Raw genomic sequence first — 56,508 nt, 5'->3', positions numbered from 1 at the left:
CCGGTATGTGGTACTCCGCCAGGTTATGGTTGAGGAAACGGCCCAGCCGATGATCGGTCTGCGTCTGTTCGTGCAGTGCCATGCCCAGGCCCCAGACCACGCCTCCAAGGATCTGACTGCGGGCGGTTTTCGGGTTGACCACACGTCCCGCCGCCACCGCGCTGAGCACCCGGGTAACCTTGATCGTGCCCAGGTCTTCATCGACCTGCACTTCGACGAACACCGCCGAATGGGTCGCGGTGGCGAAGGGCGCACGCCTGGCACCCGGTTCTGCATCGATCTGCACGTCGAACGCCCCTGCACTGGCCTGGGCGACGATGTCGGCGATGGCGAAGCGGTGCTCGCCAGCGTGCAGGTAACCGTCGCCGAACGCGATGTCCTGTGCCGCTGTTGCGCCGATCTCGGGGTAGCGCTGACGGGCAAACGCCAGTACTTTCGTGCGCAGCACCAGGCAGGCCTGACGGACCGCAGAGCCTACCGAGGACACAGTGAACGAACCACCCTGCAGGGGCGCGGTCGGCAGGGACGAGTCGCCCAGCACGAAGGTCACGTCCTGCGGCATCACCCCGGCAGCGTCGGCGGCAATCTGGGTCATGACGGTGTAGGTCCCGGTCCCTATGTCGGTCGTGGCGCTGCTGACGGTCACATGACCCTGCTGATCGATGCTGGCCTTGGCGCTGGCCTTCATCTGCATCGCTTCCCAGACGCCGCCCGCCATGCCCCAGCCAACCAGTTGCCTGCCTTTGCGCAGGCTGCGTGGCGCAGGGTCACGGCTGCTCCAGCCGAAACGCGCGGCACCCTGGTCGTAACAAGCCAACAGTTCCTTGCTGGAGTAGGGCTTGCCTTCGTTGCCATTGCTGGCGGCGAAATTGCGCCGGCGCAATTGCAGGGGGTCGATGTTCGCCGCGATGGCCAGTTCGTCCATGGCGCACTCAAGGGCAATCACGCCGGAGGCGGCCCCCGGTGCGCGCATGTCCAACGGGGTATACACGTCCAGCGCTGCCAGCCGATAGCTCAATGCAACGTTGTCGCACTGGTACAGCATGCCGCTCCACTCCACCAGGTGCTCGGTGAAACCCTCGAAACGTGAGGTCTGGCCGATGGCGTCGTGCGCCATGGCCAGCAGCCGGCCATCTGCAGCTGCGCCCAGGCGCAGCCGTTGCTGGGTGTGGGGCCGGTAGCCAAAGGTGAACATCTGCTGGCGGGTCAGGGTGAGGCGCACCGAGCGTTGCAGGTGCAATGCCGCCATGACCGCCAGCGGCAACTGGTACTGCGGGCGCAAGCCCGAGCCGAAGGCGCCGCCGACAAAGGCTGCCAGTACCCGGATTTTGTCCTTGGGCAAGCCAAATACCTTGTGCAGGTAGTCCTGACAGTTCTGCGTACCCTGAGTTTTGTCATGAATCTCCAGGGTACCGTCCACCTTGTAGAACACCGTCGAGGCATGGGGCTCCATCGGGTTGTGATGCTCATTGGGCGTTGTATACGTCGCATCGACCGTGATTGGCGCATTGGCGAACTGCCCCGCGAAGTCGCCACGCGGTTCAGGCGTCTGCGCAGGCGCCGGATAGGCCTGTTCCAGCACGGCAAGCAGGTCGGTCTGGTGGGGCTGCGTGTGGTATTCGATGTGGATCAGCGAGCCGGCGTACCGTGCCAGCTCCAGGCTTTCGGCGACCACCAGCGCCAAGGGCTGGCCGCTGTACAGGACACGGTCATTGAACAAGGGGCGAAAGGGCGCGCCTTCTGCGGAGTCGGCGTCGCTGTAGTCGTCGTCATAACTGGAAATCCGCGGGCGATGGTTGTGGTCCAGCACACAGACCACACCGGGCACCTGCAGCGCCCGGGTGCTGTCGATGCGCAGCACACGACCGCACGCAACGGTGCTCGATACGACGCTGGCGTAAAGCAAACCGTCCTGTGGGTACTCACCGGCGTATCGCGCTGTACCAGTAACCTTCGCTACACCGTCCACACGGTCGAGCGGTGTGCCGACAACGGGGTTGATCTGGCTCATGGTGTCGTCCTTGCGGGGCGGGTGCCGAACGCGGCGTCACTCAGGGCGCGCACGATGGCTCGACGGCCGAGGGTTACCTTGAAAGCGTTTTGGCTCAGGGGCTGCGCCCCTTTCAGCATGTGTTCAGCCGCCCGCGCGAACAGCTCAGGGGCCACCTTCTGGCCTTTCAAGGTCAATTCCACGGCCGGGTCACGCCAGGGCTTGTGCGCGACACCGCCCAGTGCCAGACGAGCGTCGACGATCAGGTCGCCCTCTAGCTTCAAGGCCGCCGCCACCGAGACCAAGGCGAAGGCGTAGGAAGCACGGTCGCGAATTTTCAGGTAGCAGTAATGCTGGGCGAATTCAGGCGGCGGCAATTCGATGGCGGTGATCAGTTCATCAGTTGCCAGTTGGTTGTCGCGCTCCGGTGTGTCGTAGGGAAGGCGATGGAAGTCGGCGAAGGGGATACACCGTTTACCCGCCCGACCCTGCACGTGGACCACCGCCTCCAACGCCGCCAAGGCAACGCACATGTCCGAAGGGTGGGTTGCGACGCAGCTGTCGCTGGCGCCGAGAATGGCGTGAATGCGATTCAGGCCTGCGCGGGCAGGGCACCCGCTGCCGGGTTCGCGCTTGTTGCAGGGTACCCCGGTGTCATAGAAGTAGTAGCAGCGAGTGCGCTGCAGCAGGTTGCCGCCGGTGCTGGCCATGTTCCTCAACTGCGGTGACGCCCCCGCCAGGATCGCCTGGGACAGCAGCGGGTAACCCTGTTCGATCAGCGGGTGCCAGGCCAGGTCGGCATTGCTCACCAGTGCGCCAATCAGTAGCCCGCCGTTGGGCGTTTGCTCCACAGTGTTCAACCCAAGCCCGGTGATATCGATCAGGCGCTCGGGCCGCACGATGTTCTCTTTCATCAAATCGACCAAGTTGGTGCCCCCGGCGATGAAACGCGAAGCCGGATCTGCCAGGTTTACCGCGTCAGTGATTGATGCAGGTTTGTGATAGCTGAAGGGGGTCATGTGCGCGGTCCTCGTTCGGCATCGATCTGGGCGCGCGTCAGGGGCAGGGCTTCTTCCACTGCGGCAAGAATGTTGCTGTAGGCACCGCAGCGGCACAGGTTACCGCTCATCATCTCGCGAATGGCTTGTGGGCAGTCGGCACGGCCTTCACGCGCCAGTCCGACTGCCGAACAGAGCTGCCCGGGGGTGCAGTAGCCACACTGGAACGCATCGTGGGTAATGAAGGCGCGCTGCATGGGATGCAGTTCGTCGCCGTTGGCCAGCCCTTCGACCGTGACCAGCGCGGCACCGTCGCACATCACGGCCAGTGTCAGGCAGGCGTTGATGCGCTTGCCGTCGCGCAGCACCGTGCAGGCACCGCATTGGCCATGATCGCAGCCTTTCTTGGTGCCGATCAGGTCCAGTTGGTCACGCAACAGGTCGAGCAAGGTGGTCCAGGGGTGGACCTGAACCGACCTGTTCTGGCCGTTGAGTGTAAGGCGTATGGCATGCGCTTCGTGGCCCTTGAGGGAATGTGCGCTCATGGGAGGTCCTCACGGTTAGGGTATGCGCAGTGGGCTGCGTCTTTGTTCTCCGACGTGAGCCTTGCTTGAAACGTTCAGCGTTTCTGCTGACGCCGGGGACAAGTGGCTGCCAAGGCTCAGCATGCGGGGTATTGGCCCAATCGGATCAAACTTTCCGGCGCCGCCAGGTTCTTCTGAAAGACAGGCAATCACGCAAGGAGAACACCATGAAGCACCCTGACCCTAAGCCCGCAGACAAGGTCCCGCGGCCGATTTCGTCGGAGCAGGCCCAGCAAGGCGAGGCTTCGCCAGACCCGGTACTGGAGCGGCCAGACCCGGACACCGAGGCCGTGGACAAGGTAATCACTCCCACCTCGATCAAGGAGCAGGAAGCACAAGCGCGCAAGATCGAACGCACGCTTGCCGATGTAGAACAGAAAGCCCGCCGCTGAAGCAAGCCCGGGCTTCGCTGCGGCTACCGCCCGGGCTCCATCGAGGTGTTCTTCTTCCAACCGCGCAGGTTCATGGCGCACAGACAGATCTGCAGGATGATCAAGGCCCAGGCCTGGGCCTGCCAGCCCCAGACCGACCACAGCAGGTTGCTGGCGATGAAGCAGCAGAAACCTACTTTGCGCCGGCCGGGGCGGCTTGAGCCGATGCACCATGCCGCCAGGACGGTCAAGGCCATGGCGGGCCATTCAAGCAACTTGATCCAGTACTCCATCAAACATGCCCCGTGGGTTGGTGTTCAGACGTGGGACTTGGAGGGGGCGGTGAGGGTTCAGTCTGCACGGGCTGCCCGCAGCGGCCAGGCATGCCTCGCGTGCCCAGGCCGTCGCGGTTTAAACCCTCATGCAGGATGGGCGGTAACCTCCTACCGCACGTAGGTGGAACGGCATGATTGTTCCTTCTTGGCATACGTAGAGCGCAGGGCAGGTGCCCCCTACAGTACCGGCACTGCGCCGCTGTCTGTCTGCGGACGACAACACAAGACGCGACCGTGCCGATGATCGAGAAGGTTTCGCTCCATGACCCAGAACACGCCTATCCCCTTTGACTTGAACGTCTTGCTCAGTCTGCGCGAGAAGCTGGCAGCGCAGACCAGCGCCGAGATCAGGTTCGACGCAGCGTCGCGCGCGCTTTACGCTTGCGAGGCTTCGAACTATCGGCAATTGCCGATCGGCGTGGTGATACCCAGGACGCTCGAGGACATCGTCACCACCGTCAACCTGTGCAAGGCGGCGGGCCTGCCGATCCTGCCCCGCGGGGCCGGGACATCCATGTGCGGGCAGGCGGTGAACGCTGCCGTGGTGATCGATGCCTCCAAATACCTGCATGCGATCGGCCACATCGATGTCGAACGCCGTATTGCGCGGGTAGAGCCCGGGGTCATCTGCGACCAGCTCAAGGATGAAGCGGCCAAGGTTGGCCTGACCTTCGGCCCGGACCCGGCCACCCATAGCCGCTGCACCCTGGGTGGAATGATCGGCAACAACTCATGTGGCGCCCACTCGGTCATGGCCGGCAAAACTGTGGAGAACGTCGAGCGGCTTGAGGTGCTGACCTACGATGGCGAGCGCTTCTGGGTTGGCCCCACGGATGACGCGGCGCTGCAGGAGCACCTGCAGGCCGGTGGCCGGCGGGCGGAGATCGTCCAGGCCTTGAAGGACCTGGTCGACCGCCATGAAGACGAGATCCGCCGGGGTTTCCCCAAGCTCAAACGTCGCGTATCAGGGTACAACCTCGACCAGTTGCTGCCGGAAAACGGCTTTAACATCGCCCGGGCGCTGGTGGGGGTGGAGGGAACCTGTGTCACTATCCTGCAGGCCGAGACGCTGTTGGTGAAGAACCCCACGCACCGGGTACTGGTTGTGCTGGGCTATGAGGAAATCTACTACGCCGCCGACTCGGTGCCACAGTTGCTGCCGCTGGGCCCGATTGCCATGGAGGGGTTGGACGATGGCATCATCGGCGGGCTCAAGGCACGCGGCATGAAGCTTGCCGATATCGCGCAGCTGCCGGCAGGCAACGCCTGGCTGATGATCGAATTCGGTGCGCTGTCCACCGAGGAGGCCACCGCACTGGCGCAGCGGGCCGTGGCCATCGCGCCGCAATTGCCGGGGCGGCCGAGTGCACGGCTGGTGACAGACAAAGGCCTGATGAACCGCATCTGGACCATTCGTGAAACCGGCGCTTCGGCGACCTCGCTGGGCCTGGACCCCAACGAACCGGACCCGGTGGTGGGCTGGGAAGACGCGGCGGTCGAGCCGGAACACCTGGGCAAGTACCTTCGCGAGTTCAAGCAACTGGTCGGGCGTTACGGCTACAAGACCAACCTCTACGGGCATTTCGGAGATGGTTGCATCCACTCACGGATCACCTTCGACCTGAAGTCCGACAGCGGTGTACGCAATTGGCGCGCCTTTCTCGAGGAGGCTGCGCACCTGGTGGTGCGCTATGGCGGCTCGCTGTCGGGCGAGCATGGCGACGGCCAGGCCAAGGGGGAGTACCTGCCCATCATGTATTCCCAGGCGATCATGCAGGCCTTTGCCGAGTTCAAGGCCATCTGGGACCCGCTTAACCGCATGAACCCAGGCAAGTTGATCCACGCGATGCCTGTCGATGCCAACCTGCGCATGGGGCCTGGCTACAGTCGTCCAGCGGTGCAGAGCGCCTTCACCTACGATGCCCGCCTGGGCAGCCAGGGGCTGGCACGCGAGGCGGAGCGCTGCATCGGCATGGGCAAGTGCCGTTCGTTGGACGGAGGCACCATGTGCCCAAGCTTTCGCGCCACCCGCGAAGAAAAGTACTCGACCCGTGGTCGCGCCCGGCTGTTCTTCGAGCTGCTCAAGGGGGAGGTCATCGAGGACGGTTGGCAGAACGAGCAGGTCAAGGATTCGCTGGACCTGTGCCTGAGTTGCAAGGGGTGCAAGACCGACTGCCCGACCAACGTGAACATCGCGCGCTACAAGACCGAGTTTCTCAGCCGCTATTACGCCGATAAACGCCGCCCGGTGATGGATGCCATGATCGGCCGCATCGGCGAGTGGCTGCCCCATGCCACCAAGCTGTCGCCAGTGCTCAACTACGCCATGGGCAACCCGTTGGTCCGCACCGCGGGCGCCTGGTTCGGCCTGGCCAGGCACGCCCGGTTCCCGAAGATTGCCTCGCAGAGTTTCCGCGCCGGCACCACCGCCAAACGCTTGCTCAAGGAAAGCGACCGCCACAGTGGGCGTGAGGTGCTGTTGTGGGTGGACAGCTTCAACAACGGGTTCACGCCCAAGGTGCTCGAAGCCGGCGTGCAGGTGCTGGAGCTGTTAGGCTTGCGCGTGAAACTGATGAAGCGCCACGTTTGCTGCGGCCGCCCGTATTACGATGTGGGGATGGTCGACCAAGCCAAGGCCAACCTGACGCAAATCCTCGAGCAGCTTGCGCCGGTGTTGGAAGAGGGTATGCCGGTGCTGGTGCTCGAGCCCAGTTGCCTCTCGGTGTTCCGCGATGAGATGCCAGGCCTGTTCCCGCACGACCCGCGGGCCAAGCAGCTGGAAAAATCCATCATGACCCTCAGCGAGTTCATCCGCAGCCGCGGCCTGCAACTGCCGGCGATCAACGAGGATGTGCGCATCCACGGCCATTGCCACCAGAAAGCCTGTGGCGGGATGGCGGCAGAACAGGGCGTGCTGGAGAAGCTTGGCGGCAAAGGGCAGGTGATTCAGGCCGGTTGCTGCGGGGTGGCAGGCGCCTATGCCTATCACAGCAAGACCGCGCCCATTGCCAAGGTCATTGGCGAGCAGGCGTTCAAGCCGTGCATCGACCAGATTCCGCAGGAGGCTGCGGTGGTGGCGGACGGGTTCAGCTGCCGTGGGCAGATCCGCAACGTCAGCGGGCGTGAACCCCTGCACCTGGCTGAGTACCTGGCAAAAATACTCGGGTAGGCTGCAGGCGGCATACACGCATCGGCCACGGGCTGCTAATGTCGCGCGTGGCCTGGCCGTTCGCTGCCGGTGGTTCGCCAACACAGCAAGGAAACTCGACAATGAAACTCGACGCCGCGATCCAACACACGGTGCTGCGCGAAGCCACCGTGGTGGCCGGAGCAGACGCCATGGCGCGCGAAATCACCTGGGTGCATATCGTCGACCACCCCGAGATCACCAACTGGCTCAAACCCGGTGAGCTGCTGCTGACCACCGGCTACAACTGGCCGGTTGCGGATGACGAGTGCCGTGAGATGGTACGGCGGCTGAGCGACATCGGGCTGGCAGGGGTGGTGTTGGCGGTGCCGCATTTTCGTGAGCACTTCACCCAGGCGGCCATCGATGAAGCCAACCGCTGCAATTTGCCGTTGCTCGAGCTGCCCTGGGAGATCCAGTTCAGCGAGATCATGCACGACGTGCTGGCGCGGATCATCAACATCCAGGCTGAAATCATCCGCCGTTCGGACCTCATCCATCGCACGCTCACCGAAGCCGCGCTGGAAGTGAACAACCTCCAGGGGCTGGCCAAGGCGCTGCATGCAGCCCTGGACAAGCCTGCCACGGTGGTGTCCAGTGACGGCACCGTGCTGGGCAGCTCGCTGGCCGCCGCCAGTGAGGACCAGGAGCGGGCGCTGATCCGCCGCATCATTGCCCAGCAGAGCCTGGCGGCGTTCTTCGGCGCCAACACGGCTGTTACCCTGGACGCCGGGCATGGCTGGGGCTGCGCCCGCCTGGGAGGGGCGATCAGATTGCGCGGTGAAGTGGCTGCGGTGATCTGGCTGGACAGCGACAGCGACCCCTTCGAGGAACTCGACGCGCGTGCGCTGGAGCATGCGCTGGTGATCGCGGCGCTGCACCTGAGCTATCAGCGCCAACTTTCTGACCAGGAGACACGTCTGGGCTACGCCTTTGTGGCCGGCCTGCTGGAGGGCAAGTTTTCGGCGACGCCCAGCGCCATCGAGCGCGCCCAGGCATCGGGTTGGAGTGAAAACCGGGCGTACCGGGTCTGCCTGGTGCTGCTCAACGGACCCATTCCCTTGTCCATCGAGGGCTTCAATCGCCGCTCGAAAATGACGGACCGCCTGGCGGTGACCATGCAGGGGCTGGATGTCGCACCGCTGATCTCGGTATCGCTCAACCAGATCAGCTTCCTGTTGCCGGCCGAAGTAGCGCCGGAGGCCGTCTGGAAGGTGATCCGTACCGAAGGGGGTGCGCTTGCCGTGAGCCGGGTCCATCGGGGCGTGACCGGTATGGCCCAAGGCGCCGAAGATGTCTCGGCGCTGCTTGGCCTGCTGCGCCCTGGCAAGTTGCATGACTTCGACGAGGTGCTGTTCCCCAGGGCATTGATGGGTGATGCAGATGCCCGCCGCTTGCTATTGGAGCGCATGATCGAGCCGCTTGAGCATCCCAAACGGGGTAACGCGTTGACCGAAACCGCCCTGTGCCTGGCGGGTGAAGGCTTTCAACTGCTCAATACCGCCAAGGCACTGGACATTCACATCAGCACCTTGCGCTACCGCGTCGAGCGTATCGAGCACTTGCTCGGGATCTCCCTGGATAACCCACAGGACCGCTTCAAGCTACAAGTGGCGGCACAGTTGTACCGGTTGGTCTCGGAGGCGTTCTGACCGTGTGAGCGCCGCAGCATGGCCGCTGCCCCTGAGCCCGCCTGGCAATGATGCCACGCGGGCTTTTCTGTGTGCGGTCCGGTGGTGTGCGGTTCCTACTTTTCGTGGGAAACACCTGCAATTTCATCCTGTGCCGGGTGCGTATCTGCACAGGGAGGCGCTGGCTAGCATTCGCCCACTGACACAAAAAGGTGAATGCCATGTCCTCTCAACAAAAACTGCCCGTCTCAGCCCGCACGCAGCATGTCTCCAACGGCATCGCGGTCGCCCATCCGATCACAGTGAGCCGCGCTGCCGGCGCTTATCTCTGGGACGATCAAGGCAAGAAGTACTTGGATTTCGTGGGCGGGATCGGTGTGCTGAACGTCGGCCACAACCATCCGCGGGTGGTCGAGGCGGTGCGCAAGCAATTGGATACCTTCTCGCACATCTGCTTCCAGGTGGCGGCCTATGACCAGTACATCGACCTGGCCGCCAAGCTCAACCACCTGGTTGGCGGCCAAGAGCACTACAAGTCGGTGTTCCTGACCACGGGGGCCGAAGCAGTGGAGAACGCGATCAAGATCGCGCGCGCCCACACCAACCGCCCGGCTGTGATTGCCTTTCGCGGTGGCTTCCATGGTCGCACCCTGATGGGCATGAGCCTGACCGGCATGAGCCAGCCCTATCGTCAGAACTTCGGCCCACTGGCGCCGGATGTCTACCACGCGCCGTACCCCAACGAATACCGCGGCGTTACCACTGAAAAGGCCCTGGCGGCCTTGCAGGAAGTGTTCGACACCCAGGTCGCTGCCGACCGCGTGGCGGCGATCATCATCGAACCTGTGCAGGGCGACGGCGGCTTCATCGCGGCGCCGGTGGACTTCATGCGCGCGCTGCGCAAGAAGACCGAAGAGCTTGGCATCGTGCTGATCTGCGATGAAATCCAGACCGGTTTCGGCCGCACCGGCAAGCTGTTCGGCTTCCAGCACGCGGGCATTCAGCCCGATCTGGTGACCGTTGCCAAGAGCCTGGCCGGCGGGTTGCCGATCTCCGGTGTGGTAGGGCGTGCGGCGATCATGGATGCGCCGTTGCCCGGCGGCCTGGGCGGCACCTACGGCGGTAACCCGCTGGGCTGCGCCGCAGCGCTGGAGGTGATCAAGATCTTCGAGTCGGAAAACCTCACCGAGCGCAGCCAGGCAATTGGTGAACAACTGCTCAAGGGCTTCAAGGCACTGGAAGGACGTTTCAACAGCATTGGCCATGTGCGCGCCATCGGCGCCATGGCGGCGGTTGAGTTCGTGACCGACAGGGCCAGCAAGGCGCCGGATGCCGCCCTGGCTCAGCGTGTCATCGATGCAGCCCGTGAAGAAGGCCTGCTGGTGATCAAGTGCGGTGTGTACCGCAACGTCGTGCGCTTCATTTGCCCGCTGGTGATCTCCGAGCACGACGTGGCAGAGGCGCTGGGCATGTTCGAGCGCGCCCTGGCGGCCGCCAAGGCCTGACCTGTGTTACGCGCTGTTCCTTTGAAGCCTGTTGATGGAGCAAGATCCGTGAATACCCCTGCAGAACACGTCAAAGCCTGGCAGTTGGCATCACTGCCAGCCGGCACCGCCGACCGCAAGACCTATGAAGTCATCAACCCCGCCAGCCAGCAGCCCTGCGCCACCGTGCCCGACTGCACCGCAGCCGATGCCAGGCAACTGGCCGATGCCTCGGTCGAGGCGTTCGACGCCTGGAAGCAGACCACGGCGTTCCACCGTAGCCAATTGCTGCGCAAGTGGTTCGAGCGCATGGTCGCGGGCGCCGAGGAAATCGCTCAGGCGATTTCCACCGAGATGGGTAAACCCGTCAAGGAGGCCGTAGGGGAGGTGATGTATGCCGCCGGTTTTGCCGAATGGTATGCCGAGGAAGCCAAGCGTCTGTATGGCGAGACCTTCGCCAGTCAGTTCGAAAACAAGCGTCTGTACGCCACCCGTCAGCCTGTTGGGCCGGTATACGCCGTCACGCCGTGGAACTTCCCAGCGGCGATGATCACCCGCAAAGTCGCCCCGGCACTGGCGGCCGGTTGCACGGTAATCGTCAAACCGGCCGAGCAATCGCCGCTGACGGCGTTGTTGCTGGAGCAATACTGGCGCGAAGTCGGCGGCCCTGCGGGCACCTTCCAGGTGATTACCTCCAGCAACCCGTCTGCGATTTCTGGGGTGTTCTTCCAGGATCGGCGGATTCGCAAGCTGACCTTCACTGGCAGTACCGAGGTCGGCGTGCTGCTGTATCGCCAGTCGGCTGAAACCATGAAACGGGTATCGCTGGAGCTGGGCGGCCACGCGCCGTTCATCGTTTTTGCCGACGCCGATATTGCCCGGGCGGCCGACGAAATCATGGCCTGCAAGTTCCGCAACGCTGGGCAGACCTGCGTGTGCACCAACCGGATCTACGTGCACACATCGGTCAGCGCGCAGCTGCTCGATGCCTTGGCCACCCGTATCGCGGCGCTGCGAGTCGGTGACCCTGCGGCCGCCGATACGCAGATCGGGCCGCTGGTGGACGCCCAGGGCCTGCAGAAGGTGCGCGAGCATGTCGAGGACGCCGTGGGCCGCGGAGCGAAAGTGGTCGTGGGAGGACAGCCGCTCGGCGGCCTGTACTACCAGCCCACCCTGCTGTGCGACGTGGCGCCGGGCATGCGGATTCTGGAAGAGGAAACGTTCGGTCCAGTGGCGCCTGTCCTGACGTTCGACACCCTCGATGAGGTAGTGGCTGCAGCCAACGATACGCCGTTCGGCCTGGCCGCTTACCTGTGGACCCGTGACCTGGACACTGCTCACCGCGTTTCCGAGCGCCTTGATTACGGCATTGTCGGCATCAACGACGGCGCACCGTCCACCCCCCAGGCGCCGTTCGGTGGCGTGAAGATGAGCGGCCTGGGCCGCGAAGGGGGCGTGTGGGGCATTCAGGAGTACCTGGATACCAAATTCGTCTCGGTCGCCCTGGCACCTCGCTGACAGGGTTGGCCAAGGGCCGGTCGCCGTCTGGCGACCGGCCCTTGGCCTGAGCCTCAGTAAAATCCCAACCACTATAAAAACAAAGGTACTGAAGATGGACGCGCGTGTAGTTGCCGAGAAATCGCAGCCTGAAAGCCATCTCAAAGCCGGGTTGAAATCCCGGCATCTGACCATGATGTCGATCGCCGGGGTGATCGGCGGCTCGTTGTTCGTCGGCTCCGGAAGCGTGATTCACAGTGCAGGCCCCGCAGCGGTGCTGGCATTTCTCACCGGCGGCATCCTCATGATGCTGATCATGCGGATGCTTGGCGAGATGGCCACCGCGTCACCGGACACCGGCTCCTTTTCCACCTATGCCGATCGCGCCATTGGCCGCTGGGCAGGGTTTACCATCGGATGGCTGTATTGGGGATACTGGGTCGCACTGATGGCCTGGGAAGCCTATGTAGCGGGCAAGATCCTCAACGGCTGGTTCCCCGCCGTCAGCGTCAATGCGTTTGTGCTCGGGACCACGTTGCTGCTGATCAGCATCAACTTTTTCAATGTGAAGAACTACGGTGAGTTCGAGTTCTGGTTCGCCCTGATCAAGGTCATCGCCATCGTCTGCTTCCTCACCGTGAGTTGTCTGGCTGTGCTGAACATCTGGCAGGTAGGGGAGGTCAGTGGCATCAGCAACCTCACGGCCCACGGTTTCGTACCCAATGGCATCGAGCCGGTGGTGGGCGCCATGCTCGGGGTGATGTTCGCCTTCCTTGGCGCAGAAATCGCGACCATTGCCGCCTCCGAATCGAAGAACCCCTCCCAGCAGATCATCAAGACCACTAAATCGGTGGTGTGGCGGGTGGGCCTGTTCTACGTCGGCTCGATCTTCCTGATCGTCTGCCTGGTGCCCTGGAACGACCCGATGCTGGGCCAGTCCGGTTACGGCTCGTACCGCCGTACCCTGGAGCTGCTGGGCGTGCCGGGGGCCGAGTGGCTGATGAATTTCGTCGTGCTCACCTCGGTCAGCAGTTGCCTGATTTCCGCCCACTACACCGCGTCGCGCATGTTGTTCTCACTGGCCAGCCGCGGTGATGCCCCGGCGTGCTTCAAGCTGACCAAGGCCGACAGCGGCGTACCGGTGTACGCGATCATCGGTTCCTGCGTGGTGGCAGTGGTCATGGCGCTGATCAACTTCAGCGACACCCTGCGGCCTCGGGACGTGCTGGATACCTTGATGAACATGACCGGCACCATTGCACTGCTGGTGTACCTGGTCATTGCCTGCTCACAGCTCAAGATGCGCCGCAAGCTGGAAGCCAGTGGGCGCGATATCCCGTTGAAGATGTGGCTGTACCCCTGGCTGACCTGGGCCGTGATCGTGTTCATCGTGGTTTGCCTGGGGGCGATGTCGTTTATGCCGGACTATCAGGTGCTGGTGATTTCCACCGGTGGCGCAGGGGTGTGCCTGGCGCTGCTCGGGGTGTTCCACCAGATGCGTTGCAGCCGGCGCGCCCAGCGAATGTCCGGCACGGTGGGTGTGAGTACACGCGGTTGATGAGCCAAGACACTGGAGAACTAAAATGAAAGCGTTTCACTCCCCCGATAGCCTGTTACATGCTCCGGCTACCTACTTTCGGCGTGGCAAGGCCATTGCCCACCTGGAGCAACCGGCGCGTTATGACCTGTTGCTGGCCGCTGCCCGCCATGCCGGTCATGACATCGATCTGGCCTCAGCCTTCGGCGTCGAGCCGATCCTGCGGGTTCATTCGGGCCGCTACCTGAACTTTCTCAAGGCAGCCTGGGACCGGCGAGCGGAGATCGAGCCTGGGCTGGAGCACATCCTGCCGTCGCATTTCAAACGCCCGGAAATGCAGCACTACCCGACGCACATCATCGGCCAGGTCGGCTTCCACATGGCCGATCTGTCGACGCCCATCCACGCCCAGACCTACCAGGCGGTGATGGCCAGCGCCGATGTGGCGTTGAGCGCCGCCCGGCATGCCGCCAGCCATGGCCATGCTTATGGCCTGTGCCGGCCGCCGGGGCACCACGCTTCGGTGGAAAGTGCCGGGGGCTTCTGCTTCGTCAACAATACCGCGGTCGCCGCGGCCTACCTGGGTGACACGCTCAAGTGCCGGGTGGGGGTCATCGATATCGATGTACACCACGGTAACGGCACCCAGCACGTGTTCTACGACCGCGACGACGTGGTGACGGTCTCCATCCATGCCGACCCGTCGAATTTCATGCCGTACTACGCCGGCTACGGCGATGAAACCGGGCAGCACCGCGGCCTGGGTTACAACCTCAACCTGCCTTTGCCCCATGGCTCCGGTGATGAGGTTTACCTGGCCGCCATCGAACATGCGCTGGAATTCTGCCAACGGCTGGGGGTGGAAGCTCTGGTCGTCGCCCTCGGCCTGGATGCGTCCGAAGAAGACCCCAACGGTGCCTTGGCCGTTACCACCCAGGGTTTCCGTGAAGCTGGCAAGCGGCTAGGCGGCACCTGCTGGCCAACGGCATTGGTGCAGGAGGGCGGTTACCTGAGCGAGATCCTCGGCGAAAACCTCAGGGCCGTCCTGGATGGCTTCGATTCGGCACGCGGCCTATAAGCGGGAGCACAGTGATTTGAACAGGATTGATATCGTCGTTGCACCCGGCCCCTGGGCCGCCGAACCCTGGCGTCGCGCCTTCGAAGCCCGCAGCGCAGGGCGCAAGGTCCACCTCTGGCCCCAGGATGGCGAGGTTGTGGCTTCGGACAACTATGTCATTTGCGCCTGGAAGGCCGACACGCAGGTTTTTCAGCAACCCAACCGGCCCAGGGCGGTGTTCTCGATGGGCGCGGGTGTGGATCACCTTGCTTGCCTGGCGGGCCAGGCAGCCATTCCGATCGGACGCATCCGCGACCCCGACCTGACCATGCGCATGGTCGAGTACGTCACCTTCGCCGTGCTCTACCTGCATCGCCAGATTGCCCACTATCGCCGCGAGCAGGCAGCGGCCCGCTGGACACCGGTCGTGCAGGCGGCTGCCAGCGACGTGCGTGTTGGCATCCTGGGTGCCGGTGTGCTGGGCAAGGCGTGCGGGCTGCACTTGCAGCAGCTGGGCTTTCAGGTGGCGGGCTGGGCGCGAACCTCCACGGATGTCGGCTTCAACGTGTTCAACGCCAGGGCAGGGCTTATCGAGTTGCTCCAGCAGACCGACATACTGGTCAACCTGCTGCCCAATACCCGGGAAACCCACGGCGTCATCGACCGGCAGGTGTTCGAAAGCCTGAGTCGTTGCGGCAAGCCCGGTGCGCCTGCGTTCATCAACGCCGGGCGCGGGGAAGCGGTGGTGCACAGTGACCTGCTGGCTGCCCTGGGGGACGGCACCTTGTCCGGCGCGGTGCTCGATGTGTTCGGGGTAGAACCGTTGCCGGCGGATGACCCGCTGTGGTCGATGCCCAATGTCCTGCTCACCCCCCATGTCGCCGCAGATTCCGAACCCGATGTGGTGGTCGGGCAGATCCTGCAGGACGTGGCCCGGCTCGAGGCCGGGCAGGCGCTCGAACACCCGGTCGATCTGGGCCGGGGCTACTGAGCGCGAACGCTGAACACGCACAACAAAAACAACAGGTGTTGCAGCTGCGGGCGGGTGCGCCGATGACCCTGTCGCGATGCCCGCCCATTTCCTCCGAGCTGCCGCGACGTGTCATACATCGAGCTGGAGAATACCGAACATGAACAAGCCATTCGAACCTGTACTGCAGGGCGTCGTACTGAGGAAAATCTTCTGGCGGCTGGTGCCGCTGATGGTATTGATGTACTTCGTAAGCTCCCTGGATAGGGCCAACATCGGCTATGCCGCACTGACCATGAACGCCGACCTGGGCCTGACCGTTGCCCAGTTCGGCTTTGCCACCAGCATCTTCTACCTGGGCTACATTCTCTTTGAAACCCCCGCCAACATTATCCTGCACAGAATCGGCGCCAGGCTGTGGATCTCGATCATCCTGCTGGCTTGGGGTGCCATGTCTTCCCTCACCTCGCTGGTGCCTGACAAGGACTGGCTGTACGTCACCCGGTTTTTTCTCGGCGTGGCCGAGTCTGGCCTGTTTCCTGGCATGGTGCTGTACCTGACGCTGTGGTTGCCCAGCCGTAACCGGGTCTGGGTCATGTCTCTGTTCATCACGGCCATGCCGCTGGCGGCGGTGATTGGGGCGCCGATCTCCACTGCATTGATGACTCACACCTCGGTTTTCGGGCTCGAAGGCTGGCGCTCGATGCTGTTTCTGGAGGGCTTGCCTGCGATCGCCCTGGCGTTCATCGTGTTCCGCTTTCTGCCCGATTCACCTGCCACAGCCCAATGGATGAGCGCCCAGGACGTGGCGGCGGTCGAGAAGGTGCTGCAGGTCGAAGCGCAGGGGCGGGACCAGAGTATTGCGCACGGCAGTATTCGCGCTGCGTTGCAGAGCTGGCGGGTGTGGGCACTGGGGTTCGTCTACTTCGCCATCAACACCGCCATCGTCATCCTGCTGTATTTCCTTCCGCTGGTGATCAAGTCCTTCGAGCACGCCTTCCAGACCCAGTACACGGTGTTCGAGATAGGCAAGATTACCGCCGTGCCCTTCGGCTTCGCCACGGTGAGCATGCTGCTATGGGCGCGGTTCACCGGCAGGACGGGTGTGGCCGCCTGGCATATCGCGCTGCCGCTGGTGGTGTGCGCGGTGGCTATCGGCGTGGCGATGTCGCTGCCGTCACCCGTACAGATCATGGTGGCGTTCGCGGTCGGATGCGCGGCCTGCTTTTCGTCGATGGCACCGTTCTGGCAGCTTCCCAGTCGTCTGTTGTCGGGCAAGGCGGCCGCGGCAGGCATCGGCCTGATCGCAGCCCTGGGTGCCTCGGCAGGCTTTTTGCTGCCGTACTTGATCGGCTGGGTGAAGGACCGCAGCGGTTCATTCGAACCGGCTTTCCTCTGCATCGGCGTAATAATGCTCATCGGCGCTGGCGTGGTGATGCTGCTTGAAAAGCGTCCGCCCAGCAAACCGGTTGTACCAGTGGGGGTGAAACTATGATATCGCGCAAACAAGTTCGCTCACTCCGATTGAGGGTGGCTCTCTAATGAATTGACACTCGATGGTGGGGAGTTTTATATATTCTCTCTTTATTAAGAAACCGCACGGCGCCCTGTAGGTCTTGCAGTTTTACTGCATAAATAAAGCAATAGTGAAGGAGTCCTGCGTGGCTGAACTCGATCGGATAGATGTGCGGATTTTGAACGCCGTGCAGGTCAACAACCGACTGACGTCGGAGGAAATCGGTGAGCTGGCAGGGCTCTCCCCGACAGCCTGTCAGCGGCGGCTCAAGCGGCTTCGCGCTGAAGGCGTGATCGAAGGAGATGTGTCGATCGTGGCGCCCAAGGAGGTGGGCAGGCACGTGACCATGCTGGTCTCGGTGACGCTGGAGCGAGAGCGTGCGGATATCATCGATCGGTTCAAGCAGTCGATTCGTAATACGCCCGAAGTGATGAGCGGTTTTTATATTACCGGTGATGCGGATTTCGTCCTGGTGGTGACGTCCAGGAACATGGAGGATTATGAGAACTTCACACGCCGCTTCTTCTATGAAAACTGTGATATTAAAAGTTTCAAGACGATGGTGGTAATGGATCGCGTCAAAGCGGGCTTCACCCTTCCGATCGAAGAAGTGTGAATGCGGCGGGGTGCAGTGCCCTGGTCGGCCCCATGGCCACCTGGGCACTGCACCTTTGACGAACGGCGCTCAGAACAGGTTGATCGGGTATTCAGTAATTACCCGCACCTCGTCAATCTGGCCGCCCCGCGCCGAGCTTCGGTAGCTGGCCTGGCGAATTCTGAACGACAGGTCCTTGGCCACGCCGGCCTGCACGACATAGCGCGCTTCGACGTCGCGTTCCCACGCCTTGCCATTCAGATCGCCGCCGGTACCATTTTTGAAGTCGGTACCTTTTACATAGCGGGTCATGAAGCTCAGGCCCGGCACGCCGTAACCTGCCATGTTCAGGTCATAGCGAGCTTGCCAGGACTTTTCGTTCTCATAGTCGAAGTCCGAATACTGCACCGAGTTGGCAAAGTTGTAGACCGCATTGCCATCGGGGCCATACACATAGTCGCCGCGCCCGGATACCTTCTGGTAGGCCAGGGTGACGGCATGGGTACCTACGCTCCAGGTTCCGCCCAGGCTCCAGATGCGGTTGTCCAGGTCGCCACTGCGGGCCTGGCCGATGCTCTGGGTGTCGTAGGCATTGAAGTCGAGCTTCAGTGACTGGCCAGGGCTCAGCGGTAGCAGGTAGCGCGTGTTCACGTAGTACTTGCGAAAGTGTTCTGCGGTCTTGGCGTAGTACAGGCTGCTGGAGAGCCGGTCGCTGAAGCTGTACACGCCGCCCAGGTAGTCCACGGTTGTCATGCGCCCGCTGTCACGGGAAGACTGGTTGCGGTTGGTCAGCCCGGTAAAGTGGCCCGCGTCGAGTTGCAGGCGCCCGAACGCTTTGCTGGTGAGCGAAAACCCGTCGACGGTTTCCGCCAGCAGGCGGCTGTCGGAGGTGGCCAGTACCGGTAGCGACATCACCTGTGTGCCGTACTTGAGCACACTGTTGGACGCCCGAACCTTCAGCGCTGCACCGGCCTTGGCCATGTCCTGCTTGGCGCCATGACTGTTCTGTTCAAGCAGGCCGGTGCCGCCGCCCGTGCGGCCATTGCCGGTGTCGAGCCTGAATGCGTATTGGCCGATCACGTCGATGCCGATGCCGACGGTGCCTTGGGTGAACCCCGACTGCAGGGTACCGATGAACCCCTGCGCCCATTCCTCGCCGTAATTCTGCTTCGCGCCGCTGGCGCGGTTGTCACGCTGCATGTACATGTTGCGGGCCTTGACCGACAACGTGCTGCCTTCGAGGAAACCTGTCGCTTCGGACTGCTCGCTGGCGTGCAGCAGTGGGCTTGCGGATGACGCCAGTAACAGTGCGCTCACACCCAGTTTACGCGTGCTCATTTCATACTCCGTTTGGTTGTTTTAATTGCGCGGCAGAGTGATGTAAATCGTTGGCCAGGCCTTTTTCTTGGCGTGCACGCACCCTGTCCGCGCCGGTGCAGGGCAGAGTGGGTACGTAGGTTGGCCTTTGCCTTGAGGGGTTGTTGCAGGTTTGCGATAACGCGCCAGCAACTGCCGGAACACGCGTTCCGGCAGCGGGATTGCCTGGCTTGGCCTAGCGCTCGATCTGGCGGTTCCAGCGTGCGTTCCATTCCGGACGCACGGCATTGACCTGATCCCAGTCAATGGTCACGGCCGTCTGCAGGTAAGTCTGCATGGCTTCGACCTGGCCGCGGGTTTTGTCGCTGGTCGGTGTGTTGGGGTTGGATGGGATCTGGTCGCCCAGCTCCAGGGCAGGTGACTGGGCTTCAGGGCTGAGCAGAAACTCGGCGAGCTTCTGTGCCAGTTCCGGCTGGTCGTTGTTGGCAACCACGCACTCGGCCTGGTTGAGCACGACAGCGCCTTCCTTGGGCGCAGCGTACTCCACTGGAATGCCTTTGAGTTTCAGCGCCGTTACCTGGGTCGGCGTGAGCGGGAACAGCGCGGCTTCGTCGGTCTGCACCATTTCCGACAGCTTGGCCGAATTGGGAATGTACTCCAGCACGTTGGGGCCAACGCTTTTCGGCCAGGCGCTGAAGCCTGGGTTGACGTTGGCTTCGGTGCCGCCATGCAGGCGGTTGAACATTAGAAAACCATGCAGGCCGAAGGTCGAGGACGACATCGACTGGAACACCACCTTGTCCTTGAAGCGCGGGTCGCTGAGGTCGCCCCAGGAGGTCGGGGCCGCCCAGCCTTTTTCCTTGAACATCCGGCTGTTGTACGCAAGCCCGGTGACGCCCAGGCTGACCGCAGCGGCTTTGTCCTTGATCAGGGCTTTTTCCGGCAACTGGGCGAGCATTGGATTGGGCTTGAGAGTGCTGCACAGGCCCATGCCGATGGCGCGGTACATGATGCCATCATCGAGCACCATCACATGAATCGATGGCTTTTTCGGCGTGGCTTGCACCTTGGCGAGAATGTCGGCGGAGGTCCCCGGAACGATCACCACTTTTACCCCGTTGGGCTTCTCGAACTTGGGCAGGATGTTGTCGGTGAACAGCCGCTCCATGGTGCCGCCATTCATGCCCAGGTACAGCGTGGGCTCGGCCGCAGCAGGCAAGCTGGCGAACAGGCCGGGCAGGGTGCAGAACAAGGCGAGCAAACGTTGCTTGTGGGTCATGACAGGTTTTCCTTATGGGGGTGGGAACACTGGAAACGCTTGATGGAAAAAGCCGCCAGGCAGATGCTGGGCGCGCCTGACAGAATGCATTGGGCCAGCGCTTCGCCTGCGGCGGGGCCAATCTGGAAGCCGGCACCGGCGAAGCCGAAGCCATGCAGCAGGCCGGGTTGGCTTAGGCTGGGGCCGAGCACCGGTTCGTCGTCGGGCAGGTAGCCTTCGGTGCCGCTCCAGGTGCGGATGGCCTGGGCGCCGGCCAAGGCCGGGTACAGCTCGGTGGCATTGCGCAGAATTTCGAGCACCGCGGCCTGGCCCGGGCGCGCTGTAGTGGGGGTCAGGGCAAAACCGCGGCCACCGCCCAGCACACAATTGCCGCGCGCAACCTGGCGGGCATAGATGCCGCCGCCTTCGACCCCGGTACTGGCGGTCATGAACAGCGGCAATGGCTCGGTCACCAGCATGGCCGGGTGGGCCGCGGTAAGAGGCACCGGCTCGCCAAAGCGCTCGGCCAGTTGCGCCGACCAGGCGCCGGCGCAGTTGAGCAGCCAGGGTGCCTTGAAGCTCAGGCCGTTGCTGCAATGAACGCTGAAGCGTTGGCCGTCGTGGCTGACCTCGACCACGTTGCATTGCTCATGCACCTGAGCGCCGCTGGCCCGGGCCGCCTGGGCAAAGGCGGGTGACACCAGGCGCGGGTTGGCGTGGCCGTCTTCGGGGCAGTACGAAGCGCCCACGGCAATATCGCCCACCCACGGGAAGCGCTGGCGCAGCTCAGGGCGCTCAAGCAGTTGCAACTTCAGGTCAAAACCCTGGGTGCGCTGGGCGTAGGCCTTCAGTGCCGCAAAGTCGGCTTCGCTGCGCGCAAGCTTCAGGTGGCCGCTGCGCACATACTCGCCGTCGATGCCAATCCACTCGCGCAATTGCCCCCAGAGGGTGTGTGCACGCGCCGACAGCGGCAGTTGGGCCAGCGATCGGCCCTGGCGGCGAACCCCACCATAATTCACGCCGCTGGAATGCGAGCCGCAGAAGTCGCGCTCGATCAGCGCCACCTGCTGCCCGCCCCGGGCCAGGGTCAATGCGGCGCTGCTGCCAACGATGCCACCGCCGACGACAATGGCGTCCACTTCAATGGGCTTCATGGCTTGATCTCCAGGCCAAAGGGCAGGGGCTTGACCGGGGCCTGGCCACGCAAACGGCCGACCTGATCCAGCGGGCGGCCACTTTCGCAGGCAATCAGTTCGGCCGCGGCGGCGCCGCACACGCGGCCCTGGCAACGGCCCATGCCGACCCGGCACATGGCCTTGACCCGATTGATTTCCCAGTGACCGGCGCGCACCGTGTCACGGATTTCGCCGGCGGTGATTTGCTCGCAGCGGCACACGGTGAGGGAGTCCGGAGTCTGCCTGGCCCACTGCTGGGGGAAGGGAAACGCTTGCTCCAGACCCCGGCGAAAGTGCTGCAGGGTGGCCAGGCGACGTTGCAGGTGGCGCTGACGCCGCAGGTCGATGGGCTTGCCCAGGTCGGCCAGCAGCGTCAGCGCGGCAAGCTCCCCGGCCATCTCGGCGCCATCGGCACCGAGAATGCCGGCGCCGTCACCGGCCAGGTACACGCCGTCGCTGCTGGCCCGCCCCTGGGCGTCACGGACCGGTAGCCACGCACGGTTGAGGGCGTTCCAGGCGAATTGGCAACCGAGCAGGTCGGCCAGTTGCGTTTCACTGCGCAGGGCGTGGGCGAACGCCACGGCGTCGCACGCCAGTTGCTGCGCGCGGCCACCCTGGGACCAGCGCACGGCGCTGGCCCGCTGCGTGCCCTCAATGCCCAGCAGGGTCACACCTTGATGCACCGGTATGCCCTTGAGGGCCAGCCAGGCACGGTAGTACAGGCCCTTGGCGAAGGTTGCCGGTTGCAGCAGCAGGTTTGGCAAGGCGCGGGCCTGGGCACTGAACGGCGAGGTGTCGAGCACTGCGGCAACGGTGGCACCGGCCTTGGCGTACTGGTAAGCCACCAAGTAGAGCAGCGGACCACTGCCGGCCAGCACCACCCGTTCGCCGATGGCGCAGCCCTGGAACTTCAGGGCGATCTGCGCAGCGCCTAGGGTATAGACCCCCGGCAGCGTCCAGCCGGGAATCGGCAACACGCGGTCGGTGGCACCGGTGGCGATGATTACCCGGTCAAACGCCAGGCGGTCGGCCACCTGGCCCTGGTGCAGGGTGTCGAGCACGGGGTGCTCGGCGTTCCACACGAGGGTCTCGGGGCGGTAGTCGAGCTTCCCGTGCAACTGTTCAAGGGCCGTGTGCAGCGCCTGGGCCTTGGCGGCCTCGAAGCCATAAAGGGTCTTGGCGCTGCGGCGAAAGTGAGCCGGTTGCTGGCGGTAGATCTGGCCACCGCCGCGGCTGGCTTCGTCGAGCAGTACCGGGCGTACGCCATGGGCGACCAAGGTCTGTGCGGCGCGGATGCCGGCAGGGCCGGCGCCGATGATGACGATTTCACTCATGCTTGGCGCCCCGGATCACGGGTCACGCACTGGCCCGGCTCGAGAAAGGTCGAGCAGGCCCGCACCCGGCGGCCATCCTCCAGGCGTACCCAGCAGTCCTGGCAGGCGCCCATCAGGCAAAAACCCGCGCGCGGTTCGGCGTTGAAGTCGCTGCCCCGCAAGTGGTCGGCATTGGTCAGGATGGCGGTCAGCAAGGTATCGCCGTTCATGCCCTGGGCGGGTTGGCCGTCGAGCATGAACGGCAACGGCTCGCGGTCGTGTTCGGCCACGCGTTTGAACAAAGGCATGCAGGAACTCCGTGTCATTGCTTGCCCACCAGTACCCGGTCCAGGCCATACACGCGGTCCAGCGCGATCATGGTCAGGGCGGTGATGGCGATCACCAGTGCCGAAACGGCTGCCATCATCGGGTCGATGGATTCGGTGGCGTAGACGTACATGCGCACCGGTAGGGTCTGGGTGGCTGGCGAGGTGATGAAGATCGACAGGGTCACTTCGTCAAAGCTGTTGATGAACGCCAGCAGCCAGCCGCCTGCCACTCCCGGCAGAATCATTGGCAGGGTGACCTTGCAGAACAGTGTGACGCGCCCGGCGCCCAGGCTCTGGGCGGCATGCTCGGCGCTGCGATCGATGCCAATGGCGGCGGCGAGCACCAGGCGCAGGACATAGGGGGTGATGACCACCGTGTGGGCGAATACCAGCCAGGCGAAGCTGCCGTTGACCCCCAGCAGGGCAAACAGCCGCAGCATGGCCACGCCCAGCACCAGGTGGGGAATGATGATCGGTGACAGCAGCAGGCCATTGAGAAAGCCCTGACCCGGGAAGCTGTAGCGGGTCATGGCCAGGCCCGCCGGCACGGCGATCAGGGTCGCCAGCGTGGCCGCCAGGGCCGCGAGCTGCAGGCTGTTGTAGAACGCTTTGATGAAGTCGGCACGCTCGAACACTGCCGTGAACCAGCGCAGCGAGAAGCCGCTGGTCGGCAGGCTCAGGGTGTTTTCCGGGGTGAAGGCCACCAGGCACACCACCACCAGCGGGGCGAGCATGAACAGGACCACCAAAGCATGAAAGGACAGGGCCAAAGGGCCGTTGCGGGTCATGGGCTCAGACTCCAAGTGTGCGTTTGTAGCGGCGTTCGACCAGCCGGTTCCAGCTGAGCATCACCAGCAGGTTGATCAACAGCAGGGCAATGGCGATGGCAGCGCCCATCGGCCAGTTCAGTTCGGCCAGGTATTGGTCGTAGATCATGGTGGCGACCATCTTCAGGCGACGCCCGCCCAGCAGGCCGGGAATGGCGAAGGAACTGGCCGCCAGGCCGAACACGATCAGGGTGCCGGACAACACGCCGGGCATGATCTGTGGCAGCACGATGCGGCGGAACACCGTCCACTGGCTGGCGCCAAGCGACAAGGCTGCCTGTTCGGCCGCCGGGTCGAGCTTTTGCAGGGAGGTCCAGACCGGAATGATCATGAACGGCAGCATCACGTGGACCAAGCCGATGACGACCGCAAACGGTGTGTACAGCAGCTTGACGGGTTGCCCGCCCAAGGCCGTGATGGCCTGGTTGATCAGCCCGTCGGCCCCCAGCAGCAGGCTCCAGCCGAATGCGCGGACCACCACAGAAATCAGCAGCGGGGTGAGTACCACGATCAGGAAGATCGACCGCCAGGGCGCGGCCATGCGGCACAGCACCATGGCCTCGGGGATGCCGATCAGTACGCACAGCAGGGTGACCAGGGCGCTGATCCAGAAGGTGCGCAAGAAGATCTCGTAGTAATAGGTGTCGGTCACCAGGCTCAGGTAATGGCTGAGGGTGTACTCGCCGGCCTGGATGCCGGTGGTGTAGTCGAACACGTTGAACGACAGCAGCAAGGTCAGCCCAAGCGGCATCACCAGCAAGGCCAGGAACAGTAGCAGGGCAGGGCTGCTCAGGCCGTAGCCCCAGGCGCTGCTGCGCAGTTTTGCATCACTCATGCTGCTACCTCGCCAGCATCCAGCACGCGTACCAGCGCATCGCTCCAGTCAAGGCTGACCTGTGTGCCTTCTGCCAGCGGTGAGCTGCCGTCGTTTGCCCGCACCACGGCCAGGTTGCCCAAGGCGGTATCGACCCGATACAGCCACTGGCTGCCGAGGAAGTAACGGCAGCTGATGCGGCCGTCGAGCTTGCCGCTGCCAGCCGCGCCGAAGGTGATCTTCTCGGGGCGCAGGCTCAAGCTCAGCGGGCCTTGAGCGGCCACCTGGGGTTGCCCACCAGGGCCTGGCACGCCGCGCAGGCGGTTGGCCTTGCCGACGAAATCGGAAATGAACGGCGTGCCGGGGTGTTCGTAGAGGTTGTACGGGTTATCGACCTGGGTGATGCGTCCTGCCTCCATCACCACCACGCGGTCGCTGATCGACAAGGCCTCGGCCTGATCGTGGGTGACCATCAGCGTGGTGATGCCGACTTCGTTCTGGATACGGCAGATCTCGAACTGCATTTCTTCACGCAGGTGCGCATCGAGGTTGGACAGCGGTTCGTCGAGCAGCAACACGGGCGGCTCGATCACCAGGGCGCGGGCCAGGGCGACGCGCTGGCGTTGGCCGCCGGACAGCTCACGGGGGTAACGCTCGGCGTGCTTGTCCAGACGCACCAGCGCCAGTGTCTGGTTGACGCGCCGGGCGATCTCGGCATTGGCGACCTTGCGCATGCGCAGGCCAAAGGCAACGTTGTCGCGCACGGTCATGTGGGGGAACAGCGCGTAGCTCTGGAACACCACACCCAACCCGCGGCTGGCCGGCTTGGCATGGGTGATGTCGCGGCCGTCGAGCACGATGCGCCCGCTGGTGACCTCGACGAAGCCGGCAATCATTTGCAGGGTGGTGGTCTTGCCACAGCCGGAGGGGCCGAGCAGAGAGACGAACTCGCCTTTTTCGATGGCCAGTGACGAACTGGCCACTGCCTCCATCGCGCCATAGCGCTTGCAAAGCTTGTCGATCAACAGAAAGGTCATGGCTGTGCTCCATCGCAAACGGAACCGGGGTGAACCGGAAGTTTCAGGGTGGGCAGAGCGCCAGCGGCGAAAAGCAATGCTAATCGGACGGTGGCGCTCGCTTCTGTGGCGGCGGCCGATGTTGTGATATCGCCCTATGGACCGGAGAGTAGGGCAAAGCTTAGGATGGCGACAAAGGGTAATTTCACTGAGTGACTGATATTTTAAAATTATTCCACTGAATGAAATTTGAGCGGGTATTGCGAAAAATGGATTCCGATAATCGAAATGACGCAGTGAAGGAAGTCGGTGTCAGTGCAGTGTCCCGGTTGTTCGCCGTGCTCCGGGCGCTGGGTGAGTGTGGGGGCGAGGGCGAAAAAGTCAGCCAGCTGGCGCAACGGGTCGGCCTGGCCCAACCAACCACTCACCGGCTGCTGCGCAGCCTGATTGACGAGGGCATGGTCGACCAGTGTGCGACCAGTAAGCGTTATCGCCTGAGCCTGGATTTCTTCGCCCTGGCCGCCAAGGCTGGGCAGGCCGGCAATTTACGAGATGTGGTGCGCCCCAGCCTGCTGCGCCTGTCGGCGTCGCTGGGGGACTCGCTGTTCCTCCTGGCCCGTTCGGGCTTCGACGCTGTGTGCCTGGACCGCAGTGAGGGGCCTTATCCGATCCGCACCTTCACCGGAGACATCGGGGGCCGTGTGGCTTTGGGGGTGGGGCAGGGCAGCCTGGCCATCCTGGCGTTCCTGCCGGAAGAAGAGCGTGACGAGGTGATCCGTTACAACCTGCCACGGCTCAAGGATTTTCATCACTACGATGAAGTGATGCTGCGCGCCGAAATCGACAACGTGCGCAGCCTTGGCTACGCCGGGCGCAATACCGGCGTGCTGGACGGCATGGCAGGCCTGGCGGTGCCGATCCTCGACCGCAACGGCCACGCAGTGGCCGCGCTGAGCGTGGCAACCATCAGCGATCGCCTAGGCCCCAACCGGATGCCGACCGTGGTGGCGCTGCTCAAGCGTGAAGCGGCGGCCATTGGTGAGCGGGTCAACCCGTTCGACCCGGTTTTGCGCCGGCCGTCGCACGTGTTTGGCTAAGCGGCGTGACCGCTGGATGCAAGGTGGTGTGCCGGGCCCCTCGGGGTTGAAGTGGGGCCGATCAGAATATCTTCGAAGAACGCCCCGACCGGCTCGGTGGGATGACACAGCTGAATCTCCAGCACCCAGACCATCTCGCTCGGCACGATTTCAAGTTCGGCCAGCTTGTCCTGCCCGAACAGGGCATGGGGGAAGTCGGCGATGCGATGCCCGGCCAGGTTGCGCTCAAGGCACCAGCCTTTGGCCAGGGCGCTGCGCTCGGCGACGTCATACAGCTCACGGCCCGTCAGCCCCGTGTACCAGGCTTGACGCGTCTCGTCGAACACCTCGTGCAGCGCCTTGACGCAGGCGTGATACAGCGGGTGCTCGCCGAACACGAAGGTGTCGCCATAATCGCCTTCGTAGCCATCCCACACCGGCCCCAGGTCGACCACGGCAATGTCGGTGGCGCGCAGTCTGCGCTGCAGGTCGATGCCTTGGCGGGGGGTACGCACCGTGTCGTCACCGAAGCGAATGTAGGTCGGATGCCAGGTGTGCGATGCACCCATCGCCTGCAACGTCTGGTCGGCGAGCTGCAAGGCTTGGGCAGTGCTCATGCCGACCTTAAGTTGGCTCGCGATGGCGGCCAGGGCCCGGACGGACTGTTCGCGGGCTGCGAGCATGCCGTCGAGCGAATAGCGCGGGCCGACTTTTTCCAGCAGCGGGTCCAGCGCTTGGCAGGGCGAAGCAACGGGCTCCCGAGTACCGCTGGAAACGAACGCCTCGGCGACAAAGCGGTGGGGCTGCACGCCGGCTGCCAGGCACAGGTCGCGGGCCTGGCTGATCATGGCGCTGTTGCCGCAGGCGTAGACGTGGGCCTCTGCCCAAGGGTGGGCGTGCGCCAGTGCCACCTGCTGCACGCGTGCGTGCGCCGACAGCACCCGGTGCCAGCGAAACCGTGGAGTGGCATGGCTGGTCTGGTCGAGAAACGCTGCGTCGTAGAAGTCGCCAAGGGTCGCGCCGCCCCAATACAGGGTGATCTCGGCATCGCGCGCCAGCGCCGTCAACAGTAACGGCTTGATGCCGGCATAGCCGGTGCCGGTGGCGAGCAGCACAACGGGCTGTTGGTCCTCGTGCTGCCAGGTGCAGGCACCCACCGGCCCTTCGAGGTCGACCGGGTCGCCCACTTGCAGCGTCGGCAGGATGCCCTCGGAAAACAGGCCGCCGACGACTTTGCGAATATGAAACACCAGCCGCCCCTGGTCCTGGGCCGGCAGGTTGGCGATGGAGAAACAGCGGCTGTCGCCGTCGCCGAGGCGGAACCTGACGTACTGGCCAGGGCGCACCACGAGGGGCTGCGGTGCCTGCACCACCAGTTCGATGATATCGACGCTCAGGGCGCGCTTGCTTAGCACAGGGGCGGTGATGCCCAGCGTCGGCGTGTCCAGCGACCAGCCTGGGATTTCCAGGCGCATGTCGCTGCAGGCGTGGTTCTGGCACAGCAGCAGTTCGTTGGCCGCGAGGGGGTAGGAGGGCGCCGGGGTGTCTGCAGTGCGCTGCTTTGCCCGATACTGCCCCGACAGGACCTTGACCTTGCAGGAGCCGCAGGCGCCGCGGCGGCACGAGAACGGCACCGGCAGGTCACTGGCGAGCATCGCATCGAGCAGCAGTTCATCCGCGGCCTCGAAGGCCTTGCCGGCGGGTGATAACTCAATGACATGGCGTTTTTGCATACACACCTCAGGGAGCTGGATTCAGGCTCGGGAGGTGTGATTGTTGCGGTAGACTAGGACCACAAGAACCTCCAGTTCTGGATAATTCACATGGTCCAGCTTCGCAAATGGCGGCCGTTGCTCAAGCTCGACGAAGCCCAGCCGCAGGCTTCGTACAGAAAGATCGTCGAAGGCCTGGTCACCGCGATCACCGAGGGCCGTCTGCGCCCCGGGACGCTGCTGCCCGGCACGCGGGAAATGGCGCAGCTGCTCGATGTCAATCGCAAGACGGTGATCCTCGCCTACGAGGAGGCTGTGACCAAAGGCTGGCTGGAAAGCGTGCAACGCCGCGGCACGTTCGTCAGCACCCAGCTGGCCACCGGCGCGGTCGCAGCCCGCAGTGCACTGCCGTCATTTGCCCTGGCGTTGCCACAGGCACCTGCCGTCGCGTATTTCACGGCGAGCGAGCAAGCTGTTGAACTGCAACATCAGCCAGGCGCGCTGTTTTTCGATAACGGTGCCTGCGACCATCGCCTGCTGCCCCAGGCCGTGCTGCATCGCTACTACCGCAATGCCCTGCGCAACAGCTTCACCACCAACACCGTGCGCCATGGCTGCGACGGCAGCAGCCAGTACCTGCGCAGCGCACTGGCAGACATGTTGCGCCATAACCGCAGCCTCAATGTGGGCGCAGAGCATATCTGCCTGACCCAAGGCGTGCAGATGTCGCTGTACCTGACGGCCAGCGTCTTGCTCAAGCCCGGTGATGTGGTGCTGGTCGAACGCTTGAGCTACCCCCCGGCGTGGGAGATTTTCCGTCAACTGGGCGCTCGGTTGGTGACTGTGGACCTGGATGAGGAAGGTTGCCGGGTCGATCAGATTGCCCCGTTGTGCCGACAGCACAACGTTCGCATGATGTACCTCACCCCCCATCACCAGTTCCCCACCACGGTGAGCCTGCATGCCGGGCGCAGGCAGCAGTTGCTGGAGTTGGCGAGGGTGCATGATTTCTGCGTGATCGAGGAAGATTACGACCACGAGTATCACTTTTCCGGGCGCCCCTACCTGCCCTTGGCCAGTGACCGGTCGCAACGGCATGTGATCTATATCGGCTCGCTGTCCAAGTCCTTGGGCAGTACCTTCCGGTGCAGCTTCATCGTGGCGCCGCCGAACGTGATCGAAGTGCTCGAGCGGACGGCGGTCCTGACGCTTGGGCAAGGCGATGCGGTGATGCAGCGCATGCTGGCCGACCTGATCAACGATGGCGAGTTGAAGAAGCACTTGCGTCGGGTTTCCACGGAGTACCGCCGGCGCCGGCAAACCTTGCTGGACTGCCTGCACGAGGCTTTTGGCACCCTTGTATCCGTGCAGGAGCCCGAAGGAGGGCTGGCGTTGTGGGTGAAATTTGCCGACTCGATCGACGTCGACCAGTTGGCGGCCAAAGCGCTGGAACTGGACTTGGTGGTGCGCGGTGGGCGCCTGTTTTCGCCGGACGGGCACCCTGAGAACGCCTTGCGGCTGGGCTTCGCGTCGCTGGATACGGACGAAATACGCCGCGCCACCCAGCGCCTGGCCCAAGCGGCCCGTGCCATCGCCCGGCAGGGTTGAGGCGGTGCCGGCGTTATCCCGTGGAGGGAGGCGCCACCGGTTCTACTCCATGGCCTCAACCACTCCCTGGTCTTCACCCAGGAACCCACCACTTTGATGCTGCCACAGCCGCGCATAGGTGCCGTTTTTCGCCAGCAGTTCGGCGTGGGTACCTTGTTCGATGATGCGTCCGTCATCCATGACGATCAGCCGGTCCATCGCCGCGATGGTGGACAGCCGGTGAGCAATGGCGATGACGGTCTTGCCCTGCATCATCTCATTGAGGCTTTCCTGGATGGCCACCTCGACTTCCGAATCCAGCGCGCTGGTGGCCTCGTCCAACAACAGGATTGGTGCGTTCTTGAGCATGACCCGGGCGATGGCAATGCGCTGGCGTTGGCCGCCGGAAAGCTTGATACCGCGTTCACCGACCAAGGTGTCATAGCCGCTGTGGCCTTGCCGGTCGCTGAGCTGGCTGATGAAACCATCGGCCTGGGCGTTGGCCGCAGCGCGGTGGATTTGCGCCTCGGTTGCCTCAGGGCGGCCGTATGCGATGTTGTCGCGAATGGAACGGTGCAGCAGGGAGGTGTCCTGGGTGACCATGCCGATGGCGCTGCGCAGGCTGTCTTGCGTCACGTGGGCAATGTTCTGGCCGTCGATGCGTATTTCACCGCTGTCGACATCGTAGAACCGCAACAGCAAGTTGATCAGCGTGGACTTGCCGGCACCGGAACGGCCTACCAGCCCTACTTTTTCGCCGGCGCGGATGGTCAGGCTCAGGCCATCGAGCACCTGGCGTTCACCGTTGTAGTTGAAGCTCACGTTGTCGAAAGCCACCGCGCCGCCGGCGGTCTTCAGCACGCCCGCGTTCGGCACGTCCTGCACCTTGGGGCCACGGGTGAGCGTGGCCATGCCGTCCTGGACGGTGCCGATGTTCTCGAACAGCGACGTCATCTGCCACATGATCCAGTGCGACATGCCGTTGATGCGCAAGGCCATGGCGGTAATCGCCGCCACGGCACCGGTGCCGACTTCGCCCTGGTGCCACAGCCACAGGGCGTAGCCGCCGGCGCCAAGGATCAGACCGACCACCAGCGCCTGGTTGACGATCTCGAACTGGCTGACCAGGCGCATCTGGCGCAAGCCGGTGAGTTTGAAGTCCTCCATCGCCGCCCGTGCAAAGTGCGCTTCGCGTTTGGAGTGCGAGAACAGTTTCACGGTGGTGATGTTGGTGTAGGCGTCGGAAATGCGCCCGGTCATCGATGAGCGCGCGTGTGCCTGTTCCTGCCCTACCTGGCCCAGGCGCGGCACAAAGTACAGCATGGCCAGCCCGAACAACGCGACCCAGGCAATGAAGGGCAGCATCAGCTTGAGGTCGAAGCCACCGGCCAGCGCGATGATGGCGATGAAGTAGACCCCGATGCCGGGGGCAATTTCGATGACAGTGAACAGCACTTCGCGTACCGCAAGCGCCGTTTGCATCACCTTGGTGGTGACCCTGCCGGAAAACTCGTCGGAGAAGAACGACAAGCTTTGCCGCAGCATCAGGCGATGAAAGTCCCAGCGCAGCCGCAGCGGCAGATTGATCGCCAGTACCTGGTGCTGGACCATCGTGCGCAGGGCGACCAGCCCGATGCTGGTGAGCAGTACGATACCGATGCCCCACAGCACGCGGCTTTCCTGCCCCGTGGCGTCGCCGCCGGCCTGCCAGGTGGAGAGCAGGTCCACCACCTGCCCCAGGAAGGAGAACAACCAGGCTTCATAAACCGACACACCGGCACTGAGCAGCGCAAGGGCCAGGATGTAACCACGGGCACCGCGTGTGCAGGCCCACAGGAAACGCAGCAGGCCAACGGGTGGCGGTGGTGCCTCGTCGGGCGGGAACGGGTCGAGGCGTTGTTCAAAGGCACGAAGCATTGTGGTCTCCGAAAGGGGGCAACTTTCGTTTGCGGGCAAGTGGGGGGCGATGGTCAGGTTTAGGCCGCGGCTGCACGATAGCCGTTCAATCAGATTCAGGGCGGCCACAGCGCATGGCGGGGCAATCCTGTTGTTGTGCGAATAGCGTAGAACCCTGCGTGGCGGCACCAGGAGGCGCTGGCAGGTGCATCTCGCTGAGCGCCATACCGCCAACGATACAGCGATTGGCTCGTGAAAGCCCTTGATGCTGGAATTGCAGACGCAACTTGGCCAGGCGCCTGCGGTTGATGCGCTACAAGTAATGCTGGCGCCTGGTGAGACGTGGCGTCTTCAACTTCGACGAGTGCGCATATCGCGGTGCAGAGGCATCGATGATATCGGTGTCCTGGTCGATCAGCGTGTTGAGGTCGAATACGAAGGTTTGGTAGCGGTGGGTGTTCATCGTGCAGGGGCCCGGAGACGGCAATCAATGCCTGCGCGCCTATCGAGGGGCGCAGGCGCACAAGGGGCGTCAGGTCAGCTCTACGGTGCCTGGGCCACGATAGCGTTGCACCTTGGCCTTCAGGGTCTTCTTGTAACTCAGCGCATAGACGGCTGTCAGCCATAGGAACCACAGCGGCATGACTGACAGTGCCAGCAAGGTGTCTGGTTGCAAGGTCATGACCCAGACCGTGAAGCCGAAGAACACCAGGCAGCACACGGACGCGACGATGCCGAAGGGCATCTTGTATCTGGACGCTGCATGCAGGTCAGGACGGCGCTTGCGGTAGATCAGGTAGGCAACCAACATCAGCGACCAGATGAAAATCAGCAGTACTGCAGCGACGGTCGATACCAGCGTGAAGACTTTCATCACCTGGGGAATGACGATCAGCAGGCTGATGCCGGCACCAATGCAACCGCAGGAGAACCACAGGCTGACCCCCGGCACCCTGGATTTCGTGGTTACGCCGAAACGGCCGGGTGCCTGCTTCTGGCCGGCCAGGCCAAAGAGTGTGCGGCTGGTGCAGAACACCGCGCTGTTTGAGGCAGAGATGGCAGAACTGGTAAGCACCAGGTTCATCAGCGCTGCAGCGATCGGCAAACCGGAGACGATGAACAGCTGAACGAACGGGCTGTTGTCTGGCGAAATTTCCTTCCAGGAACACACGCCGATGATGCAGGCAATCGACAGCACGTAGAACACCATTACCCGCAGGGGCACTGAGTTGATTGCTTTGGGCAAGGTCTTTTCGGGGTTTTCGGCTTCGCCTGCGGTAGTGCCGATCATCTCGATGCCGGCAAATGAAAAGAGTGCGATCTGGAAGCCGGCATAGAAGCCCACCAGGCCGTTTGGCAAGAAGGCATCGGGGTCGAAGAGATGACCGAGAGAGGCGGTAACACCGTTGGGCATGACGTGATGGGTTGCGATCAGGGTGATGCCGCCGACGATGATGAAGATGATCGCCACAACCTTGATCAGGGTGAACCAGAATTCCATTTCACCGAATACCTTGACGGTGATCAGGTTGAGGGCCAGCAGGGAGAACAGTAGCGCGAGGGCTGGAATCCAGGCCGGGAGGTGCGGATACCAGTACTGAAGATAGGCACCGATGACCAGAAAGTCGATCACCCCTGCGACGATGTAAGTCAGCCAGTACGACCAGCCGATAAAAAAACCAGCCCAGGGGCCGATGTAGTCGGAGCAGAAGTCCGCGAAGGTCTTGTAGTTCAGGTTGGAAAGCAACAATTCGCCCATGGCACGCATGACGAAAAACAGCACGATACCGATGAGTAGATAGGTCAGGATGATCGAGGTACCGGACATGCTGATCGTCTTGCCGGCACCCATGAACAGGCCTGACCCGATAGCGCCACCAAAGCCAAGGAACTGAATATGTCTGCTCGAGAGCCCGCGATCGAGGTTGGAGGACGAGGGTGCTGAGGGAAGATGAGGCTGGGCATTGCTAATCTTTTTGGTGTTATTCATTAGCGTTTCCATCGTTTTTTTGAAGTGTTGCCTGCCAACGGTTGGGCATGCTGGCGCCTGGCGCCCAATTGGGAACGTGTACGGCGCAAGTCAGGGGAAGGAGGGGCTCTGTACACCTGCTAGATCGTGAACGCGAGGGCAAGTGCAGGGCCCTTGCCAGGCGAGGGCCTTGCGCTGCGTGATGAAAAGGCCGGTGGTTCAGCACAGGCCTTTCATTGGCATGCTTCAGTGGACGCGGATCAGAGCTTCAGCTCATCGAGCACGCTGAGTACAGCCTTGTGCGCGATGTCGATGATCTGGTCGACTTCAGCACGGGTGGTGACCAGTGGTGGGGCGAAGCCCAGGATCTCGCCGTGTGGCATCGCACGTGCGATCAGGCCCCGATCGCGTGCAGCTTTTGAAACGCGCGCGCCGACTTTCAGCCCAGGGTCCAAGCGTTTTTTGGTGGCAGGGTCTGCGACGAATTCGATGGCTGCCATCAGGCCAACCCCGCGTACTTCGCCCACGATAGGCAGCGAGCCGAAGGTTTCCTGCATGGACTTCTGGAAGTATTCGCCAACGTTGCTCACATGGCCTGGGATATCCTCTCGCTCGACGATATCCAGCACAGCATTGGCCGCTGCCACGCCGATCGGGTGCCCCGAGTAGGTGTAGCCGTGGGAGAAGGCCCCCACCTTGTCTGCACCTTCTTCCATGACTTTGTAGACCTTCTCGCCAACGATAGAGGCGGAAAGCGGTGCATACGCCGAGGTCAGGCCCTTGGCGACCGTGATCAAATCGGGCTCGATACCGTACTTGTCGCAACCGAACATTGCACCGGTACGGCCGAAGCCGGTGATGACCTCGTCGGCGATCAGCAGGATGTCGTACTTTTTCAGAATCGGCTGAATCGCTGCCCAGTAACCGGCAGGGGGAGGGGTGATACCGCCAGTGCCCAATACCGGCTCAGCAATGAACGCACCGATGGTGTCCGGGCCTTCGCGCAGGATCAGCGCCTCCAGTTCAAGAGCGCGGCGTTCGGAGAACTGCTGCTGCGACTCGCCTGGTTCAGCACCCCAGTAGTGATGCGGCGCACCGGTGCGCAGAATGCCGGAAACGGGCAGGTCCATGTAGTCGTGATAGAACGACATGCCAGTCATCGAGCCTGCCACCACTGAGCAACCGTGGTAGCCGCGATCACGGGAAATGATCTTCTTCTTTTTCGGCAACCCGCGCAGGTTGTTGTAGTACCAGACCAGCTTGGCCTGGGTTTCATTGGCATCGGAGCCCGACAGGCCGTAGAAGACCTTGCTCATCCTGCCCGGCGCCATCTTCACCAGGCGGTCAGACAGGCGCGCCAGTTCGTCGGTCGTGTGCGCCGCGTAGGTGTGGTAATAAGCCAGCTTGTGCGCCTGGCGGGCGATGGCCTCAGCCACTTCAGTACGGCCGTAGCCGATGTTGGTGCAGTACAGGCCGGCAAAACCGTCAATGTACTCGCGGCCGGTGGCATCCGTGATGCGGATGCCCTTGCCCGTTTCAATGATGGTCGGATCACCGATCTTGCCGGTGGCAAAATCCTTCAGGTGGGTGAACGGATGCAGCACGGCGCCCCGGTCCTGGGCAGCGATGAGGGCAATATCTTGTGTGTTCATTGTTGTTCTCCAGTGATTAAAGGCCGCCAACGCAGACGTACTTGAGCTCCATGTACTCTGCCAGGCCATGTTTCGAACCTTCCCGGCCCAGGCCGGATTGTTTCCAGCCACCGAAGGGAATCGGCGCGCCGGTAAATTTCGGGGTGTTGAGCGCGACCATGCCGTATTCCAGCCGGTCGCACACACGCACGGCGCGCTTCAGATCATTTGTGTAAACATAAGCAGCCAGACCGTACTCAGTTTTATTAGCTCGCTGGATAACGTCCTCTTCATCGTCGAAAGGCAGGATCGCTGCCACCGGGCCAAAGGTTTCTTCGAACGCGATATCCATTTCATCGGTGACGTCAGCCAGCACGGTTGGCAGGACAAAGTTGCTGCCCAGGTTGTTGTCGAGGCCGCCACACATCAGGCGCGCGCCCAGCGAAACAGCATTGCCGATGTGATCACGGCATTTGTTGGCTACCGTGACACGCGTCATCGGGCCGATATCCACGCCATCGTCCAGGCCGTGGCCCACGCGCAGTTGTTGGGTCAAGCGCGTGAATTCGGCGACGAAGCTGTCGTACAGGCTGCGGTGCACATAGATACGGTTGGCTGCCAGGCAGTCCTGGCCGGAGGTGGCGAACTTGGCACCGATGCAGCCTTGTGCGGCCGCTTTGACATGGGCGTCGGCAAAGACGATGAAGGGGGCGTGGCCACCGAGCTCCAGCGAGACTTTTTTCACGGTGTCCGCTGACTGGCGCAGCAGGATGCGGCCGACTTCGGTGGACCCGGTAAAGCTGAATGCCCTGACCTCTGTGCGCTCCAGCAAACGCTTGGAGAGCTTCGCAGCATCGCCGGTAACAACCTGGAATACACCTGCTGGGAAGCCTGCCTCTTCGGCCAGTTTGGCCAGTGCCAACGCTGAGAGCGGCGTTTCAGGGGCTGGCTTGATGATCATCGGGCAGCCGGCAGCCAACGCGGCTCCGGCTTTGCGGGTGATCATCGCGCTTGGAAAGTTCCAGGGGGTGACTGCAGCGGTTACCCCGATGGGCTGCAATTTGCTGGTGAGCTGGCTGCCTGGGAGGTGGCTGGGAATCGACTCTCCATAGCAGCGCTCGGCCTCGGCAGCAAACCATTCCAGGAAGTTGGCGCCATAGTCGATTTCACCCAGGGACTGCGCGTAAGGCTTGCCTTGTTCAGCGGTCATGAGCGTCGCTAGGTCCTCACGATGTTCCCGGGTCAGCGCTGCCCACTTGCGCAGGAGGGCGCCACGCTGCGCAGGGAGCAGGGCACGCCAGCTGATGAAGGCTGCGTTGGCCGACTCCACGGCGCGGTCGATCCATTGCTCGTCACAATGAGCGACCTGAGCGATGACTTCGTCGGTAGCGGGGTCTGTAACGGCCAAACGTCCTTCGCCATTTACCCATTGCCCATCGATGTAGGCCCGGGTTTCGAGTAGATCAGGGCGGCGCAGCTTATTCAGAGCTGCCGTGGCGCGGTTGTTCATGTTGTTTGCCTCAGCGAAGGATTGCGGTGTTTGCTTGCAGGACAATTCTATGAAGCGCACGTGGGCGGGATACGGCGTTAAACACCAGGTCAGCGCATTCAAGCTGCAATGATCCTCGCGCCGTGCTGGATTGCTGCGTGAACGGGAACGATGACGCAGGAGGCCTGTTTTCGGTGCGGTGGCAGGCTTTTGGAGGGGGACGTGACGCGGGGCCACAATGTGGCCCCGCACGGTGATCAGCCGGCGACAGAGGGTTGTAATACCTTGCCGAGGAACGACTTCACCTTGGGGTTGTTGCAGGTGCCGAAGAAGTCTTTTGGAGGCAGGTCTTCTTCGATCTTGCCTTGGCTGAAGAAGATGATCCGGTCGGCAACCTCACTGGCAAACCCCATCTCGTGAGTGACGATCAGCATGGTCATACCGCTGGCCGCCAGGGTCTTCATGACATCCAGCACTTCGCTGACCATTTCCGGGTCCAGTGCCGAAGTCGGCTCATCGAACAGTAGGATGCGTGGCTCCATAGCCAGCGCGCGGGCGATCGCCACCCGTTGCTGTTGGCCGCCCGAAAGCATGGATGGGTGCTTGTGGGCATGGTCGCCCATGCCCACCCGCTTGAGCAGTTTCTCGGCGTTCTGTTGCGCCTGGGCCTTGCTCAGGCCTTTGACCTTGCGCGGTGCCAGGCAGATGTTTTCCAGCACGGTCATGTGCGGGAACAGGTTGAAGCTTTGGAAGACCATGCCGACTTCGCGGCGCAGCGTTGCAAGGTTCGCAGGTTTGTCGATCACTTCGATGCCGTCGATCACGATCGTGCCCTGCTCATGGCGCTCCAGCCTGTTCAGCAACCGCAGGAACGTCGATTTACCAGACCCGGACGCACCCAGAATCGCCACCACTTCTCCGGGTTTGAATTCAACGCTCACACCTTTGAGAACGTTGGCTGCACCATAACTTTTGCAGACCCTGTCTACCCTGATCAGTGCCTGTTGTGTGCTGTTGGTCGACATGGTCATTTCCTCTCGAAGCTCAGGTGCTGTTCAAGGGCGTTGGTGACTTGCGTCATGCTGGTGGTGAGGATCAGGTAGATGGCGGCGGACGTCAGCAAAACCGGCACTGGCTCGAACGTTGCCGACTGGATTCGGCTGGCGGCATTGGAGAGTTCGACCACACCGATGGCATAGGCCAGGGAGGAGTCCTTGAGCAGGGAGACGCCGTTGTTCACCAGCGGCGGCAGGCTGATGCGCAGCGCCTGGGGGAACACCACCGAAAAGAACAGGGTGGTTTTCGACAGGCCCAGGGCGTCGGCCGCCTCGATCTGGCCTTTGGGCACCGAGAGCAGGCCCGAGCGAATGGCTTCGGCGTTGTAGGCGCCAACGTTGAACGCCAGGGCAATGGTCGCGGAGGTGAAATCACTGAACTCCAATGAGGGCAGCAGTACAGGCAGGGCGAAGAAGGTGAACAGAATCTGCAGCAGCAGAGGCGTGCCGCGAGCGACCCAGATGTAGGCTGAGCACAACCATCTGAGGGGCGCAATCGACGAGGCCTTTCCCAGCGCGGCCAAGGTGCCGATCACCACGCCCAGTATGCCGGCAAGGAGCGTCAGCTGCACCGTCACCAATGCGGCCTGCGCGATCTGCGACGCATTGGAACCGATGGGTTCAGGCGCGTGTTCGAGGATGAGCCCCATGCCAAACACAAAAGCCACGGTCAGGCAGATGGCAACGGCGGTTTTGATTAGGGGGGCGTTCAGTGTGGGGCGGGGAGTACTGCGGGGTATCGACTTGACACTGGAAGTCATGATGCACCTCTGACAAGCGCTTGAAGGAGCGCTTTGAACGAATTGAGCGGTCAAACATGAAGACTGCCAGCCCTCAGGAGGCAGGCGATGTGCAACTGATGTCTTCGCCAAACCATTTTTTCGAGATGGCATCGTAGGTGCCGTCACTTCGCATCTCAGCGAGGACGCTGTTGTATTTGGCCAGCAATAGGCTGTTGTTCTTGTTCACTGCAGTCGCGCTTTTCTCCTCAAAAAGCATGTCGCCAATGTAGAGCGGCTTGCCGCTCTCGCCGAGTTTGTGCTGCGCGGTCCTGGCCACGAACTTGTCGCTCACCCACGCGTCCGATCGCCCGGACAGCATCGCGTTGCGGGCGTCATTGTCAGAGGAGATGTTGCGGATCTGCTTGATGCCCGGGACCTTCTGCACCGCCGCGAAATAGGTCGAGCCGGTCTGCACTGAAACAGTCTTGCCGGCCAGGTCGTCCTTGTGTCTGATTTTGGGGGTGGTCGCCACGATGACCGCGCCGGTGCAGAAATTGGGCTGGGTGAAATTCACGACCTTGGCGCGTTCGCTGGTCGCGGCCAGCGCCGCGATCACAATGTCCCAGCGGTCCTGGGTCAGCCCTGCGAGGAGCGTGTCGAAAGCGATGGGTTTCCATTCGGGAACAAGCTTGAGGCGCTTGGCGACTTCGTTCCCGAGGTCTACTTCAAAGCCGACCAACTGACCGTCTTCAAAGTACTGGAAGGGTGGAAAGGTACCGTCGGTACCGATAATGATCTTGCCACTTCTCTCGATTTCATCGAGGGGGCGAGCGTGTACCAGGGTAGTCGCCGTCGCTGCGAACACTGCGAGCATGCCGAACATTGCCATTCGCATCATGTATCTCCAGGTAAAATTATTGTTAGGCAGAGATAGAAGAGGTGCTGCATTTTCGTGTGGTGCGCCCCACGGTCGTTCTTGCGACGAATCCGTGTCAAAAGTGGCGGGGCGTGAAGCTAGTATCCGTATATTGCCGAGCGTTAGCGTGCGTTGATCGCGTGGCAAATGCGGGATAACTGCAATTGGAAGGTGGGAGGCGCAGGATCGCGACGGGGGAGGGTTGTACTGTGCCAGGGGGGCTGTGGCGGCCTCGACACGCAGAGGTCGAAGGCCGGCACAGCATCAGCCGGGGTTAAACGACGACGCCGAGCACTGCGAGGGTGTCGCCGCATTGAACCAGGCCGGGGAAATGGCGGCAGGCCAGCAGCCCGTCACGTTTGGCCAGGTACTCGACGGGAGGGGCTCCTGTGCGGGTAGCGTCATAGACCCGCGCCACCACGTCACCTGCACGGACCGAATCGCCCAGGTTGAAGCAGAGCTCGATCAGGCCAGCATGTTCGCTGGTGATGAAGCAGTCGCCATCGGGCATGTCCAGCATGATGCACGCCTCACCAGGCCCCAGTTCACCAGCAGTCACACCTGCGTGAATAAGGAAGTTCCTGACACCGCGCTCGGCGATCTCGATGGTGGTCGCAGTGCTTGAGCCGCCTCCGCCCAACTCAGTGGTCACAAAGACCTTGCCGGCCTCTTCGGCTGCCGTATCGAACATGCCCACGCTGTCGATCTCCAGCATCATCATGCTGAAGGGGGCGGCAAAGGCCCGCATGGCCTGTTCGGCACGGTGTTGTTGAACTTTGTCGGCAAGGATGTGCACCGCAGAAAACGGGACGAAGTCCAGGGTCTTGCCACCCGAGTGGATGTCCAGGACATAATCGGCCATTGGCAGGATGAAGCGCTGAATGTAATCGGCGATCTTCTGCGTCACGGTGCCGTCGGGCTTGCCCGGGAACGTGCGGTTGAGGTTGCCGTGGTCAATGGGTGAAGTACGCGTGCCGGCCTTGAACGCAGGGTAATTCATGAACGGGATGATGATGACCCGCCCCTGAACGTCTTCGGCGTTTAGCGTGGAAGCGAGTTTGGTGAGCGCAACCGGGCCTTCGTATTCATCACCATGATTGCCGCCGGTCAGCAGCACGGTGGGCCCTGAACCCTGTTTGACCACGGTCACCGGGATCATGATCGACCCCCAGGCAGAATCGTCCCGCGAGTAGGGCAACTTCAAGAAGCCGTGTTGAACGCCGTCGCGCTCGAAGTCGACGGTAGGCTTGATCGGGCTTGGTTTCATGGCAGTTCCTGGATAGCAATGTCGGGGCAGTGCCAAGCGGCCTGCACAGGCGAATTTGCGCAGGCCGGTTGGGGAGGGTCAGGCTTTCACGTGGATCTGCCGTGGCAAGGTCGAGAGGGTGTCGCAGCCCTTGTCGGTGATCACGATCGTTTCGCTGAGTTCGATGCCCCAGCCATCCATCCACATGCCGATCATGGTATGCACCACGTGCCCAGGTGTGAGCACGGTCTGGTCGCCTTGGCGGAACGAGATCGTGTGCTCACCCCAATCCGGCGAGAAGCCCAGACCGACGGAATAGCCAATACGGGACGTCTTGGTGATGCCGTAACGGCCGATCACATCCTGCCATGCAGCCGCCACGTCGTGCCCCAATGCGCCAGGGCGGGCGGCATCCAGTACGGCGTCCATGCCTTCGAGCAGGGCCTGTTCAACGTCGGCAACGTTCTGTGGCTTGTTGCCCAGTTGCAGGGTGCGCGCCAGGCAGGCGGTGTAATGGCGGCAAGCACCGGCGAGCTCGATCGCCACTGTCTCGCCGGGTTGGTATTTGCGGTCGCTCCACATGATGTGCGGCGCTGCGGCTTTTTCCCCGGCCAGGATGATGGGCGGAATCCCCGGGAAGTCACCGGCGAAATCGGGAGAACCACCCACTTGCACTGCCTGGATTTTCCCTACGGCATCACACTCACGGACACCGGGCGCGATGACCTCGAATGCGCATTCGACTGCCGCCTGGGCGAGCTTGGCGCCATTGCGCAGGTAGCTCAGCTCAGTGGGTGATTTGATGGCGCGAATCCATGAGACCAGCAGGCTGGCGTCGGTAAAGCGCGCCCCCGGCAGACCTGCAATAAGGCGTTGATGGGTTTTTGCGGTGTAATAGTAGGCGTCCAGCTCAACGCCGATATGCGCCTTGCCCCAACCCTTTTGCTTGAGGTAACCCGCAATCCAGTCGATGGGGTGGCGGTCTGGCATCTGGATATAGGTTTCCGGATACCCCACGACTTGCTCCGGCGACATCCACACAGTCAGGCGCCCACCGGCGACATCGATGGAACGGCCTACCCAGATCGGTTCACCTTCCATTGGCACGATGACCACCTGAGGGGCGTAGAACGACCAGCCATCGTAGGCAGTCAGGTAGTGCTGGTTGGCGACATCGCTGATGACCAGAAGATCCAGGCCCTGGCGTTGCATCTGTTGCCTGACCTGAAACAAGCGCGTGGCGTACTCGTCTTTGCTGAAGGGAAGGGTGATCATCCCGTACTCCTGCTTGCAGTAATGCCCGACACAGTATTGTGGTTATGCAACCTGCACGGGAAGTTGAGTAAATATGATTTTTCATAACGCCCGGAGGGGCGCTAGTTATTCAAGAAAGCTGGCGAGTGAGCGATACGGTTGTCACCCCAGCCCAGGAAGTTTAAACATCCCACGTGCCGTTAAATTGCATTACTACCGGGTAGAGGCGCAGGTTTCCTGCAAAAAAAGCACACTGTTCGAAGGCGACCTGCGCGGTAGTGTTTTGCAGGCTCTGCGCGCAGGAGAGCCCAGGTGACAAGGGTTACTTGCAGCGAACATCCTCATTGAACCATTTTCTGGAAATGGCCTCGTAGGTGCCGTCCTTGAGCATGTCGTCCAGTACCTGGTTGTAGCGGGCGGCGAGGGCTGTGTTGTCTTTCTTCATCGCTGTTGCCACGCGTTCGCTGAACAGCAGGTCACCGATATAAACGGGGCGAATCGCGCCCGCCGATGCTGCGGCTTTTTGCTGCATCATCAATGCAACGAATTTGTCTGTCACCCAGGCGTCGACTTTTCCTGAGAGCAGTGCATTACGTGCATTGTCGGAAGACATGTTGCGCACTTGCACCCCGGGTACGTTCTGCAGTGCCATGAAGTAAGTCGATCCGGTCTGGACTGAAACTTTCTTGCCATTCAGGTCCTGGGCTGTCTTGACCTCGGGCCTGGTCGAAACGATCGCGCCGCCGGTGCAGTAATGAGGGGCGGTGAACAGCACAGCCTTGGCGCGCTCGTCGGTAATCCCGAACGAGGCCGTTACCATGTCCCAGCGGTCTTGTGCCAGGCCGGTAAGCAGAGAGTCGAACTCCATAGGTTTCCACTCAGGTTTCAACTTCAGGCGTGTGGCGATCTCGTTGCCGATATCCACTTCAAAACCAACAAAGTGCCCATCTTCAAAATAGGTGAACGGTTTGAAGTTGCCATAGGTGCCAATGATCAGTTGCCCGCTCTTTTCGATCTCTGCCAGGGGGCGGGCCTGGGTGTTGGAAAATAGGGTCATTGCCATCAGTGCAATGCAGCCAGCCAGAAGGCGTCTGGTCATGCTTGTATCTCCAGATAATTGTTATTGGCAGAAAAGGACATGCAGGGCCGACGACACGCCGGTTTGATGGCGTGCGTGGCCCAGCCCATCGTACTGCCGCGGTCAGTGGGATAACGCGCACATTGCTGCACTGCCTTGCTCGTTTTCAGCGGTTTTTCCGCGTTTGTGCAGGAAAACGCTCTGCCTGATGCCTGGCAATCGTGGACGCTCACACTGACGTGCTGGCCCCAGTGCTGCCGCGTTGTTGAACGAAGCGCTCGATCAACCATTGCGCGGCAGGGCCGGGCGGGAGATCCGTGCGGTAGATCACGTCGAAGGCGTACGCTGCGCTTTGGTATTCAGGAATGTTCAATTGAACGAGGCGGCCGCTTTGCAGGTCTTCCTGGACCATCGGAGCCGGCATGTTTCCCCAGCCGATGCCTTCTCGCAGCAACATATGTTTGGCGCCCAGGTCCGCCAGCCGCCAGGTGCGATTACTGAGCACAGCGAAATCCTTGTCTTGGGTCAGGCGCGAGCGATCAGACAGCACCAGTTGAATGTGTTCACGCCCGGCACCTGGAACATTGGCGTCGCTTGACGCCAGCGGATGATTGGGCGCCGCTACCGGAATCAACTCGACGCTGCCGATGGCAATTCTTTCGATCCCGTTGATGCCCTCATGCAATGGGCCGCTTACGCCGATGATCGCGCCGCGGTTGACCACGCGATCGGTGACAGCCCCGAGCGCTTCCATGTGCAGGTGAAGGGAAACCGTGGGGAATGCCTCGCGAAAGGATTTGAGTGCGTCCACAACCCGCTCGGCCGGAAGCATGACATCCAGTACAACGTGCACTTCAGCCTCGAGCCCCTGCAGCAACCCTTTGACCTTGGCTCGCAGGCCGTCAATACCGTTGGCGATGGTTCTGGCTTCGGCCAATACGGTACGCCCCGCATCTGTGAGCTGCGGTTTACGCGTTGTGTGGCGGTCGAATAACGACACGCCGAGCTGCATTTCCAGGTTGGTGATGGAATAGCTGATGACAGAGGTGGCGCGATGAAGTTTTCTGGCGGCGGCTGCAAAACTACCGACTTCCACGACCGTCAGAAACACGCGCAGTTGGTCGAGTGTCGGTGTTCCAGGATCTGAAAGCATTGTACGTCCTCAAGCGTCGGGGGAGCCAGGATAGCTTGCCGATTTCATCGAACATAATGTTCTAAATTAACCTGCTATTCAGATTAGCTGACGAGGCGCACCATTTCGTCACCACAGCGGTTCAGGTCGAACCGCTTACCTGTGAAGGAAAAGCCGCATGTCAGCCTCTCAAAGCATCACTCATTCGGATCACATCGAGCACAATCGTGGCGACGTGACTCAAGCCACGGCCGCGTTGGCCGGCCGTCTGTTGCTCAGCGCCATCTTCATTCTCTCGGGCGTTTCGAAACTGGCCGCGCCCGCCATGATGATCGGTTACATCAGCGCTGTCGGGCTTCCGCTTCCCCAGGTGGCGCTGGTGGTGGCGATCATTGTTGAAGTGGGGGGTGGCCTGGCGCTGATCGCGGGTTATCGCGCCCGAATCGTCGCTGCAGGGCTGGCGCTGTTCAGCGTGGTCACCGCACTGGCGTTCCATCATGCGCTGGGTGATCAGAACCAGTTCATCCACTTCTTCAAGAACCTTGCGATGGCCGGTGGCCTCTTGCAGGTTGTGGCCTTCGGTGCCGGTCGGTTCAGCCTCGACGCTCGCCGTCGTTGATACGCTCAGGAGCATCATCATGACCGTCCAACAACCTATGCGTGCTACACACGAACCTGTGACCCACCGCGCAATCAGCTACCGCACTACCGGCAGCGGGCACGGCCCGATCGTCCGGCTGATGAGCCCTTCGGACCTGGGGCATCTGGTCAAGCCATTTGTGTTCCTTGACCTGTTCGAAGGTGAGAGTTCCTTCATTCACGGTATGCCTATGCATCCGCATTCAGGGATCGCCACCATCACTGTCATTACCGAAGGTAACTTGCGCTTCGAGGTGCCTGAAGCAGGCACGGGGACGCTTGATTATGGCGGTGTTGAGTGGATGCGGGCGGGCGGCGGGGTCTGGCACGGGAAAGAGATGTCCGTAGGCACTTCGAAGCGTATCCAAGGCTTTCAGCTTTGGATTGCGCTCCCACCGGCACTGGAAAACGCGAGTGTCGATAGTCAGTACCTCGAGGCGGACAGGGTGCCTGAAGTGGGACCGGCGCGGGTGATTCTCGGGTCTTACCAAGGTGTGCAAAGCCCGGTACGCGCACCGGCGGGAGTGAATTACCTGTTGGTTACGCTGCAGGGCGGTGAGTCCTGGACCTATGTCCCGCCCGAGGGGCAGGAGACTTTGTGGCTCAGTGTCAGCCGGGGGCAGCTCGCCACACCTGGCCTGGTCATGGCGGGCGAAATGGCCGTCTTCGAACAAGGCAGTGGGGCTGTGACGCTGACGGCGATGCATGGCGACACGGTATTCGTGATGGGTTCAGCAGCGCCCCATCCCCATGACTTGGTACTGGGAAACTACTCGGTGCACACCACTGCGCAGGCCTTGCGGGCCGGAGAAGCAAACATTGCTGAAATCGGTGCTCGGTTGCGTGACCACCTGGAACACGCAAGCGCGCCCGTCACCGTGCCCGTCTTTCGGTAACCCAAGCTGTTGTCGGGCCTTCCCCTAGACGGCGATTAGCTGTGTAGCGGACCCAATAACGCTAACCGACCTTCTCCGTCAGGCGCGCTCACCGCGTAGCCAGCGCTGGTGATAGTGCGCCAGGCGCGACAGCCCATAGAGCGCTCCTTGACGCATGATGTCTGCACGGCCACCGAAGAACCGTTGGCTGCGGGTAAACACCGCCAAGGGTTCGCCGGCAAATGCCCAGGCGAAGCACAGCGTGCCGGGTGCGATACCCTCCTGCGGTTCGGGCCCCGTGATGCCCGTACTGGCAATAGCGACGCTGGCGTCGCTGTCCTTCAATGCACCCAATGCCATCTCCCAGGCGACCGCCTCGCTGGTCAGCCCGTAGCGTTCGATGGTTTGCGGACTGACCCCTAGCAGCCGTTTCTTGGCGCTGGGGGAATACACCACATAGCCGCTCTCCAGTACTTCACCGGTGCCCGGCAATGCCGCCAGCAGGGCGACCATCGCGCCGGCTGTGCAGGATTCGGCGGTGGTGAGTACCAACTTGTGCGACTTGAGGTAATCAAGTGTCTCGAGCACGGGATCCGTAGCCATTGCGCAACCCTCGCAGACGGTGTTGCGGTGGACGTGCTGACTGCGGCGTTGGTTCATTGCCAACGGCGTCCGCTCATCATGGCCGAGTAAACCTGCCTGAACTTTGCCAGGTGCGATGGCTTCACTCTAGTAGGGGCTGTGATGTTCGCCAAGGCGGCGCGGCCTGTTCACGGCAAAGAGGAGAGGCGCTCATGACCGAGCCTGTGACGTATTTCTGGATCGCCGTAGCGGTGGTCATTCTTCTGCTCGACCTGTGGGCCATCGTCAGCGTATTCCGCAGCGACAAGGCTGAGGTGACGAAGGTGATGTGGGCGCTGTTGCTGTTGGCGCTGCCCATCGTCGGCCTTGCGATCTGGGGTGTCTTTGGGCCGCGTGGCATCAAACGCGGCACGGGGCCATCATCACCTGAACACAGCAAGGGATAGGAGCGGGCATGTCTACATCAGAGAAGGACAAGGCAGTGGAACAGGCCAAGACTACGGGTGAGCAGGAACGGGACAACGATGCCCGGCGCCCGGATGGCTCAACCGGCACCACGCAGGATTCGACGGCGCAGAAAACCGCGCGTGGAGAGGGCAAGCGCAAGCATTGAGTCGGATTGGGCCGCATATTGCCGGGCTCGGTGATACGTGATCACTAGCAGTCAAGATGTTCCGACAGCGCTCGCTATCTATTAGAGGCTATCCGGGTCGCCGAAGAGCATTTGACCATTCCTTTAAATCAATAAGTTATGAATAGAAAAATGATTTTGTACCCCCAGATATACCCGTTTTTGCAGCAGTTGCGAGTGGACATCAGTGGACGCCTCAAGGAGGGGGAGTAGTAGGTGTTCCCCCTCATTAAGGCGCGAAGGCGCGCAGCTTATGGCTTGGACTCGCGCCAGTCGCTACGCGCAGTTGCAATCAGCGCATCCCAGTCATCAGGAGGGTGGCCGCGGCCCAACATCTTCTCGAATACGGCGTAGGGATCGGATTTGCTGCCTGCAGACCGTAGGGTGTTTTCGTCGTTGATCCATGCATAGACGATAACCTTGGACCTTGAGTCGTAGCGAAAGAACAGGCGAAAGCGCCTGCCGATTTTCGCCCGCCGCCAATGGCGGTAGGCAGTACCCAGCGTATTGCCCTGGCGAAATTCGTCACGGGCCGGGTCGGTTGGTACAGACTCCATGATCAGATGGCTCAATGCCCGGAATAGCTTGACGTTGGCGTTGCTATCAAAACCTTGCGGGTCGTTTTGCTCGGTCCGGGTGGCAGCCTCTTGCAACTTGCGTAGCTGTAGAAGTACACCTTCATGGAACAGCAGCGTCCAGCCATGGCGCTGCATCAAAGCGCCACCTCACCGTCAATCTCTTCGTCCAGATTCACATGGTGGCTCGCGTTTGCGAGCATGGTCTGCACCAAGTCGTCTGGAAGTGCGGTGATGTTTCGCCCGCTGCGGATATCAGCCTCTAGCAGGTCAAGGAACGCGCCGATGGCAGGGTCTTCGTGGTCGGCCTCGACACGGCTGACCACGACCTCACTCCCGCGGACGTCGAACGCGACCTTAGCACCGGTACTTAGGCCTAATAGTTGGCGAACGGCCTTAGGTAGGGTGACCTGGCCCTTTGAAGTTAGCGTAGCGATTTCGTGGATGGCAGGCATGAGAGTTCTCCCGGATGCTTTGATTAGATGGTAAGGAATAATCCTTACACGGTCAATCTCGGTTTCTGGCCAAGGAGCGAGAGGTGACACTGATGAGAAGAAGGGCTACGTCTGCCTTACCACCTCGGCGGCGACATACCGGGGTGGCGTATTGTAGCGGTCTAATGATTCCGGACACCCATTTAGGCGAAAATGCTCGCCATAGAGAGGTGTCTGATGACCAAGCAACGTCGTACCTTTACCCCAGAATTCAAGCGCGAAGCTGCCAGCCTGGTGCTCGACCAGGGCTATAGCCATATCGATGCCGCCCGTTCACTTGGGCTGGTGGAGTCGGCCCTGCGTCGATGGGTTAACCAGGCTGGAACGGGAAAAATCGATCTTAAAAAGGCCACCGCGCTCTTGATGGCCGAGGAACACGAGCGTTCGCGTTAATTGATCAACTTCGTTCTGAAGAGCCTGTTGATCTGTTGTGCTCGGTATTTGAAGTCACCCGGTCTTGCTATTACGCATCCAAAGCATGCCCTCAAATATGCCCCAAATCTAGCAATTAGCTGGAAGTAAATGGCTATTCAAGGCTAGAAAAAGGCTGAAATGATCAGCTAACAAGCATGCGCGAAGCCCCTAGAGGCTGTCAGGGTCGCCGAAGAACATCTGTATCCGCGACCGTAACCACCGCTCCGCCGGATCGTTGTCCTGGGCGCCGCGCCAGGCCATGTGCAGTTCGAAACTGCGCACCGGTATCGGCAGGTCTTCGGCGCGCAACCCGCCGGCGGCCGTCAGCGAATCGGCGGTGTAGTCCGGGACCGTGGCGACGATGTCGGTGCCCGCCAGCAAGCTGCCCAGCCCGTTGAACTGCGGCACGGCCAGCACCACATGCCGCTTGCGGCCGATTTCTTCCAGGGCTTCGTCGATGAACCCTGAAAGGTCGCCGGCGAACGACACCAGTGCATGTGGCCGTGCACAGAAGTCGTCGAGGGTAATGCTACCGGGCACACTGTCGGCGCGCAGCAATTTGGGCATGCTGCGGCGCAGCACCTTGCGTTTGGCGTTGGCGGGCAGTTCGCTGGTATAGCTCACCCCCACCGAGATCTCGCCCGAAGCCAGCAGGGTCGGCATCAGCAGGTAATTGACGCGGCGTACCACCAGCACGATGCCGGGCGCTTCGGCACGGATGCGCTTGAGCAGTTGCGGCAGCAGGGCGAACTCGGCGTCGTCCGACAGGCCGATGCGGAACACCGCGTTGCTGGTGGCCGGGTCGAACTCAGCGGCGCGGCTGACCGCGGTGGAGATCGAGTCCAGCGCCGGGGAGAGCAGGGCGAAGATCTCATGCGCGCGCGCGGAGGGTTCCATGCTGCGGCCAGTGCGCACGAACAATGGGTCATCAAAGAGGTTGCGCAGGCGTGACAGGGCGGCGCTGATCGCCGGCTGGCCGAGAAACAGCTTCTCGGCGGCACGGGTCACGCTACGCTCGTGCATCAGGGTTTCGAACACGATCAGTAGGTTGAGGTCTACACGACGCAGGTCGTTTCGATTCATCGGTGCGCTTCGCCTAAAGTGGGGCAGGGGTGAATCTTAAGGCCAAAGGCTGTTACCCTGCACCGATTTCCGGGGGCCAATGCATAGGAATGTGAGGTGCCCAATCGATGACAAGGATGTCGACTATTAATAGCCACTGATGGTCTAACGGCAAAAGCCCGGATAAAGTCCGTGGTAATACGAGATTCACAAAGGCGAGGTATGCGATGTCCCGCATGATCCGTTTCCACAAGTTCGGCGCTGCCGACGTGCTCCGTTGCGAGGAGCAGGCCGAACCGTCACCTGCTGTCGGCGAAGTGCAGATTCGCGTCGAAGCGATCGGCGTGAGCTGGTACGACGTGCTTTGGCGGCAGAACCTGGCTCCATCCCAGGCCCGCCTGCCGGCAGGGATCGGCCATGAAATGGCCGGTGTGGTGACTGCAGTCGGCGACGGTGTCGACGACATCGCGGTGGGCGACCGGGTGGCGAGCTTCCCGGCCACCAGCGCCAATGATCACCCGGTGTACGGTGACGTGATCGTTTTGCCACGCACCGCGATTACCCGCTACCCAGCTGTCCTTACGCCGATCGAAGCCAGCGTGCACTACACGCCGTTGCTCATCGCCTATTTCGCCTACGTCGACCTGGCCCGGGCCAAGGCGGGGCAGACCGCACTGGTTACCGACGCCAGCCACTGTGCCGGGCCTGCGTTCGTGCAATTGGGCAAGGCCCTTGGGCTGAAAGTGTTCGCCGCCACCAAGGCGCCGGAGCAGCGCGAGTACCTGCTGGGCCTGGGGGCCGACAAGGTGATCGTCACCGAAGAGCAGGACTTGCTCATGCAGATCGGCAAGTACACGGACGGGCGCGGCGTGGACATGGTGCTCGACGGCCTGGGTGGGCCGCAGATGTCGCTGCTTGGCGATGTGCTCGCCCCACGTGGCAGCCTGGTGCTCTATGGCCTGCAAGGTGGCAACCAAACGCCTTTCCCGGCTTGTGCGGCGTTCCAGAAGAACATCCAGTTCTATGTGCACTGTATCGGCAACTTCACCGGTAAACCGGAGCTGGGCATCAGCCAGGACCAGGTTGCCCTGCAACGTGCCCTGCGCGATATCAACCAGTTTACCGCCGACCAGTTGCTGACACCGCAGATCATCAAGGTCTATCCGTTCGACCAAGTGGTGCAAGCCCACCGTTACATGGATGAATGCCCGTGCGGCGGCCGGGTGGTGCTGGATATGGCGCAAGGCTGAAAACGTTTGAACGACGAATGACCCGGGCAGAAGCCCGGGTTTTTTTTGTGCGTCGATTAAGAATATTCCTACGTCGTTTTAATACATTTCCCGCGCGGTTAACACTTGTCAGACGGGTTTGGTTTAACTTTCTGAAACTATTTCCGCTTTGAGTTGAAGCGATGGGGGCGCATTTTAAGTTGCAGCGCTGCTGAATGGTTTTTTTACCTGAATCTGTATCTTTTAATCGTTCGGTAACGCTTGATAATGGCGTAATGATAGTTGGCGCAGGGAGCGTGCGATGGAGAGGCTTGAGCCTAGTGGTATGCGATTAGGGGCACCGGGCGGTACCCGACAGAAACGTTTTTTTTCAATGAACCGGCGGCAGTGATCAACCACTTCAGTGTTTCCCGTAATTTCTGGGAAGTTTCTTAATATTACTTTTCTGCATTTCTGATCGGACTGACGCATGGGTGCAGTGAATGACTGAAGTTGTGAGGTGACGCGTGAGTATTGTTCACGATCAGGCGATGCACTACATCTACCAACAGGTGCTAGAGCGCTTGTTGAGCCATATGTCCCAGGCGCAGCGTGCGTCCTTGCAGTTGCTGATCCAGCGCTTGTTGGTGGCCGCCGGAGGGCCTGAGTACATCGGGACCTTCCGGCTGCTGGTGATGCAGGGTGGCGATCGTCGCAGCGCCCGCTTGCTGGCGATTCTGCGTGCTGCCCAGTTGAGCATTGCGTTGCGCGCGCCGGTCACGTTTCAGCTACGTGTCGTGGTGGTCTGCGTGCCGGGCGTCAGCAGTGCACTGATCGAGCATCACGAACAGAGTTTCAACGCCTTGTTCATGCATGATGATGTGCGGGTGCAGTTGCAGACGCTCGAAGCAGGGGTGATAACGCCTTTCAGCCGACCGGCCGCCGTGGCAGCCGAACACTGGAACCTGTCGCGGGATGCGATGCTGCTGTTCGGCCATCTGGTTGATGCGCGACCGGAGGCCGTGCTGGGTAGCCGCGTGCAGTTGGAGCTGGCTGCGGCCTTGCGCCTGGCGCTGGAGGGCCAGCCGTGGGCCGATGCGCTGGTCACAGCCATGCCTTTGCGCCAGCGGCGGCGCTACCTGGCCTGGGCGCGACGGGGCCTGCGTCTTGCAGGTGAAGCGGGCTCGGCCACTTTGCATCATTGCATGGCGACCCTGGCCGACCGATTGGGGCAGTTGCATGCTGTCGCCGGCTCCCCCCTTGATGAGCCGGGCACGTTAGGGTGCGAGCCGCTTGCGCAGGTCCCGTTGAGAGTCATAGCCCTGGACGACCTGCTGCCGCAGCTGTTGGGCGACGGTGAGCTGGACCAGATGATGGGCTGCTTCGAACCCTCGCGAGAAACCCTACCCTTGGCGGCATTGCTCGACCCCTTGGCCCTGGCCCAGTTGCATGAGCTGCGCGCGCAGTGCAGCAAGCAGGCAACGCCCAGGCAAACCTTGCACTTGGTTTGCCACAAAGGCGTCAGCATGCAGCACAGCCCGCAGCAGGTCCGATTCGCCAACGCCTATGGCATCAACCCGATTCAACTGACCTGCATGCTGCACAGCCCATTTGCCGACCAGGGCAAAGGCCTGGAGCGTTTCCTGCAGTGTTGCCATCGGGACATGCTGGTGGCATTGCCGTATCTTCATCGCGCTTTGCAAGGCAAACCATGCCCCGAAGCTGTCAAGGACTGGCTGGTCAGTACCAGTGGCCTGACACTTGTGCAGTTGCGCGCGATCTATGCCGGGCGGCTACACCGGAGCGCCCGGCGCCTGCTGGCCAACCTGGCCAGGCGCGATGTGCACCTGGCATGGCTGGCGCCTGCGCCTGAGACGGGAGCGCTCGCTTGCAAGGGGCACGCGGATGGGGCGTGAGTTCGCCTATCAGACGGTGTATCACTATCTGCAAGCATTGATCGACGAAGCAGAACGGGGAGGGCAGACGCGTTTGCCTTCATTGCGGGCCTTGTCCCGGCGCCTGCGTGTGTCACTGGCCACCGTGCAGGCTGCCTATGGTCTGCTGGAGCATGAAGGCCGTGTATTGTCGGTACCCAAGTCGGGCTATTTCGTGCAGGCCCGTGGGGCTGCACCACCCCTGGGTGATCGAATGATGTCGGCACAGCTCTTGATTGAACGCACGCTATTTGCCCATGAGCGGCGCCTTGCGCGCCAGCGTAAAAACCTGGCGCCTGCGCCGCAGAGCATGGTGGGTACGCGCCTGCGTAATGCCCTGGCAGAGCGTTATACGCGCTCGTCGCGCCAAACGTGGCGGGCCGAGGACGTGCACCTGGGGCACGACGTGCAGGCGTTGCTGGAAACGCTATTCGCAGCATTGGCGCTGCAAGGCTGCACAGTGCTGGTGGCCTCGCCGTGCTGTTGGCGGCTGCTGGGGGTATTGCAGCGTCTGGGCATGCAGGTACAGGAGCTACCGTTGAACACGCAAGGGGCCCCGGACCTTGGCAGCCTGGCGAGGATGCTCCGGCAAACGTCGGTGCGCATGATGATCATGCCGTCTTGCCTCGGCCTGCCCCTGGGGCGGCTGATGACGGCAGAGGACCAACAGCAGATTGCCGAAGTGTTGGCCGGCTACCCCGTGTGGCTGCTGGAAAACGACCTGGACAGCGAACGCTGTTTCAGCACGCCCCCCGCTTCGCGTTTGCGTGACTGGGTTGACCCGGGCAGGCTGCTCGTGCTCGGTTCGCTGGAGGCGGCGGTGGGTGCCGAAGCGCCCTACGCTTATGTGTTGAGCAGGCACACTGCATTGGCCGAAGCGTTTGCCTTGCGTGCCTTTCACCTCCCACCCTTGCGCCAGCAAGCATTGGCACAGATGTTCGCCAAGGGAGAAATCGACGCACAATTGTGCCGGCTGCGCGTGCTGCTGCAGCGGCGCATGGAGCTGTTTTGTCAGCAGCTTGCAACGCGCCTGGGCAGGCAGGTGGACTTTGCCATGCCTGACGGCGGCCAGGTTGTATGGGTGCGCCTGCAACAGCCCGTCCAGGTGGATCGCCTGCTCGCGGTCGAGGGCGAAACGGCCCTGCAGGTTCTGACGGGCGCCCGCTTCAGCTTGCAAGGACATTTCCAACAGTATCTGGCCCTCACCTGGGCGGGAGGCCAGGCAGACGAACTGGATAAGGCGTTGTCCAAGTTGGCGAATGCACTGAGTTCCGGTATTTGATGGCGCGGTGCAAAGATGCGCTTCCAAGGTGAAGCAATGCTTCAGACCCAACGTGGAGTGCTAGCCGTTTCACTGTACTGCTCGAACCTTTCGCTCAGCTTTCGAAAGCGGCACTTTGGTTAGAATTTCATGTTGATTGTCGACATTCTATTTTTGGTGCATGAGCGCCTGGATTGCGCTGAACTCGATCAGAAAATATATGTAATTTGTAATTTCCTGATTTAAAAAAGTTTTTTAGACTTTCATCGCCCGCCATGATGCCGCTTCACCGTCGTGCTCTTGCACAACGGCAAAGTCCCTGCCCAGAATGTGTCGACAATCATAATGCTGGAAAGCGTGAGGGAACGGGTATGAGGTTTCTAATGCACGGCTTCTGCCTGGTCGCTTGTTCGTTGTTGGCGCCCTATGAGTACGCGCATTCCGCGACACCGGAGTGCATTGTGCCTGGCTCACCGGGGGGCGGAGGCGACTTGACATGCCAGCTGATAAAAAGCGCCTTGGCCGAGGCAAAGGTATTCAACGAGCCGATGCAGGTCAGCTACATGCCGGGTGGGGTTGGGGCGGTCACCTACAACACGATCGTCGTTCAACGGCCGGCAGAGCCTGACACACTGATTGCGTGGTCGAGCGGGTCACTACTCAACATCGCCCAGGGGAAATTTGGTCGCTTCGATGAAAGTGCGGTGCGCTGGGTTGCCGCCGTGGGTAAAAGTTACGGTGCTATTGCCGTAAGAAGCGATTCCCCTTACCAGAACCTAGATGACCTGGTCAAAGCACTGAAAAAACAACCTCGGCGTGTGCTGTTCGGCTCTGGCGGAACTGCTGGGGGACAGGATTGGGTACAGGCAGCCCTTATCGCCAAAGCCGCGGGCATTGATATTGCTGATTTACGCTACATTGCTCTGGAGAGCGGGGGTGAAAGTGCTACGGCCTTACTGGGTGGTTACACCGAAGTGAGCAGCACCGATGTATTTGAGTCCATGCCCTATGTACGCCGAGGTCAGATGAGGCTGCTTGCCGTTCTTGCCGAACAGCGGCTTGACGGTGAACTCAAGGACATTCCTACCGCGAAGGAGCAGGGCTACGATATCGTCTGCCCAGTTGTCAGAGGCTATTACCTGGGCCCCAACGTCAGTGATGAGGACTATGCGCGGTGGAAAACGCTGTTTGACCAGCAACTGGCCTCGGATCAATTTGCCCGGCTGCGTGCCGAGCGTAGGCTGCTGCCCTTTGCGCTGACGGGTGACGAACTGCAAGCCTATGTACAACAGCAAGTCAAGCACTACAAAGCGTTGATCAAGGACCTGAGAAAGGAGTGACCGGGCAGGTAGCCAGTGATTGGCTTATCATGGCCGCTTTGTTCATCTCCAGGAGCCCAGGCATGAGCACCGCGCATTTGCGACAACCCGTCTCCCAGGACGCCCAACGTTGCTACCAGATCGAAACCGGTGCCTACGAGGGGGATGAGGCTGCAACCCTTGAAAAGATCGCCACGCGCATCGCCCAGTACCCCGAGGGTTTCCTGATTCTGGAGGTCGACGGCGAGGTGATCGGGTTCATCAACAGCGGTTGTGCCCATGAGGTGGTGATGGCCGATGAAGCGTTCAAGGAACTGGTAGGCCATGACCCGGCCGCCGACAACGTTGTGATCATGTCGGTAGTGGTAGAACCGGCCCATCAGGGCAAGGGCTACTCAACGCTGTTGATGAATGCCTTTGTCGAGCGCATGAAGGCGCTGGGCAAGAAAACCATCCACCTGATGTGCAAGGAACAGCATGTCGCGCTGTACCGAAAAATGGGCTACCAGTATGTGAAGCCTTCGCCCTCGGACCACGGCGGTATGGCCTGGCATGAAATGATTCTGACGCTCTGAGCGGTTTACGACGCGTGGCGCTTGCCAGTGGTCGTTGGCTGTATGTATAAACAGTGTCTAATTTCTACGCCCGACTTGTCTTGTGATCGCCCATTCCGTCGATGACCCGCTGTACTACCTGCATAACTTTCGGCAGGTCCTGCTGTGGGTCGAACAACGCTACGCCGACCTGCTGGATACGCAGGAGCTTGCCTTCATCCATGCGTTTGCAGCGCTTGCCCAACCGGCCCAGGCGTTGATGGTGCGCATGGTGATGCGTAAGGGTGAGCTGTTTCGCAGCGACCGCCTCGACTATGCCGAAATCGGCGATACCTACCGCGCATTGCAGCCTCTGCAAGCGCTGGGCTGGGTGCGTGAGCCCGCTCAGTTGAGCCT

Annotated in this window: 51 protein-coding genes (2 of these 51 only partly in view); 23 read left to right on the top strand and 28 right to left on the bottom strand. The window is 61.8% G+C overall.

Annotation, left to right across the window (positions count from 1 at the left end):
• The 3 genes in view from L6D80_RS03865 to L6D80_RS03855 are tightly spaced (each overlapping or abutting the next) and all read right to left on the bottom strand, a layout consistent with a single transcriptional unit that may run on beyond the window.
• Positions 1-2,011 carry the 5' portion of a xanthine dehydrogenase family protein molybdopterin-binding subunit gene (locus L6D80_RS03865; RefSeq protein WP_176514244.1) on the bottom strand. 191 nt of this gene lie to the left of the window's left edge, so the window shows 2,011 of its 2,202 coding nt (coding positions 1-2,011); it begins with the start codon at positions 2,009-2,011; its stop codon lies beyond the left edge, outside the window.
• Positions 2,008-3,009: an FAD binding domain-containing protein gene (locus tag L6D80_RS03860; RefSeq protein WP_176514242.1), complete on the bottom strand. Its 1,002-nt coding sequence runs from the start codon at positions 3,007-3,009 to the stop codon at positions 2,008-2,010. Before L6D80_RS03860 ends, L6D80_RS03865 begins: the two co-directional genes overlap by 4 nt.
• Complete coding sequence (locus L6D80_RS03855; RefSeq protein WP_176514240.1) at positions 3,006-3,533, bottom strand: (2Fe-2S)-binding protein; 528 nt, start codon at positions 3,531-3,533, stop codon at positions 3,006-3,008. The genes L6D80_RS03860 and L6D80_RS03855 overlap by 4 nt, the downstream gene beginning before the upstream one ends.
• A 206-nt stretch (positions 3,534-3,739) precedes the next feature.
• Between L6D80_RS03855 and L6D80_RS03850 the strand changes: the two genes are divergently transcribed.
• On the top strand, positions 3,740-3,964 hold the full coding sequence (locus L6D80_RS03850) for a hypothetical protein (protein WP_054899725.1): 225 nt from the start codon (positions 3,740-3,742) through the stop codon (positions 3,962-3,964).
• Between the two features lie 23 nt (positions 3,965-3,987).
• Here the strand turns inward: L6D80_RS03850 and L6D80_RS03845 are convergent, their stop codons facing one another.
• Positions 3,988-4,236, bottom strand: a complete 249-nt coding sequence (locus L6D80_RS03845) for a hypothetical protein (protein WP_054899724.1) — start codon at positions 4,234-4,236, stop codon at positions 3,988-3,990.
• Positions 4,237-4,540: 304 nt separating this feature from the next.
• On the opposite strand from L6D80_RS03845, the gene L6D80_RS03840 reads away from it, so the two are divergent.
• The 9 genes from L6D80_RS03840 to L6D80_RS03800 all read left to right on the top strand — a co-directional run bounded on the left by L6D80_RS03840 (position 4,541) and on the right by L6D80_RS03800 (position 17,773).
• Positions 4,541-7,447 carry an FAD-binding and (Fe-S)-binding domain-containing protein gene (locus tag L6D80_RS03840; RefSeq protein ID WP_176514237.1) on the top strand — a complete coding sequence of 969 codons (2,907 nt, stop codon included), beginning with the start codon at positions 4,541-4,543 and terminating at the stop codon, positions 7,445-7,447.
• 101 nt (positions 7,448-7,548) lie between these two features.
• Positions 7,549-9,117, top strand: a complete 1,569-nt coding sequence (locus L6D80_RS03835; RefSeq protein ID WP_176514235.1) for a PucR family transcriptional regulator — start codon at positions 7,549-7,551, stop codon at positions 9,115-9,117.
• 200 nt (positions 9,118-9,317) lie between these two features.
• Entirely contained in the window at positions 9,318-10,601 is a 1,284-nt protein-coding gene (gene gabT / locus L6D80_RS03830; RefSeq protein WP_054899721.1) for a 4-aminobutyrate--2-oxoglutarate transaminase, read from the top strand.
• 48 nt (positions 10,602-10,649) lie between these two features.
• Positions 10,650-12,098, top strand: a complete 1,449-nt coding sequence (locus L6D80_RS03825) for an NAD-dependent succinate-semialdehyde dehydrogenase (protein WP_156358053.1) — start codon at positions 10,650-10,652, stop codon at positions 12,096-12,098.
• Between the two features lie 94 nt (positions 12,099-12,192).
• The gene (locus L6D80_RS03820) at positions 12,193-13,635 is read left to right on the top strand and encodes an amino acid permease (RefSeq protein WP_176514233.1); all 1,443 of its coding nucleotides are present in this window, start codon (positions 12,193-12,195) and stop codon (positions 13,633-13,635) included.
• A 25-nt stretch (positions 13,636-13,660) separates the two neighbouring features.
• Positions 13,661-14,692 carry a histone deacetylase family protein gene (locus L6D80_RS03815; protein ID WP_054899719.1) on the top strand — a complete coding sequence of 344 codons (1,032 nt, stop codon included), beginning with the start codon at positions 13,661-13,663 and terminating at the stop codon, positions 14,690-14,692.
• Positions 14,693-14,708: 16 nt separating this feature from the next.
• On the top strand, positions 14,709-15,662 hold the full coding sequence (locus L6D80_RS03810; RefSeq protein WP_176514231.1) for a 2-hydroxyacid dehydrogenase: 954 nt from the start codon (positions 14,709-14,711) through the stop codon (positions 15,660-15,662).
• A 139-nt stretch (positions 15,663-15,801) separates the two neighbouring features.
• A complete protein-coding gene (locus tag L6D80_RS03805; RefSeq protein ID WP_176514229.1) occupies positions 15,802-17,136 on the top strand; it encodes an MFS transporter in 1,335 nt (444 codons plus the stop codon).
• Between the two features lie 166 nt (positions 17,137-17,302).
• Entirely contained in the window at positions 17,303-17,773 is a 471-nt protein-coding gene (locus L6D80_RS03800) for an Lrp/AsnC family transcriptional regulator (RefSeq protein ID WP_054899716.1), read from the top strand.
• A gap of 69 nt (positions 17,774-17,842) precedes the next feature.
• On the opposite strand, the gene L6D80_RS03795 is transcribed toward L6D80_RS03800, so the two are convergent.
• From L6D80_RS03795 to L6D80_RS03760, 8 genes are all read right to left on the bottom strand, one after another.
• Positions 17,843-19,090 carry an OprD family porin gene (locus L6D80_RS03795; protein ID WP_176514227.1) on the bottom strand — a complete coding sequence of 416 codons (1,248 nt, stop codon included), beginning with the start codon at positions 19,088-19,090 and terminating at the stop codon, positions 17,843-17,845.
• Between the two features lie 214 nt (positions 19,091-19,304).
• The gene (locus L6D80_RS03790) at positions 19,305-20,348 is read right to left on the bottom strand and encodes an ABC transporter substrate-binding protein (RefSeq protein WP_054899714.1); all 1,044 of its coding nucleotides are present in this window, start codon (positions 20,346-20,348) and stop codon (positions 19,305-19,307) included.
• Positions 20,345-21,481, bottom strand: a complete 1,137-nt coding sequence (locus L6D80_RS03785; RefSeq protein ID WP_176514225.1) for an NAD(P)/FAD-dependent oxidoreductase — start codon at positions 21,479-21,481, stop codon at positions 20,345-20,347. The genes L6D80_RS03790 and L6D80_RS03785 overlap by 4 nt, the downstream gene beginning before the upstream one ends.
• The gene (locus L6D80_RS03780; protein WP_176514223.1) at positions 21,478-22,836 is read right to left on the bottom strand and encodes an FAD/NAD(P)-dependent oxidoreductase; all 1,359 of its coding nucleotides are present in this window, start codon (positions 22,834-22,836) and stop codon (positions 21,478-21,480) included. Before L6D80_RS03780 ends, L6D80_RS03785 begins: the two co-directional genes overlap by 4 nt.
• The gene (locus L6D80_RS03775; RefSeq protein ID WP_054899711.1) at positions 22,833-23,123 is read right to left on the bottom strand and encodes a (2Fe-2S)-binding protein; all 291 of its coding nucleotides are present in this window, start codon (positions 23,121-23,123) and stop codon (positions 22,833-22,835) included. Before L6D80_RS03775 ends, L6D80_RS03780 begins: the two co-directional genes overlap by 4 nt.
• A 14-nt stretch (positions 23,124-23,137) precedes the next feature.
• Positions 23,138-23,932 carry an ABC transporter permease gene (locus L6D80_RS03770; protein ID WP_054899710.1) on the bottom strand — a complete coding sequence of 265 codons (795 nt, stop codon included), beginning with the start codon at positions 23,930-23,932 and terminating at the stop codon, positions 23,138-23,140.
• Positions 23,933-23,936: 4 nt separating this feature from the next.
• Positions 23,937-24,806 (bottom strand): ABC transporter permease, encoded by an 870-nt coding sequence (locus tag L6D80_RS03765; RefSeq protein WP_054899709.1) that lies wholly within the window; start codon positions 24,804-24,806, stop codon positions 23,937-23,939.
• Entirely contained in the window at positions 24,803-25,822 is a 1,020-nt protein-coding gene (locus L6D80_RS03760) for an ABC transporter ATP-binding protein (RefSeq protein WP_176514221.1), read from the bottom strand. The genes L6D80_RS03765 and L6D80_RS03760 overlap by 4 nt, the downstream gene beginning before the upstream one ends.
• Before the next feature lie 248 nt (positions 25,823-26,070).
• On the opposite strand from L6D80_RS03760, the gene L6D80_RS03755 reads away from it, so the two are divergent.
• Positions 26,071-26,898: an IclR family transcriptional regulator gene (locus L6D80_RS03755; protein WP_054899707.1), complete on the top strand. Its 828-nt coding sequence runs from the start codon at positions 26,071-26,073 to the stop codon at positions 26,896-26,898.
• Here L6D80_RS03755 and L6D80_RS03750 read toward each other — a convergent pair.
• Positions 26,895-28,610 carry an NAD(P)H dependent flavin oxidoreductase family protein gene (locus L6D80_RS03750; RefSeq protein WP_176514219.1) on the bottom strand — a complete coding sequence of 572 codons (1,716 nt, stop codon included), beginning with the start codon at positions 28,608-28,610 and terminating at the stop codon, positions 26,895-26,897. The genes L6D80_RS03755 and L6D80_RS03750 overlap by 4 nt on opposite strands.
• 90 nt (positions 28,611-28,700) lie before the next feature.
• Between L6D80_RS03750 and pdxR the strand changes: the two genes are divergently transcribed.
• The gene (gene pdxR / locus L6D80_RS03745) at positions 28,701-30,197 is read left to right on the top strand and encodes a MocR-like pyridoxine biosynthesis transcription factor PdxR (RefSeq protein WP_176514217.1); all 1,497 of its coding nucleotides are present in this window, start codon (positions 28,701-28,703) and stop codon (positions 30,195-30,197) included.
• Positions 30,198-30,239: 42 nt separating this feature from the next.
• Here pdxR and L6D80_RS03740 read toward each other — a convergent pair whose 3' ends face one another.
• The 11 genes from L6D80_RS03740 to L6D80_RS03690 all read right to left on the bottom strand — a co-directional run bounded on the left by L6D80_RS03740 (position 30,240) and on the right by L6D80_RS03690 (position 44,585).
• Positions 30,240-32,093, bottom strand: coding sequence for an ABC transporter ATP-binding protein (locus L6D80_RS03740; RefSeq protein WP_176514215.1), 1,854 nt, complete (start codon positions 32,091-32,093; stop codon positions 30,240-30,242).
• Between the two features lie 511 nt (positions 32,094-32,604).
• Positions 32,605-34,062: an amino acid permease gene (locus tag L6D80_RS03735; RefSeq protein ID WP_176514214.1), complete on the bottom strand. Its 1,458-nt coding sequence runs from the start codon at positions 34,060-34,062 to the stop codon at positions 32,605-32,607.
• A 239-nt stretch (positions 34,063-34,301) separates the two neighbouring features.
• Positions 34,302-35,693 (bottom strand): aspartate aminotransferase family protein, encoded by a 1,392-nt coding sequence (locus L6D80_RS03730; RefSeq protein WP_054899702.1) that lies wholly within the window; start codon positions 35,691-35,693, stop codon positions 34,302-34,304.
• A 16-nt stretch (positions 35,694-35,709) separates the two neighbouring features.
• Entirely contained in the window at positions 35,710-37,182 is a 1,473-nt protein-coding gene (locus L6D80_RS03725; RefSeq protein ID WP_176514212.1) for an NAD-dependent succinate-semialdehyde dehydrogenase, read from the bottom strand.
• 236 nt (positions 37,183-37,418) lie between these two features.
• On the bottom strand, positions 37,419-38,186 hold the full coding sequence (locus tag L6D80_RS03720) for an amino acid ABC transporter ATP-binding protein (RefSeq protein ID WP_219824814.1): 768 nt from the start codon (positions 38,184-38,186) through the stop codon (positions 37,419-37,421).
• A 2-nt stretch (positions 38,187-38,188) separates the two neighbouring features.
• Positions 38,189-38,977, bottom strand: a complete 789-nt coding sequence (locus tag L6D80_RS03715) for an amino acid ABC transporter permease (RefSeq protein ID WP_176514208.1) — start codon at positions 38,975-38,977, stop codon at positions 38,189-38,191.
• Positions 38,978-39,050: 73 nt separating this feature from the next.
• Positions 39,051-39,836, bottom strand: coding sequence for an ABC transporter substrate-binding protein (locus L6D80_RS03710; protein ID WP_176514206.1), 786 nt, complete (start codon positions 39,834-39,836; stop codon positions 39,051-39,053).
• 292 nt (positions 39,837-40,128) lie between these two features.
• On the bottom strand, positions 40,129-41,121 hold the full coding sequence (doeB, locus tag L6D80_RS03705; protein ID WP_176514204.1) for a N(2)-acetyl-L-2,4-diaminobutanoate deacetylase DoeB: 993 nt from the start codon (positions 41,119-41,121) through the stop codon (positions 40,129-40,131).
• Between the two features lie 78 nt (positions 41,122-41,199).
• Entirely contained in the window at positions 41,200-42,375 is a 1,176-nt protein-coding gene (locus L6D80_RS03700; RefSeq protein WP_176514202.1) for a M24 family metallopeptidase, read from the bottom strand.
• Between the two features lie 301 nt (positions 42,376-42,676).
• Complete coding sequence (locus tag L6D80_RS03695) at positions 42,677-43,453, bottom strand: ABC transporter substrate-binding protein (protein ID WP_054899695.1); 777 nt, start codon at positions 43,451-43,453, stop codon at positions 42,677-42,679.
• Between the two features lie 208 nt (positions 43,454-43,661).
• Complete coding sequence (locus tag L6D80_RS03690; RefSeq protein ID WP_176514200.1) at positions 43,662-44,585, bottom strand: LysR family transcriptional regulator; 924 nt, start codon at positions 44,583-44,585, stop codon at positions 43,662-43,664.
• A gap of 157 nt (positions 44,586-44,742) precedes the next feature.
• Between L6D80_RS03690 and L6D80_RS03685 the strand changes: the two genes are divergently transcribed.
• A complete protein-coding gene (locus L6D80_RS03685; protein ID WP_176514198.1) occupies positions 44,743-45,183 on the top strand; it encodes a DoxX family protein in 441 nt (146 codons plus the stop codon).
• Between the two features lie 19 nt (positions 45,184-45,202).
• Positions 45,203-46,099 carry a pirin family protein gene (locus tag L6D80_RS03680; RefSeq protein ID WP_176514196.1) on the top strand — a complete coding sequence of 299 codons (897 nt, stop codon included), beginning with the start codon at positions 45,203-45,205 and terminating at the stop codon, positions 46,097-46,099.
• A 78-nt stretch (positions 46,100-46,177) separates the two neighbouring features.
• Here L6D80_RS03680 and L6D80_RS03675 read toward each other — a convergent pair whose 3' ends face one another.
• A complete protein-coding gene (locus L6D80_RS03675) occupies positions 46,178-46,681 on the bottom strand; it encodes a CinA family protein (RefSeq protein ID WP_054899691.1) in 504 nt (167 codons plus the stop codon).
• 191 nt (positions 46,682-46,872) lie between these two features.
• Here L6D80_RS03675 and L6D80_RS03670 point away from each other — a divergent pair, with 191 nt between their 5' ends.
• Both L6D80_RS03670 and L6D80_RS03665 read left to right on the top strand, forming a co-directional pair.
• The gene (locus L6D80_RS03670; protein WP_176514194.1) at positions 46,873-47,106 is read left to right on the top strand and encodes a PLD nuclease N-terminal domain-containing protein; all 234 of its coding nucleotides are present in this window, start codon (positions 46,873-46,875) and stop codon (positions 47,104-47,106) included.
• Positions 47,107-47,114: 8 nt separating this feature from the next.
• Complete coding sequence (locus L6D80_RS03665; protein WP_176514192.1) at positions 47,115-47,273, top strand: hypothetical protein; 159 nt, start codon at positions 47,115-47,117, stop codon at positions 47,271-47,273.
• 269 nt (positions 47,274-47,542) lie between these two features.
• Here L6D80_RS03665 and L6D80_RS03660 read toward each other — a convergent pair whose 3' ends face one another.
• Both L6D80_RS03660 and L6D80_RS03655 read right to left on the bottom strand, forming a co-directional pair.
• Positions 47,543-48,004, bottom strand: coding sequence for a type II toxin-antitoxin system YhaV family toxin (locus L6D80_RS03660; protein ID WP_176514191.1), 462 nt, complete (start codon positions 48,002-48,004; stop codon positions 47,543-47,545).
• On the bottom strand, positions 48,004-48,321 hold the full coding sequence (locus tag L6D80_RS03655) for a type II toxin-antitoxin system PrlF family antitoxin (RefSeq protein ID WP_176514189.1): 318 nt from the start codon (positions 48,319-48,321) through the stop codon (positions 48,004-48,006). The genes L6D80_RS03660 and L6D80_RS03655 overlap by 1 nt, the downstream gene beginning before the upstream one ends.
• 216 nt (positions 48,322-48,537) lie before the next feature.
• Here L6D80_RS03655 and L6D80_RS03650 point away from each other — a divergent pair, with 216 nt between their 5' ends.
• On the top strand, positions 48,538-48,753 hold the full coding sequence (locus tag L6D80_RS03650) for a transposase (protein WP_472949719.1): 216 nt from the start codon (positions 48,538-48,540) through the stop codon (positions 48,751-48,753).
• Positions 48,754-48,942: 189 nt separating this feature from the next.
• Here L6D80_RS03650 and L6D80_RS03645 read toward each other — a convergent pair whose 3' ends face one another.
• Complete coding sequence (locus L6D80_RS03645; protein ID WP_223849159.1) at positions 48,943-49,857, bottom strand: LysR family transcriptional regulator; 915 nt, start codon at positions 49,855-49,857, stop codon at positions 48,943-48,945.
• 206 nt (positions 49,858-50,063) lie between these two features.
• Here L6D80_RS03645 and L6D80_RS03640 point away from each other — a divergent pair, with 206 nt between their 5' ends.
• From L6D80_RS03640 to L6D80_RS03615, 6 genes are all read left to right on the top strand, one after another.
• Positions 50,064-51,086 carry a zinc-dependent alcohol dehydrogenase family protein gene (locus tag L6D80_RS03640; RefSeq protein WP_054899682.1) on the top strand — a complete coding sequence of 341 codons (1,023 nt, stop codon included), beginning with the start codon at positions 50,064-50,066 and terminating at the stop codon, positions 51,084-51,086.
• Positions 51,087-51,571: 485 nt separating this feature from the next.
• The gene (locus L6D80_RS03635) at positions 51,572-52,960 is read left to right on the top strand and encodes a hypothetical protein (protein WP_176514187.1); all 1,389 of its coding nucleotides are present in this window, start codon (positions 51,572-51,574) and stop codon (positions 52,958-52,960) included.
• Positions 52,950-54,260 carry an aminotransferase class I/II-fold pyridoxal phosphate-dependent enzyme gene (locus L6D80_RS03630; protein ID WP_176514185.1) on the top strand — a complete coding sequence of 437 codons (1,311 nt, stop codon included), beginning with the start codon at positions 52,950-52,952 and terminating at the stop codon, positions 54,258-54,260. Before L6D80_RS03635 ends, L6D80_RS03630 begins: the two co-directional genes overlap by 11 nt.
• Positions 54,261-54,610: 350 nt before the next feature.
• Positions 54,611-55,579 carry a tripartite tricarboxylate transporter substrate binding protein gene (locus L6D80_RS03625; RefSeq protein WP_176514182.1) on the top strand — a complete coding sequence of 323 codons (969 nt, stop codon included), beginning with the start codon at positions 54,611-54,613 and terminating at the stop codon, positions 55,577-55,579.
• A gap of 62 nt (positions 55,580-55,641) precedes the next feature.
• Positions 55,642-56,133 carry a GNAT family N-acetyltransferase gene (locus tag L6D80_RS03620; RefSeq protein WP_176514180.1) on the top strand — a complete coding sequence of 164 codons (492 nt, stop codon included), beginning with the start codon at positions 55,642-55,644 and terminating at the stop codon, positions 56,131-56,133.
• An 82-nt stretch (positions 56,134-56,215) separates the two neighbouring features.
• A protein-coding gene (locus tag L6D80_RS03615) for a VRR-NUC domain-containing protein (RefSeq protein ID WP_176514178.1) crosses the window boundary here: on the top strand, positions 56,216-56,508 show its start. Its footprint extends 1,357 nt past the window's final position; the window shows 293 of its 1,650 coding nt (coding positions 1-293); it begins with the start codon at positions 56,216-56,218; its stop codon lies off the right edge, out of view.

Source organism: Pseudomonas ceruminis (assembly GCF_021602025.1).
Lineage (GTDB): Bacteria > Pseudomonadota > Gammaproteobacteria > Pseudomonadales > Pseudomonadaceae > Aquipseudomonas > Aquipseudomonas ceruminis.
The sequence above is the reverse complement of the archived record's forward strand: the minus strand, read 5'-3'. Positions and strand labels throughout refer to the sequence as shown.

What these genes read in the sequence shown, in the direction of transcription:
- L6D80_RS03755 (WP_054899707.1), top strand. Translation starts at nt 26,071, where the DNA reads ATGGATTCCGATAATCGAAATGACGCAGTGAAGGAAGTCGGTGTCAGT.
- L6D80_RS03655 (WP_176514189.1), bottom strand. Translation starts at nt 48,321, where the DNA reads ATGCCTGCCATCCACGAAATCGCTACGCTAACTTCAAAGGGCCAGGTC.
- L6D80_RS03770 (WP_054899710.1), bottom strand. Translation starts at nt 23,932, where the DNA reads ATGACCCGCAACGGCCCTTTGGCCCTGTCCTTTCATGCTTTGGTGGTC.
- L6D80_RS03665 (WP_176514192.1), top strand. Translation starts at nt 47,115, where the DNA reads ATGTCTACATCAGAGAAGGACAAGGCAGTGGAACAGGCCAAGACTACG.
- L6D80_RS03695 (WP_054899695.1), bottom strand. Translation starts at nt 43,453, where the DNA reads ATGACCAGACGCCTTCTGGCTGGCTGCATTGCACTGATGGCAATGACC.
- doeB (WP_176514204.1), bottom strand. Translation starts at nt 41,121, where the DNA reads ATGAAACCAAGCCCGATCAAGCCTACCGTCGACTTCGAGCGCGACGGC.
- L6D80_RS03675 (WP_054899691.1), bottom strand. Translation starts at nt 46,681, where the DNA reads ATGGCTACGGATCCCGTGCTCGAGACACTTGATTACCTCAAGTCGCAC.
- L6D80_RS03820 (WP_176514233.1), top strand. Translation starts at nt 12,193, where the DNA reads ATGGACGCGCGTGTAGTTGCCGAGAAATCGCAGCCTGAAAGCCATCTC.
- L6D80_RS03805 (WP_176514229.1), top strand. Translation starts at nt 15,802, where the DNA reads ATGAACAAGCCATTCGAACCTGTACTGCAGGGCGTCGTACTGAGGAAA.
- L6D80_RS03795 (WP_176514227.1), bottom strand. Translation starts at nt 19,090, where the DNA reads ATGAGCACGCGTAAACTGGGTGTGAGCGCACTGTTACTGGCGTCATCC.
- pdxR (WP_176514217.1), top strand. Translation starts at nt 28,701, where the DNA reads ATGGTCCAGCTTCGCAAATGGCGGCCGTTGCTCAAGCTCGACGAAGCC.
- L6D80_RS03685 (WP_176514198.1), top strand. Translation starts at nt 44,743, where the DNA reads ATGTCAGCCTCTCAAAGCATCACTCATTCGGATCACATCGAGCACAAT.
- L6D80_RS03835 (WP_176514235.1), top strand. Translation starts at nt 7,549, where the DNA reads ATGAAACTCGACGCCGCGATCCAACACACGGTGCTGCGCGAAGCCACC.
- L6D80_RS03630 (WP_176514185.1), top strand. Translation starts at nt 52,950, where the DNA reads ATGGGGCGTGAGTTCGCCTATCAGACGGTGTATCACTATCTGCAAGCA.
- L6D80_RS03670 (WP_176514194.1), top strand. Translation starts at nt 46,873, where the DNA reads ATGACCGAGCCTGTGACGTATTTCTGGATCGCCGTAGCGGTGGTCATT.
- L6D80_RS03680 (WP_176514196.1), top strand. Translation starts at nt 45,203, where the DNA reads ATGACCGTCCAACAACCTATGCGTGCTACACACGAACCTGTGACCCAC.
- L6D80_RS03640 (WP_054899682.1), top strand. Translation starts at nt 50,064, where the DNA reads ATGTCCCGCATGATCCGTTTCCACAAGTTCGGCGCTGCCGACGTGCTC.
- L6D80_RS03760 (WP_176514221.1), bottom strand. Translation starts at nt 25,822, where the DNA reads ATGACCTTTCTGTTGATCGACAAGCTTTGCAAGCGCTATGGCGCGATG.
- L6D80_RS03815 (WP_054899719.1), top strand. Translation starts at nt 13,661, where the DNA reads ATGAAAGCGTTTCACTCCCCCGATAGCCTGTTACATGCTCCGGCTACC.
- L6D80_RS03855 (WP_176514240.1), bottom strand. Translation starts at nt 3,533, where the DNA reads ATGAGCGCACATTCCCTCAAGGGCCACGAAGCGCATGCCATACGCCTT.
- L6D80_RS03690 (WP_176514200.1), bottom strand. Translation starts at nt 44,585, where the DNA reads ATGCTTTCAGATCCTGGAACACCGACACTCGACCAACTGCGCGTGTTT.
- L6D80_RS03725 (WP_176514212.1), bottom strand. Translation starts at nt 37,182, where the DNA reads ATGAACAACCGCGCCACGGCAGCTCTGAATAAGCTGCGCCGCCCTGAT.
- L6D80_RS03840 (WP_176514237.1), top strand. Translation starts at nt 4,541, where the DNA reads ATGACCCAGAACACGCCTATCCCCTTTGACTTGAACGTCTTGCTCAGT.
- L6D80_RS03790 (WP_054899714.1), bottom strand. Translation starts at nt 20,348, where the DNA reads ATGACCCACAAGCAACGTTTGCTCGCCTTGTTCTGCACCCTGCCCGGC.
- L6D80_RS03785 (WP_176514225.1), bottom strand. Translation starts at nt 21,481, where the DNA reads ATGAAGCCCATTGAAGTGGACGCCATTGTCGTCGGCGGTGGCATCGTT.
- L6D80_RS03660 (WP_176514191.1), bottom strand. Translation starts at nt 48,004, where the DNA reads ATGCAGCGCCATGGCTGGACGCTGCTGTTCCATGAAGGTGTACTTCTA.
- L6D80_RS03860 (WP_176514242.1), bottom strand. Translation starts at nt 3,009, where the DNA reads ATGACCCCCTTCAGCTATCACAAACCTGCATCAATCACTGACGCGGTA.
- L6D80_RS03620 (WP_176514180.1), top strand. Translation starts at nt 55,642, where the DNA reads ATGAGCACCGCGCATTTGCGACAACCCGTCTCCCAGGACGCCCAACGT.
- L6D80_RS03645 (WP_223849159.1), bottom strand. Translation starts at nt 49,857, where the DNA reads ATGAATCGAAACGACCTGCGTCGTGTAGACCTCAACCTACTGATCGTG.
- L6D80_RS03730 (WP_054899702.1), bottom strand. Translation starts at nt 35,693, where the DNA reads ATGAACACACAAGATATTGCCCTCATCGCTGCCCAGGACCGGGGCGCC.
- L6D80_RS03720 (WP_219824814.1), bottom strand. Translation starts at nt 38,186, where the DNA reads ATGTCGACCAACAGCACACAACAGGCACTGATCAGGGTAGACAGGGTC.
- L6D80_RS03780 (WP_176514223.1), bottom strand. Translation starts at nt 22,836, where the DNA reads ATGAGTGAAATCGTCATCATCGGCGCCGGCCCTGCCGGCATCCGCGCC.
- L6D80_RS03650 (WP_472949719.1), top strand. Translation starts at nt 48,538, where the DNA reads ATGACCAAGCAACGTCGTACCTTTACCCCAGAATTCAAGCGCGAAGCT.
- L6D80_RS03735 (WP_176514214.1), bottom strand. Translation starts at nt 34,062, where the DNA reads ATGAATAACACCAAAAAGATTAGCAATGCCCAGCCTCATCTTCCCTCA.
- L6D80_RS03775 (WP_054899711.1), bottom strand. Translation starts at nt 23,123, where the DNA reads ATGCCTTTGTTCAAACGCGTGGCCGAACACGACCGCGAGCCGTTGCCG.
- L6D80_RS03750 (WP_176514219.1), bottom strand. Translation starts at nt 28,610, where the DNA reads ATGCAAAAACGCCATGTCATTGAGTTATCACCCGCCGGCAAGGCCTTC.
- gabT (WP_054899721.1), top strand. Translation starts at nt 9,318, where the DNA reads ATGTCCTCTCAACAAAAACTGCCCGTCTCAGCCCGCACGCAGCATGTC.
- L6D80_RS03715 (WP_176514208.1), bottom strand. Translation starts at nt 38,977, where the DNA reads ATGACTTCCAGTGTCAAGTCGATACCCCGCAGTACTCCCCGCCCCACA.
- L6D80_RS03740 (WP_176514215.1), bottom strand. Translation starts at nt 32,093, where the DNA reads ATGCTTCGTGCCTTTGAACAACGCCTCGACCCGTTCCCGCCCGACGAG.
- L6D80_RS03850 (WP_054899725.1), top strand. Translation starts at nt 3,740, where the DNA reads ATGAAGCACCCTGACCCTAAGCCCGCAGACAAGGTCCCGCGGCCGATT.
- L6D80_RS03625 (WP_176514182.1), top strand. Translation starts at nt 54,611, where the DNA reads ATGAGGTTTCTAATGCACGGCTTCTGCCTGGTCGCTTGTTCGTTGTTG.
- L6D80_RS03700 (WP_176514202.1), bottom strand. Translation starts at nt 42,375, where the DNA reads ATGATCACCCTTCCCTTCAGCAAAGACGAGTACGCCACGCGCTTGTTT.
- L6D80_RS03765 (WP_054899709.1), bottom strand. Translation starts at nt 24,806, where the DNA reads ATGAGTGATGCAAAACTGCGCAGCAGCGCCTGGGGCTACGGCCTGAGC.
- L6D80_RS03845 (WP_054899724.1), bottom strand. Translation starts at nt 4,236, where the DNA reads ATGGAGTACTGGATCAAGTTGCTTGAATGGCCCGCCATGGCCTTGACC.
- L6D80_RS03710 (WP_176514206.1), bottom strand. Translation starts at nt 39,836, where the DNA reads ATGATGCGAATGGCAATGTTCGGCATGCTCGCAGTGTTCGCAGCGACG.